Origin of the sequence: Kribbella sp. VKM Ac-2568 (genome assembly GCF_004345365.1) — a bacterium.
In the GTDB taxonomy this organism is placed as follows: Bacteria; Actinomycetota; Actinomycetes; order Propionibacteriales; family Kribbellaceae; genus Kribbella; species Kribbella orskensis.
Window position 1 is genome coordinate 515,924 of the sequence record NZ_SLVF01000005.1, and the last position, 55,669, is coordinate 571,592.

A 55,669-nucleotide genomic window follows, 5' to 3' on the forward strand; every position below is an offset into this window, starting at 1 on the left:
AACTGGTCGAGGCCACCCTCAGCCAGGGCCGCGCCGAGCCTCGCCCGCGAACGATCGACGGCTCCGTCCCACAGGGCGTACAGCTCATCGGGAGTGTTGTCAGCGGCCGAGGTGAACTCCCAGTCGTTGCTGCCGTCCCAGCCGGTCGCGTCCCAAGGCGCACCCACCGGCTCCCCGCGCAGCTTGACGGTGAATTGGTAGTCCTCCTGGGCGGCGAGGTGCTTCAGCAGACCGCCGAGGGTCAACGAGGAAGCCCCGATACGGGTCTGCAGTCCGGCGGAGTCGAGGTCGTCGGCCTTCCAGCGGAAGGTCATCCGCAGCCGGTCGAGCGCCCCGAGGAGCTGCTCTACTTCAGTGCCCGCCAGCGGCGGTTCCCACGGGAAGTCGGTGGTGTCCATGGGCCCAACCTAAACCCCAATGCGGACGATCTGCGTCCGGGTAGCGACGATTCCGCCATCGGCAATCGGCGATCCGCGGCCCCAAGGCCTGCGGCAAATTGAGTTGCGGCTGTCTCTTAGGCTCGACAGGTGACCTATTCGTTGCCGATCGAGACCGACCGTCTGACCCTTCGCCGCTATCTCGAGACCGACTACGACGACCTGCTGAAGCTCCAGTCGAACGACGACGTCACGCGCTTCCTGCTGTACGAGTCGAGGACCCCCGAACAAGTCCGGGAGTCCCTGGCCGGCCGGCTGGCCGACGTACCGATGGATACCGACGGACAGGCGCTCACGGTCGCCGTGATCCTGCGGGACACCGGTCAGCACGTCGGCGAGGTCACGCTGTTCGTCCACAGCGCCGAGCACCGCACGGGCGAGATCGGCTTCGTCTTCCACCCCGACTTCCACGGCCGCGGCTTCGCCGCCGAGTCGTCGGTCGAGCTGCTCCGGCTCGGCTTCGAGGAGCTCGGCATGCACCGGATCATCGGCCGCCTGGACCACCGCAACACCGGTTCCGCGAACCTGCTCAAGCGCCTCGGGATGCGCCAGGAGGCGCACTTCGTCCGCAACGAGTTCCTCAAAGGCGAGTGGACCGACGAACTCGTCTTCGCGCTCCTCGCGGACGAGTGGACGAGCGCCCGGGCTGCCGGAAACTAATTAACCAAGAAGTAACGCATCGCGGCACGCGCTCACCGCGACAGCGGGTGGCGGCGGGACTACCGTCGAAAACATGACCGCCGCCCGCCGCCCCCTGGCCGCCCTGATCACCGGTGTCGTCGTGCTGAGCCTCGCCGCTGCACCGAGCGAGGCCGCCAAGCAACCTCAGCCGCGCGACATCACCTACCAGACGTGGACGTCGACCTCCGACTTCCTCTCCGGCACCCGGTCCGGCACCACCGTGGCCGACGATTCCCTGACCTTCGGCACGTCGACCGGCACCACCTCGTACGTCGACCCGTTCGGCGACGGTACGGCCAAGAGCTACGACCAGACGAGCTGGACCTCCCCGCAGGTGCCGACCTCCTTCGGCCTGACCGAGCTGATCGCCTCGTGGAACGCCACCACCCCGCCCGGGACCTGGGTCGAGGTGTCGATGGCCGGCCACACGGATCTCGGCACGACCACCAAGTGGTACGTGCTCGGCCGCTGGTCGAGTGGCGACGACACCGCGGCGGGCGACATCCACCGGACCTCGGTGCCGAGCCAGGGTGACACCAACGGCTCCGTCGCCGTCGACACCTTCGTCGCCGCGACCGGCCGGACCCTCGACAGCTGGCAGCTGAAGGTGACGCTGTACCGCCTGTCCGGCACGACCCAGTCGCCGGTAGTCCGCTCAGTCGGCGCGATGGCGTCCCGCCTGCCCGACCAGAAGAAGGTCCCGGCCAGCCCGCTCGGAGGAGCCGAAGGCCTGGTGCTGGACGTACCGACGTACTCGCAGGAGACGCACATCGGGCACTATCCGCAGTGGGACGGCGGTGGCGAGGCCTGGTGTTCGGCCACTTCCACGGCCATGGTGCTCGACTACTACGGCGCCGGCCCGACCGCGGCCGAGACAGCTTGGGTGGACCCGACGGACGCGGATCCGCAGGTGGACCACTCGGCCCGGTCGGTCTTCGACTATGAGTACGACGGCGCGGGCAACTGGCCCTTCAACACCGCGTACGCCGCTACGCGTGGCATTGACACCTTCGTCACCCGGCTGAGGTCGCTCACCGAGGCCGAGCAGTTCATCAAAGCGGGCATCCCCCTGGTCGCCTCCCTCTCGTTCAAGAAGGGCGACCTCCCCGGCGCCGGCTACGGCACCAACGGCCACCTGATGGTCATCGTCGGCTTCGACGCCGCCGGCAACGTCGTCGTCAACGACCCCGCCTCCCACCTGATCGCCTCCAACGACCAGGTCCGCACCACCTACGACCGCGAAGCCTTCGAAAACGCCTGGGTCCCCCACTCCGGCGGCCTCGTCTACGTCCTCCACCCCACCACCACGCAGCTACCTCCCACCGGCCCCCAGGCCAACTGGTAACCCGATCAGGAACCGCCCGTATGCCGGGGGCGGCGTACGGGCGGTTCCACCCCACACACCTCCGGGTAGATCCACCAACTCCTCCGTCGCTTGCTTCCCCCACCCCCACCAAGCGGCACCGGCAGAAACCATTGCGTCGGCAGGTCTCACGGAGAGTGCCGCGCGTCGGACCAAGGTCACTCTCTGCTGTGGACGAGAGGAGGGGTTTTGGTCCAGGGTGGTGCATCACAAGGTGGCCGGGGGGCCATCAGAGAACTGGCATGTGGGGGGAACCACAGTGGATCAGACCAAGACACACGAGCCTGCCCGGAAACCCGCCAAGAAGGCGGAGTTCGCCTGGCATCGCCATCCGGCATTGATCGCGGGAATCCCGGCGGTCGGGGCGATCATCGGCTCGGTGCTCACCATCGTTCTCGGGCAGGCCGGGGCGCTTCCGGCCAGCATCAATCCAGCGCCGCCACCGACCACGGTGCTCGCGGTGCAGACCCAGACAGCCACCAGCACCGTCACGCAGACAATCACCGAGACACCGAGCGCGACCTCGACCGGCGACCCGACCACGACACCGACGTCACCGACCCTCGAGCCACCGCCACCAGGCGGCTTGGCGATCACCATCCGGATCGGCACCTCGGGCAAAATCGGACCGGCCGAGTACCGCGCCGGCTCGCTTCCCGGCGCCAGGGCCACGGTGTACGACGAGACCGGTCAGTACCTCAGCGGCGGCTGCTACCCGACGTGGGTCCTCAAGCGCGGGACCACGGTCATCAAGACCAGTCGCAACGAGTCCTGCAGCGGAAGCTTCTCCTTCGGTTCGGATTCCCTCGAGGTTCGCGGGCTCTATCACCTGACGGTCTCCGTCATCACAGACGCCGGGCCGAAGGGCACCAGTACCGCGGATTTCACGGTGACCTGACGAGCCTCGACGTCGTACGGCGGCCGCGCGACGCGGCGACCGAAGTACCGATGGGGGTCTCCGCATCGACGAGAGGTGTCGTCTATCGCTTGTGTCTACTTAACGAACCGAGGTGTTCGAGCCAAGGGTGATTGGCGTCGCGGCGGTGGATCATCTTGCGAAGCCAGAGTTGCTTATCCGCTGGGAGTAGCGGCCAGGCTCAGGGCTCCCCACCGACCCAACCGAGGTCAGCCCGGACTCAGTCATCCTGGTTCTTCGAAGCTGGGTTGGACGAAGACTCGGCTGAGTCTGCCGAGGGGTGTGGCGTGGCATTTGGCGGCTACGCGGTGGGAGGACTGGTTGGCCTCGAGTGCGCTGTAGAACAGCACCAGATCCCGTTGCCTCATCAGCTCGGCCCACGCCGAAACGGTCACGGACGCTAGTCCACGGCCGCGTGCTTCATCCTCGGTCTGTACTCCGACCTCCGCGGCTCGCTTGGTGAGGCGTGCGCAATGGGCCAAGCTCTGCACGCGATCGCCATGGACCAGGGCGACCCACGGGCCTTGGTCGCCGTTCATCAGGCTGTCCCACTCGGTGGTCGACCAGCGACTTGGTGGTTGATAGGAGCCGGCCGTGCTGACCAGGCGTAATCCTGGTGGCGCGGCACACGAGGTGGTCCGTTCCAGTAGCCAACAGCGCGCGAGGCTTGCTCCGACCGCGGTGTCCGGTGACAGCGGAGTTGCACCGGCGATCGTGATCGACTGCCCGTCATAGGTAACAGCAGTGACCGCGATCGTGTCGTCTCCCAACCCGCCGGCACCCAACCCATCCTCGACCGGCGGCCAGATCGTCTCGGCCTCTAGCTGCAGCACCTTCAATGCATCCACGCGAGCACGCTAGACAGCAACCAGGCACGTCTCCAACGGTTTTCGTACCACGCTGAGCTCGTCGTCGAGCGCCTGAGAATCGGCGACTGACGGCCATGGAATCTTAAGCGTCCTCGGGGAGGCGGGAGTAGAGGTGCATCCCGCGGCGGGAGTCGCCGATCTTCTGCCAGCTTCGGAGTGTGCCTTCGCGGTAAGCCCACTGCAGTCACCGAAGGATCGATTGACTAGCGATAGGTAGTCAGTGATAGTCGATGCATGCGGATGTTGGAGCGGGTCGTTGTTCCCCTCAGAGTTCTTCTCGTGCTGCTGTTCGCCGTGCTGGTTCTGTTGCAGACCTTGTCGTTTCCGGGGCAGTTCGCGCACATGGCTGAGCAGGATCCTGAGAACGCCTACCTGCGCTGGCCGTTGACGGCCTTCGCGATCGTGGAGTTGTTGTGCGTCCAGGTCGTGATCGTTTGTACGTGGAGGTTGCTCACCCTGGTCAAGGTCGACCGGATCTTCAGCGAGGACGCGTTCAAGTGGGTCGACTCGATCGTGGTGGCGATGGCCACCGGGTGGGTGCTCTACGGCGGTGTCTCCCTGTACTTCGCGTCGCGAGCGGACGATCCCGGTGCGCCGCTGCTCCTGTTCGTGATGGGGCTGGTCGGCGGAGTGGTGCTGCTGCTGGTGGTGGTGATGCGGGCATTGTTGCGGCAGGCCACGACTTTGCGCACCGACATGGAAGCGGTCATCTGATGCCCATCGTGGTCCGCATCGACGTCGAACTCGCCAAGCGCAAGATGGGCGTGGGCGAGTTCGCCGAACTGGTCGGGCTCACGCCGGCGAACGTCGCGGTCCTGAAGAACGGCCGGGCCAAGGCCGTCCGCTTCAGCACCCTGGAAGCCATGTGCCGCGTGCTCAACTGCCAGCCCGGCGACCTCCTCGAGTGGGTCGAGGAACCCGACCACGACCGCGCCCGCCTGGAAGAGACCTCGTGATCAGCGGGTGAAGAGGGCGCCGGTGAGGTTGGTGGTCAGGTTGCGGAGGGAGTCGGGGAGGTATTGGAGGTGCCAGCCTCGGGGGCCTCGGTACCAGTGGAAGCCCTCGTCTTCGTCCTGGTCGTCGTCGGTGGCTACCAGGGCGTCGATCCAGCGCTCGGAGCCACCCAGGACCACGGCGTACGGGAGGGCTCGAGAGCAGAGCTCGGCGTGCTGGTCGGTCGGGAGCTCGCTGACGTCCATCTCGAGCAGCTCGCCGCGGATGGCGGCGACCTGGCCGAGGACGCGGCCCGCGGCCGGGGCCTTGGCGGGCATGTGGCGGCCGACCAGCAGCAGGCCGACACCCACCGCGGTGATCGCGAGGCCGAGGAGTCCCCAGCTGGAGACGAGGGCCAGGACGATGGTGAGGATGGCGCCGAGCACCGTGACGCCGATGCCGATGGTGGCCCACAGGGAGCGGGTGCGGTCCGGGCGCTCGGTGAACCAGCCGCGCTTGACAACCCCGTCGTACAGGGCGTCCTGGACCTGGCCGAGGCTGGCGCGGACCTGGCGGCCGAGCTCGGAGACGAGGACCGAGTCGGAGTCGCCGAAGATGGCGCGGACGAGGACGTTCTCGTACCGCTGCAGTTCCTCGGACGGCGCGTTCGCCACCCGGCGGAGCTCCCAGTCGGGGCGCGAGTACTCGGTCTCGTGCTCCAGCTCGGTGATGGTCAGGTGGCCGCGGACCGCGAGGTCGATGATCGTCGCGGTCACGTCGACCGGGTCGATCCGCTCGTCGATCAGGGTGCCCACCTCACCGGGCCGCAGATCGGCCGGCGGGGTGAAGTCGATCCGGGTGTCCTGGCCGAGGCTGAACAGCGACGCCGGTACGACGCGACGCGGGTCGACCTGGTCGCGTCCGCGCAGGCGGTACAGGGCGAGCAGCGCGAGGGCGCCGAGCAGCAGCACCGCCAGCGCGGTGACGAGCTGCGCGGTGTCGGTCGAGAAGGCGCGCTTGAAGGTCTTGCGGTACTCGACGATCGAGTTCGCGGCGATCTCGCCCTTCGGGAAGCCGACCGTCATCTGCATGGTGTTGCCCGGCGGCAGGCCCTGCTGGCGGAAGGTCGGGCCGGCGGTCTCGCCGATCTGCGCGAGGGTGCACGGGGTGTTGCTGTCGATCGCGCCCGCGAAGCACGACACGTGGGTGACCTCGGGCGTGCTGTAGGTGATGTTCGCGTCCTGCACGGTCAGGTTCATCCCGGTCAGCGGGGCGAACCGGACCTCGGTGCCGTTCAGCGTCTCGGCGACCGCGCCGCGGACGGTGTAGGTGAAGTCGAGCTGGGTGTCGCCGGAGATGTCCGCGACCGCCATCGAGCTGATGTCACCGTTGGTGTTCAGCTCGGACTTCTTGTCCTGGCCGGCCGCCTTGACCTGTAGGTCCTCGATCTCCTGAACGTGGTCGACGTCGTCGGGCAGGTGTTCGCGGGTGACGACGAACCGGGTGAACGTCCCGGACACGTTGCTCAGCTTCCACGATTCGGACACCTTCAGGAGCCCGTCGCGTTCGACCCGGATCTCGGTGTCGTAGCTGGTGACCACCGGGTCCGCGCTGCCGGCGGTGCCGGACGCACCCGCCGGGACGCCGGTCAGGGTCAGGAAACCGAGGGCACACAGGGATACCCCGAGCAGACGTAGACGCATCGCCCAATCACACCGTATCGAGAGGGTCAGGATGGAATCGGCCCAGCGGGCCCCTGCCCGACAGCCGGGCGGCCGGGGCAGGTCGTACCGAGTCACCGGCGGCCGGAACGAGCCGTCGACAGGGGGCACCATACCGTGACCCATGCCCAGCGCAACGACCCGCGAGTGGACCCGGCGATAACCCGGCGGCTGCGTAGGCTGGCCCGGGCCGGGGCGTCGGGGCACCGGCTCGACCCGGTGAGGAGCGCAGTTGTCGGACCAGCAGTGGGGTTCTCCCCAGGGCAACCAGCCGCCGCAGCCCCCGCACCAGCCGTCTCAGCCCCAGTACCAACAGCCCCCTCAGCAGCAGGCGCAGTACCAACAGCCCCCGGCTCCCTATCAATCCCAGGCGCTGCAGCAACCTCAACCGCAGTACCAACAGCCGCCGTACCAACCGCAGTACCAGCAGCCGCCGTACCAGCCAGCCTGGCAGCCGCAGTACCGGCAGCCGCTGGGCTGGGGGCAACTGCCGCCGCAGCCGAAGAAGAAGCGCAGCCCGGTGCTGCTGGTGCTCGGCGTACTAGGCGGACTGGCCGTTCTCGGTGTACTCGGCATCGCGGTGGCCTCGAACCTGCTCGAAGACAACAGCGAGCCGACCGTGACTCCCCCGGTCGGTCCTCCCACCGTTCAGCCGACGAAGGCGCAGCCCACCCGGCCGCCGGCGACCACCAGACCGCCCAGTGCTCCCGTGACGACGAAGCCGAAGCCCACGACGAAGCCCAAGCCGCCGCCCACCGCGTCGCAGATCGTCACGGCCAACGCCCTGTACCGGACCGGTGCGCAGCGCGCGGTGAGCTGCAAGGAGTCGAAGGTCGGCCTGAGCTCGGCCTCGAAGGCCACCGCCTACTACCGCCAGATCAAGGCCTGCCTCGACCGGGCTTGGCCGCGACAGGTGCAAGCCGCCGGCTACACGTTCCGGGCGCCGGGACTGGTCGCCTGGGTGGGTTCCGCGAACTCCCCGTGCGGCAACTCCGACCGCAGTTTGTCCTTCTACTGCTCCTCGAACCACACCGTCTACATGGACGTCTCCGACGACGTCAGCTACTACAAGCAGAACCGCTCGTTCGCCCGGGCTCTCGCTTCGCACACGGTGGCCCACGAGTACGCGCACGCCATGCAGCAGGTGACCGGGATCCTCCCGGCGTACTACCAGGTCCGGTACGACGCCACCGCCGCCAGGGCGCTCGAACTGAACCGGCGGATGGAGCTGCAGGCGTCCTGCCTGGGCAACGTGTTCCTCGGCACCAACCGCCGCAGCTACGGCCTCACCGGTCTGCTCTACAACCAGTGGCTGTACGTCGTGAACAACAGCGGCGACGTCTCCTATCTCCCCAGGGACCACGGCAGCAAGAAGAGCCACGGGTACTGGGGCCGGCGCGGCTTCAACGGGCGCAACCCAGCCGTCTGCAACACCTTCGCGGCACCCGGCTCGCAGGTGAGCTGACGGCTGAACCGGGGCTCGGATAGCGTCGGCTCCGCACGGCCGCGCCCCAGGTCGAGTACTCGGTCCGCTGGCGGGGCACTGGAGAGAGCGCGTGTCCGACAACCAGTGGGGAGCCCCCGGGCAGTACCCGCAGCAGCCCCCGCAACAAGGGCAGGTGCCGCCGCCCGGGAACCACCCGCCCTCCCAGGGCCAGTACTACGGCCCGCCGCCCGGCCAAAGCGGCAACCCCCAGCACGGCGCCCCGCAGTACGGCGCCCCGCAGCACGGCGCCCCGCAGTACGGCGCCCCGCAGTACGGCGCTCCGCAGTACGGCGGCGCACCCCAGTACGGCGGGTCCCCGCAGTACGGTGGGTCCCCGCAGTACGGCGGACCACAGAGCGGCGTTCCTCTTTACGGCGGCAGTCAGTACGGCGGGATGCCGCAGGGGCTCGGCTGGGGCGCTCCTCAGCCGGGTGGACCGCAGCGGCCGCCGAAGACGAAGAGCTCGGCCAAGGTTGTCCTCCTGGTCCTCGGCATCGCCGTGCTCGGAGTAGTCGGGTTGGTTGCCGGGGTCAACCTGCTGAAAGGCGACCCCTCGTACACGAGTGAGCCGTACCCGACGACGACCTACAACCCGACGAGCGGGCCGTCCGAGACACCGACCGCGGCTCCGCCCACCTCCGCGACCAAGGCGCCGCCGGTCGCTCAGCCGACGAGGACCACCCAGCCGCCGGTCAAGCCGACCGCGCCGCGGACGACCTCGGCGCCGAAGCCCAAGCCCGGCCCGACGAACCTTCAGCTGGTCAGCATCAACCGGCTGTACAAGGCCGGCACGATGCCGTCGGTCAACTGCAAGGAGTCCAAGGCCAGGCCGTCGACCGTCGCCGGGGCGAGGACCAACTACCTCAACCTGCGCAACTGCCTGAACCGAGCTTGGCCGGCGCTGGTGCGGAAGGCGGGGGGCACCTTCAGGCCGCCGACGGTGATGGTGTTCTCCGGCAACGTGAGCACGCCGTGCGGCGTCTGGAGCGACAGCGGTCCGCCGTTCTACTGCAGCGGCAACGAGACCATCTACATGAACCTCACCGAGGACATCGGCAACTACAACCGCCACCCGGAGAACTACCAGCGCGTCTGGGCCCGGATGTGGATGCTGCACCAGTTCGCGCACGAGTACGGGCACCACGTGCAGAACCTGACCGGCATCTTCCAGGCGAGCAGCCGGCTGCGGTACGAGGCACCCAGCAAGGCACTGGAGCTGCAGGGCAGCCGCCGGCTCGAGCTGCAGGCCTCCTGCTTCAGCGACATCTTCATCGGCGCCAACAAGCGCAGCTACCCGCTCAGTGGCGAGTCGCTGCGGCAGTGGCAGTGGCTGATCGGGGCCACCATCGACCCGCAGCGTGACCACGGGAGCAAGAGCAACCACAAGTACTGGGCCCAGAAGGGCTACACCAGCCGCAGTCCAGCCTCCTGCAACACCTTCACCGCTTCAGCGGCGAGGGTGAGCTAGACGTCCGCCGCACCGATGTGCAGACGCAGAGCGGTCCCGGTGGTTAGCCTGGTCCCCCGGATCACGCCTTGTGTGTCCCGGGGGGATGAGGAACGACCGTGTCGAACGAGGAATGGAGCGAGCCACCAGGGCCGCATCAGCCGCCGGGGCCACTGCCCGACGGCTCGATACCGCTTTACGGTCACCGCCCCCCGCCCGGCGCGCCAGGCGGCGGTCCCGCGCAGCCCCGCGTCGGCTGGGGCCCGGGCTTCGGCGGCGAGCACCACTTCCAGCACGGCGGCCCGTCACCGCGCGAACATTTCAGCGGGCTGCTGGTCGGCCTCCTGGTGCTCGGCGGCGTGGCGGTGGTGGTCGTGATCGCCGCCTTGGCCCTCCGTGGCGGCGACTCGCCGACAGTGGCACCTCAGCCGGGCGCCGGCCAGACCACCTCGACCGGGGCCCCGGACGACCGTCCCGGAACCCCGCCGGCGACCCCCTCCTCGCAGGACAGCGCGAAATCCGTCACGACCAACGCCTTCTACAGCACCGGCGTCCAGCGCTCGGTCGGCTGCAGCGAGCGGCAGGTCGCGTTGAACACCCGCGCCAAGGTCGAGGCGTACTACGCGAACCTGGTCGGCTGCCTCGACAAGGCCTGGACCCCGCAGATCCAAGCGGCCAACGACACCTTCGTGGCGCCGCGGGTGGTCTTCTGGGCGGGCTCGGTCCAGTCGCCCTGCGCGGGCGGCTCCTCGGTCTCCTTCTACTGCGGCGCGACCCAGACGCTCTATCTGAAGTACCAGGACGACATCAAGCTGTGGAACCGCTCGATCGACGGCGCGAACCGGTCCTTCTCCCGGATGTGGGCCACCTACACGGCCGGCCATGAGTTCGGCCACCACCTGCAGCAGCTCACCGGCATCCTCCCAGCCGCCCGGCAGCTCGAGTACGACGCGCCGGACCGCGAGGCGCGACTCGAGGTGAGCCGCCGGCTCGAGCTGCAGGCGTCCTGCCTGGGCGCCACCTTCATGGGCGCCAACAAGACCTCGTACGGCATCACCGGTCTCGACCTGACGATCTATCGCCGGTTCGTCGAGGCGCAGACCGGCGACGAGAACAACCGCGGCGGACCGCGGGACCACGGCGCGAGGACCAGTCACCAGTACTGGGCCGCGCGCGGCTTCAACACGCTCGACAGCACCAGCTGCAACACGTTCACGGCTTCGGCCAGCAAGGTCTCGTGAGGAGTATCGATGTCGGACAACTGGACTCCACCCCCTGGGCGGAACCCGCACGAGCCGGAGCCGGAGGGCGAACAGCCCACCGACCGGCCCGCGCCGGAGACCCCGCCGGGGGATGGCCAGTCGCCCCTCTGGTGGACCGAGTCCACCGAGAAGCCGCAGGAGTTCCTGCAACCCGGCCCACCCGGCGACCCCACCCAGGTCCCGCCGCAGCAGGTCCCGCCGCGCCAAGTCCCGCCGCACCAGGCGCCACCGCCGTCCGGGCGACCCCCGGCTCCCAGGCGTCCCGGCAGCCTCTCGTGGAACCTGCCGCCCTACGGTCAGCCAGACGCCTCTGACTCCGCCGGTCAGGGCCGCCAGGGACCCCGGCATTCCGGCCCGGCCTCAGGGCGCGGATGGCCGACAGGGCCCGCCGGAAGCGGACCAGCAGCGGGCGGGCCGACAGCAGGCGGCCCGGGCGCGACTGGACCGGCTTCGACTACGGGCGGCCACCGCCCGAATGCCGGTGGACCGGGTGCTGGTGGACCGGTCGCTAGTGGCTGGGGGCAGGGCGGTCCGGCCGCCGGTGGTCAGGGACCGGCTGCCGGCGGGCCGGCGAGTGGTGGCTTCCATGTGATGGAGCAACAGCCGGCGCAGCCGCAGACGTGGCAGTACCCGCCGATCCCGATCCCGCAACCGCCGGGACCCGGGCGCCGCCGGAAGCCGCGTCAGACGCAGAAGGGCCTGCTGATCGGCCTTGTCGTACTGGCGGTCCTGGTCGTCGGCTCCGGTGTCACGTTCGCCCTCCGCGACAGTGGAGACGACGGCAAGGTCCCCGTCTCGGCCGACCCGCCGTCGGCGTCCGCGTCCCCGTCGGAGACACCTTCGGACAGCCCGAGCGCCTCGCCGACCGAGCGCCAGCCGCCGACGACCGACGAGATCGTCACCGCCAGCAAGCTCTACACCGTCGGCGCGCTCAGCCCGACGCGGTGCGTCGAGCCGAAGGCCGTCCCTTCGACCTACGCCGGAGCGAAGGCCTACTACTCGCTTCTGCTGCCCTGCATGAACCGCACCTGGTGGCTGGCCATGAAGAAGGCCGGCCTTCCGTACCGCGCACCGAAGCTCGTCGTGTACGCCGGGACAGTCGCCACCCCGTGCGCCACGGAGCGCGGCACCCGTGGCGCGTACTGCGACAGGAACGAGACGATCTACATGCCGTTCACGCTCGGTGCGAACTACTACGCGCGCAACCCGGTCTCGGGTCGCGCCTGGATGCTCGACACGTTCGCCCACCAGTACGGGCACCACGTGCAGCGTCTGAGCGGTATCTACGCGGCTTCCCTCTCCCGGCAGCTGAACGCGCCGACCGCGGAGGAGAGGCTGGCCGAGAGCCGCAAGCGTGAACTGCAGGCGTCCTGCCTGGGCTCGGCCTACCTCGGGATCGCCGGTCCGTACCTCCCGCTCCGTGGCCCGCTGCTGACCACCTGGAAGGCCCTGATCGCCAACACCGGCGACGAGTTCTCCCGCCCGATGATCCGGTCGCAGGGCAGCAAGGCGAACCACAACTACTGGTCGGTGCGCGGCGTCAACTCCAAGAGCCCGAACTACTGCAACACCTTCGGGTCCGCACCGGAGCGCTCCAACTGACCGGCACCACCACCACGAACACGACGAAGCCCGGGCCCCACCACGAGGGGACCCGGGCTTCGTCGCTGCCCGGCACTTCGCCGTAGCTCAGAGCAGTAGTTCAGAACAGCCGGCGGGCCGACGACAGCGTGCCACCGAACGCGGCGACGAAGTTCGACAGCGACTCCCCGATGTTCGACAGGTGCCAGTTCTCCGGACCGGAGTACCAGCCGATCCCGGCGTCCGGGTCGTCGTCGTCATCCGTCGCGGCGATCTCGAGCGCCCACTTCTCCGTCAACCCGAGCACAGCCGCGTACGGCAGGCAGCGCGACGCGAACTCCAACCGGTGGCTCTGCGGCAGATCCGCCGACGTCTCGTCAGCCAGGTACCGCTGGAGCCCGGCCACGCGCCCCAGTACTGCGGCCCCGCGGGCCGTGCGCGCGGGAGCAACCTGCCCGGCCAGCGTCAACGCCACGCCCGCGAGCATCACCGCGAAGCCGACCAGGCCGAACTTCGTGACGATGGCGAGCACGATCGTCAGCAGCGCACCGGCACCGAGCAGCACCAGGCCTGCGGTGGTCCAGCGGTTCCGCACCGCGTCCGGACGGCTCGCGAACCACCCCTGCGTGACGACATCGGCGTACAACTGCTCGCGGACCAGGCCGAGGCGCGGGCGCAGCGCGTGGCCGAGGGTGGACACGGTGACGGTGTCGGCCTCGGCGAACACCGCGTCCAGCAGAGCCTTCTCGTACGGCAACAGCTCGGGACCGCCGGCGTTCAGCCGCCGCAGCTCCCAGTCCAGCTTGCCGAAGTGGCTCTCCCGGTGCAGCTCCACGATGGTGAGGTAGTTGCGCACGGCAAGGTCCAGCAGCGTTGCGGTGATGTCCACCACGTCGGCGGTCTCGTCCACCACGGTGCCGACCTGACCCGGCCGGATGCCGTCGGGTGCGGCGAACTGCGGCCCGTCGGCGCCGTCCAGCACCGGGCGCTCAGGCGCGCCCTCCCCGGTCTTGCCCGCATCACGGCCGCGGAAGTACCAGAGCGCGGCCGCGGCCAGGATGCCGATGCCGAGAAGTAGCACGCTCAGCCCGAGGGTGGTCGAGTCGACGGTGAACGCGCGGCCCAGCGACCAGCGGGTCTTGAACTCGGCGTTCGGCTGGACCGTGGCCTGGTCGCTCAGCCCGGTCAGGAAGGTCAGCCGGCCACCGGCGGGGATGCCGTTCTGCTCGATCTCCAGCGCGGCGGACTCGGCCAGCTGCGACGTCGTACACGGCATGCTCGAGCCGACGCGGCCGGCGAAGCAGGTCACCCAGGTCGCGAACGGGACGTTCACCGTCACGGCCGCCTTCGGGATCGAGGCGCTGTAACCCTGCACGATCGGCCAGCTCACCTCGCGACCCTCGGTCGAGTCGGCGACCACGTTGTCCACGTCGTAGCTGTAGACGATCTTGGCCTGGCCGGACGCCTTCAGGCTGAGCTCGCGGCCGTTGTCGATCGCCTTGTTCTCGAAGTTCTCGGCCGGCTGACCGTTCACCGTGGCCGAGACGTTGGAGATCGCGTAGGTGCGGTCCTCCTCCGCGTCCGAGCGGACCCGGGTCGCCAGGGTCCGGCGGAAGGTGTCACCGCCGGCGGTCAGATCCACCGTCTCCTTGACCTTGAGGATCCCGTCCCCCGTCAGGGTCGCCTCGGCGGCGTACGACGTGATCTGGTCGTCCGCGGCCTGCGCCGGCAACGTGCCGAAGGCAACAAAAGGGACTGTCAGAGACGCGAGCAGGGCGGCCGGCAAGAGGCGGCGCTTCAGTGACATGGGTCGAGAGTAGTCTCGTGCCGGTTCGTCCAGCGAACCCAGACGACCGACGAGTAGCGGAAGGGGGAACGACACGTGAGCGACCCGTACGGGTACGACGGACGTCCCCAGGATCGGCCGGCGCCACCGCCCGGCGTACTGCCTCCGCCGCAGGCGACGCAGTGGCAGCAGGGCACCTACGCACCCCCTCGCCAGCAGTACCCGCCGCAGCAGCAGTACCCCGGCCAGCAGGGTCAGTACCCCGGGCAACAAGGCCAGTACCAAGGGCAGGGGCAATGGGCCCAGCCGTACTACGGCGGCGGCCCCAACCACTTCAACGGGTTCCAGCCGCCGCGGCGCAAGTCCAGCGCGATCCGCCTGGTGCTGATGGGGTTCTTCGTCGTCGCGTTCGTCGGGATCGCGCTGTCCGTGGTCGGCGTGATGCTGGCCGGCGGCGGGACCGGCACCGCCAGCCGGCCCAGTACGAACGGCCCGTCCGTCGTGCCGACCGCGACCACGAACCCGGAGAAGGGCACCGCCGAGGACTTCCTCCTGAACGCTCCGGTGTACCAGGTCGGCGGCCTCGGCGAGCTGAACTGCCCGGCCGAGAAGCTCGGCGACGGCAGCCTGGCCGCGCAGAAGGTGTACTACCAGAAGCTCTTCAAGTGTTTGAACGACGCCTGGCGGCCGGCCTTCGCCAAGCTCGGCTCGGACAAGCCGGACCCGGGTCTGGTCGTCTTCGACCAGCCGGTGGTCACTCCCTGTGGCAGGTTCGCTCCGCTGTCCGGCCGGGTGCTCGCCTTCTACTGCTACGGCAACTCGGTGATGTACACCGACGTGAAGCAGATGAACAAGGCCTTCGGTTCGAAGCAGGACCTGGCCTTCCTGATGACGATCGCGCACGAGTACGGCCATCACGTGCAGGGCGTCAGCGACCTCTTCTACGCCCGGGCCGTCTATCTGCAGGACCACCCGGAGGAGAAGCTCGAGAGCTCCCGGCGCAACGAGTTGCAGGCGTCCTGCTTCGCCGGCGTCTTCAGCCGGGCGGTGGAGAAGTCCTACCCGTTCACCAACCGGATGGCCGAGTTCGAACGCCAGGCCAGCAACAGCTTCGGCGAGAGCCCGGACACGCCCGAGGACGAGCGGACCCACGGCCTCGCCACGAGTCAGGGCTTCTGGATCCTGAACGGCCTGAACGTCGGCGAGACCAAGGCCTGCAACACCTTCGCCGCCCCGACCAACCTGGTGAAGTAGGCCGCTGGTCCAGACCTCAATTCAGGCACCCGTCACCCGGACATCCGCAGTTGGTGTCCGGGTGACGTCGTATTCGGGAGCAGGACGGCCAAGCGGCGTATCATCCGCCCCGTGACACTGCGACGGGGGGACAGCGCTCCACCCGAGCGCACGCTGGTCGAAATCCTGCAGGCGACGGCAGCGACGTATCCCGACGAGCCTGCGCTCGACGACTCGCACGTCAGCCTCAGCTACCGCGAACTGCTCCACCAGGTGACGAGGTTCGCGGGCCGCCTGACCGCGCTGGGGATCGGCCCGGGCGATCGCGTCGGAGTACGGGTCTCCTCCGGTCACAACGATCTGTACGTCGCGATCCTGGGCAGCCTGCAGGCGGGCGCCGCCTACGTCCCGGTCGACGCGGACGACCCCGAGGAGCGCGCCGAACTCGTCTTCGGCGAGGCCGCCGTCGCGGCGATCGTCACCGACGACCTGGAGATCACCTCCACCCGGGTCCAGCCGGAGGAAGCCTCCGACGGCTACTACGACTACCCCTACTCCGCCCGGATGGACGCCGAACCACCCGCCGGTACTGCGGTCGCCGGTACTGCGGTCGCTGGTCCGTCGCGCACAGGTCATCGGGGTGACGACGGTCCGGGTCCCGACGACGACGCCTGGATCATCTTCACCTCGGGATCGACCGGCGTACCGAAGGGAGTCGCGGTCACGCACCGGTCGGCGGCGGCCTTCGTCGACGCCGAGGCGCGGATGTTCCTGCAGGCCGAACCGATCGGCGCGGAGGACCGGGTGCTCGCCGGGTTGTCCGTGGCCTTCGACGCGTCCTGCGAGGAGATGTGGCTCGCCTGGCGGCACGGCGCCTGTCTGGTGCCCGCGCCGCGGTCGCTGGTGCGCAGCGGAATGGACCTCGGCCCCTGGCTGGTGGCGCAGGGAATCACCATCGTGTCGACCGTCCCGACCCTCGCGGCGCTCTGGCCTGCGGACGCGCTGGACAACGTGCGGCTGCTGATCTTCGGCGGCGAGGCCTGCCCGCCCGAGCTCGCCGAGCGACTGGCGGTCGACGGCCGCGAGGTCTGGAACACCTACGGCCCGACCGAGGCGACCGTCGTCGCCTGCGGCGCCCGGCTGACCGGAGTGGGCCCGGTCCGGATCGGTTTGCCCTTGGACGGCTGGGACCTGGCCGTCGTCGATGCCGCAGGCAACGAAGTGCCCGAGGGCGGCACCGGTGAGCTGATCATCGGCGGTATCGGTCTGGCCCGGTATCTCGACCCCGCCAAGGACGCGGAGAAGTTCGCCCCGATGCCGTCGCTCGGCTGGGACCGCGCCTACCGAAGCGGCGACCTGGTCCGGAACGAGGCGGAGGGCCTGGTGTTCATGGGCCGGGCCGACGAGCAGATCAAGCTCGGCGGCCGCCGGATCGAGCTCGGCGAGGTGGACGCCGCCCTGCAAGCCCTCCCCGGCATCTCCGGCGCGGCCGCCGCCGTCCGGACCAGCGGGGCCGGGAATCAGCTTCTCGTCGGGTACGTCGTACCGGACGAGCCCGAGTCGTTCGATCAGCAAGCGGCAACCGAGCGGTTGCGCGAGGCGCTCCCGGCCGCGCTGGTCCCGTTGCTCGCCGTCACCGACACCCTGCCGACCAGGACGAGCGGCAAGGTGGATCGTGCGGCTCTGCCCTGGCCGCTGCCGGGAATGGAGACCGACGGCCCGGCAGCGGAACTCGACGGAACGGCGGGCTGGCTCGCGACGCGGTGGACGAAGGTCCTCGGCGCGCAGGTCACCGGGCCCGACAACGACTTCTTCCTGCACGGCGGCGGCAGTCTCGCCGCGGCCCAACTGGTCTCCGCCCTGCGCGAGCGGTACCCGGAAGCCACGGTCGGCGACATCTACGACTACCCGCGGCTCGGAGCGCTGGCCGATCGCCTGGACTCCTTCAGCTCCACTGTCGAGCCGGTCGAGATCCGCGAGATCAAGCCGACTCCTCCTGGAACACAGGTCCTGCAGACGGCACTCACCCTGGTGCTGCAGACCGTGGTCGGCGTGCGGTGGCTGGTCTGGCTCTTCACCCTGAACAACCTGCTGGCGCTCACGGACGGCCCGCACCCGTGGATGCGCACAGTGTCGTGGTGGTGGATCCTCGCCGGCTGGCTGATCCTCATCACGCCCGCAGGCCGGATGGGTATCGCCGTCGTCGGTGCCCGACTACTGTTGCGCGGGCTGAGACCAGGCATCTACCCGCGCGGCGGCAGCGTCCACGTCCGCCTGTGGGCGGCGGAGAACCTCGCCGACGCGGCCGGCGCCGCGAACCTCGCGGGGGCCCCCTGGATCACCTACTACGCAAGGGCACTCGGCGCGAAGATCGGCCGCGGCGTCGACCTGCACACGCTCCCGCCCGTCACCGGCCTGTTCACGATGGGCCGCGGCGCCTCGATCGAGCCAGAGGTCGACCTCTCCGGCTACTGGATCGACGGGGACCGCCTGCACGTCGGTACGGTCACCGTCGGCGCCGAGGCCGTCGTCGGGTCGCGTAGCACCCTGCTGCCCGGCGCGGAGATCGGCCGCAACGCCGAGATCGCCGCCGGCTCGGCCGTGTCCGGCAAGGTACCCGCCAGCGAACGCTGGTCGGGATCACCCGCCTCCCGCGTCGGTCGCGCGCGCCACCCGTGGCCCGAGGAACGCCCCGCCCGGGCCCCTTTGTGGGTCCTCGCGTACGGCGCGGCCTCCGCGCTGATGTCACTCCTTCCGCTGGGAGCCGCCGCGGCCGCCATCGTCGTACTGTGGCAGGCCGTGCGGGGGACTTCGTCGCTCGGGGACGCTGCTCTGCAGGCGTTGTGGGCGGTTCCGCTGATGACGCTGGTCGGGTTCGTGACGTTGGCGCTGCTGACCTTGATCGGGGTCAGGCTCCTGGGCATCGGGATCAAACCCGGGCACTACCCGGTGCGGAGCCGGATCGGCTGGCAGGTCTGGGCCACGGAGAGGTTGCTCGACTCCGCCCGCACGTTGCTCTTCCCGCTCTACGCGAGCCTGCTGACGCCGTTCTGGCTGCGGGCGCTCGGGGCGAAGGTCGGTCGCGATGTCGAGGCCTCCACCGTCCTGCTGCTGCCCAAGATGACCACCGTCGGCGAAGGGGCGTTCCTGGCCGACGACACGATGATCGCGTCGTACGAACTGGGTGGCGGCTGGTTGCACGTGGCCGGCGCGAAGGTCGGCAAACGGGCCTTCCTCGGCAACTCGGGGATGACCGCGCCCGGTCGCTCGGTGCCGAAGAACGGCCTGGTCGCGGTGCTCTCGGCGGCACCGAAGAAGTCGAAGGCGGGCACCTCGTGGCTCGGCAGCCCACCGGTGAAGCTGCGGCGCCAGGCGATCGAGGGCGACCAGAGCAGGACGTTCAACCCACCCCTGCGGTTGAAGTTCGCCCGGGCCGCGGTCGAGCTGTGCCGGTTCTTCCCGATGATGTGCACCGTCCTGATCGCGCTGGGCGTGCTCTTCACCCTGCAGGCGCTCGATCTCTGGCTCGGCCCGTGGTGGACCTTCCTGCTGTCCGGCGCGGTGATCCTGGCCGCCGGGGCCGTTGCGGGCGCTATGGCCACGGTCGCCAAGTGGGTCATCGTCGGCCGCACCAAGGCTGTCGACTACCCGCTGTGGAGCAGCTTCATCTGGCGCAACGAGGTCGTCGACACATTCGTCGAGATGGTCGCCGCACCCTGGTTCGCGAACGCCGCCGCCGGTACGCCGGTGCTGGCGCTGTGGCTGCGCACGCTCGGCGCGAAGATCGGCAAGGGCGTCTGGTGCGAGACGTACTGGCTGCCCGAGGCGGACCTGATCACCCTCGGCGACGGTGCTTCGGTGAATCGCGGATGCGTGCTCCAGACGCACCTGTTTCATGACAGGGTTTGTTCCATGAGCACCGTCACCTTCGGGCCAGGATCAACCCTCGGGCCGCACGGCATCATCCTGCCGGCGGCCTCGATCGGAGCGGGCGCCACCATCGGCCCGGTCTCCCTGGTGATGCGCGGCGAGAGCGTTCCGGCCGGATCGCGCTGGGCCGGGAACCCGATCGCCCCCTGGCGCGGTTGATGGTTGCCGAGGTCAGGGGGAGCCCCGGTGACGACACGGCCGGGGATTCTTATGTTCTGGCGCGAGGCAACGGCGGGTACCACGTCGAGTCGTACGAGCTCGACCTCGACTACCGGGTCAACAGCAACCGGCTGACCGGCAAGGCCACCATCACCGCCGTCGCGACCCAGGCGCTGTCCCGGCTGAGCTTCGACCTGGCCGGACTCCGCGTGACGAAGGTCTACGTCAACGGGCGTCGCGCCGCGCGGTACACGCATCGCAGCGGCAAGCTGCACGTCTGGCCCACCAGTACGATCGTCGACGGCGGCGAGTTCGTCGTGGACGTGCAGTACTCCGGCAACCCGGCACCGATCGACAGCCCGTGGGGCGAGCTCGGCTGGGAGGAACTGACCGAAGGCGTGATCGTGGCGAGCCAGCCGAGCGGCGCGGCCACCTGGTTCCCCTGCAACGACCACCCCGGCGACAAGGCGCACTACCGGATCACCATCACCACCGACTCGCCGTACCACGTGGTCGCGAACGGGCGACTCGTATCCCGGCGGACGAAGGCGAGCCGCACCAGCTGGGTGTACGACCAGGCGGCCCCGATGGCGACGTACCTGGCAACCGTCCAGATCGGCCGGTACGACGTACTGGAGCTGGCGTCGTCGCCGGTGACCATGCGGGCGGTGCTGCCGGCGGCACTGGTGCGGGAGTTCCGCTCGGACTTCGGGCGGCAGCAGGCCATGATGCACCTGTTCACCAGGTTGTTCGGGCCGTACCCGTTCGGTAGTTACACCGTGGTGGTGACGGACGACCCGCTGGAGATTCCGCTGGAGGCGCAGGGCATCTCGGTGTTCGGCAGCAACCATGTGGACGGGCGGCGCGGCGCGGAGCGGCTGGTCGCGCACGAGCTCGCCCACCAGTGGTTCGGCAACAGCCTGACCCCGGCGAGCTGGCGGCACATCTGGCTGAACGAGGGATTCGCCTGCTACGCCGAGTGGTTGTGGTCGGAGGAGTCGGGCGGCCTGAGTGCGTCGCAGCAGGTGACGAGGGCCTACAACCGGCTGAAGGGGCTCGACCAGGACCTGGTGTTGTCGGATCCCGGGCCGGACCTGATGTTCGACGACCGGCTCTACAAGCGCGGCGCGATCACCCTGCACGTCCTGCGGCAACTGCTGGGCGACGACACGTTCTTCGGGCTGCTGCGAACCTGGACCCGGCGGTACCGGCACGGCTCGGTGACCACGGACGCCTTCATCTCGTTGGCCGCCGAGGCCTGCGGGGACGGGAACGCCGTACGGGGGCTGTTCTCCGTCTGGCTGGATTCACCGGTGCTACCGGCTCTCCCCCGGGCCAACCGGCGCCGCTGACTGTGCAGCTGTCCTTAGGATCGCTGGTATGACTTCTTCTCGGATTGCTGTCACCACGGACGCGGCCCCGGCTCCGCGCGGGCACTACTCGCAGGCACGGATCGTCGGCGACCTGATCTTCACCGCGGGAGTGCTGGCCTACGACCCGAAGACCAACGACCTGGTCGGCGAAGGAGACGCGGCCGAGCAGACCCGCCAGATCTTCCGCAACCTGTCCGCCATCCTCGCCGAGGCCGGCGCCTCCCTGGACGACATCGTCAAGGTGACCGCCTTCCTCCAAGACCTGGACCGCGACCGCCAGTCCTACGACGCAGTCTTCCCCGAATTCCTAACCACCCCCTACCCCGCCCGCCTAACCGCCGGCGCCCGCCTAGGCGGCCAAGCCCTCGTAGAAATCGAGGTCATCGCCACCCGCCTGTGAGCCCGGAGCGCAGTACTAGTAGATGAGGGCGGTGGCGATGGCGGCGATGCCCTCGCCGCGGCCGGTCAACCCCAGCCCGTCCGTCGTCGTCGCCGACACCGACACCTCGGCGTCGCAGGCGGTGCTGAGGGCCTTCTCGGCTTCGAGGCGGCGGGTGCCGACGCGGGGGCGGTTGCAGATGAGCTGGATCGAGATGTTGCCGATCTGGAAGCCGGCGGCGCGGACTCGGCGGGCTGCCTCGGCCAGGAGGGCCGCGCCAGAGGCTCCGGCCCACTCGGGTTCGGAGGTGCCGAAGTTGGATCCCAGGTCGCCGAGCCGTGCGGCCGAGAGCAGCGCGTCGCAGGCCGCGTGAGCCGCCACATCGCCGTCCGAATGCCCGGAAGGGCCGGCGGTCTCCTCGGGCCACAGGAGCCCCGCGAGCCACATCTGCCGGCCTTCCTCGACCGGATGGACGTCGACGCCCGTCCCCACCCGTGGCACCTTCATGAGGATCGCCTTTCCGCGAGGATCGACTCGGCCAGGATCAGGTCTCGCGGCCGCGTCACCTTGAACGCGTCCTCGGACCCCTCGACGGTCTGCACGGTCACTCCGAGTCGCTCGCACAACATCGCGTCATCGGTCGCCCCGAGGCCCTCGGCGGCATGCGCCCGCCGCAGCAACGTCGGCTCGAACCCCTGCGGAGTCTGTACCGCGACCAACGCCGACCGATCGGGCGTGTCGACCACCTTGCCGACCGGATCGACCCGCTTGATCGTGTCCGTGACGGGAATCACCGGCACTACCGCCGGAGCCCCGGAACGCACGGCGGCAACCACGCGCTCAATCACGGCAACCGGTACGAAGGACCGGGCCGCGTCGTGCACGAGGATGCAGTCGATCCCCTCGGTGGGGACCAGGTCCAGGGCAGCCCGGACGGAATCCGTCCGCTCGGTGCCACCGGCAACCACCTGGAGCGTCGCGGTCCCGACGTACGGCTCGAGCAGTTTGAGGACGACGTCCTCGCTGCCCGGCGGAACCGCGATCACAAAGCAGGTGAGGTCGGCGGCGGTCGCTGCCCGCAGTCCACGTACGGCGTGGACCAGCAGCGATTCGCCACCGACCTCTCGAAATGCTTTTGGTGCCTCACCACCCAGCCGTACCCCGAGACCGGCCGCCGGGATGATCGCCGCAGTACTCACGACGCCATCATGCCGGACGGGTTCGAGGGCGCGGTCGGGTGTGCTCCCCAGTAGCAGGAAGCTCCTGAACTCAGGAAGCGAGGACCTCGTCGAGGATGGCTTCCGCCTTGTCCTCGTTCGTGTGCTCGGCCAGGGCCAGTTCGGAGACGAGGATCTGACGAGCCTTCGCCAGCATCCGCTTCTCACCGGCGGAGAGACCACGGTCACGCTCACGGCGCCACAGGTCGCGGACGACCTCTGCCACCTTCATCACGTCACCGGAGTGCAGCTTCTCCAGGTTCGCCTTGTAACGACGCGACCAGTTGGTCGGCTCCTCCGTGTGCGGCGCCCGCAGCACGTCGAAGACGCGCTCCAAGCCAGCCTGATCCACGACGTCACGCACGCCGACAAGATCGAGGTTGCACGCGGGGACCCGGACGACCAGGTCGTTCTGAGCGACGATCCTCAAGACCAGATAGGTCTTGTCCTCACCTTTGATCTGACGGGTCTCGATGTCCTCGATGACGGCCGCACCATGGTTGGGGTAAACAACCGTCTCGCCGACTGTGAAAGTCATATGTCACGTGCCCCTTTCCGAGTCCTATCCTACCACGCGGTCGGTGGTCCGGTCGGGGCGTTTGCGCTGGTCAGAGGCCACTTCCCGCCTTGACAAACGCTGTCCGCCGTGCCTCGCACGCGCGAAGACGGTTGCCCGGGACACCCGCCACAGGGGTGGCCGCCGTCGGACCGGCGGCCCGATGTCGCTACGCTGTGCTCCGCCGGGGGCCAACGCCTGACGGCATCCACCGGGTTGTAGGAGAGGGAACTCAAGTGCCCATCACGTTGTCCTCAAAGGCCTTTCGGCGCACCGGCCTGGCCGGTGCCACCCTCGCACTGAGCATCGTGCTGGCGGCATGCGGGGCGAACTTCGGCGCCCAGACCACGAAGCCCTACCAGCCCGCCGAGGGCACCAACGCGGACTCGGGCCCAATCGCGGTCCGCAACATGCTGGTGCTGGCCGACGAGGACGGCAAGGGTGAGCTGCACGCCGGGATCGTGAACAAGGGCGACGAGGACGACACGCTCGTCGGCATCGCCTCGGCGCCGTCCACCGAGCCGGACGGCCAGGACCCCGCTTCGACGGCCACGGTGACGTTCGGCAACGTCAAGCCGGTCGAGCTGAAGTCCAACCAACTGGTCACCCTGCCGCCGGCCGAGGGCCAGCCGATCACGGTGACAGGAGGTAAGCCGGGCGACGTCATCAACGTGGTCATCACCTTCGGCAAGGCCGGCCCGATCACCACGGCGATCCCGGTCCTCACCATCGACCACTACTCCCCGTCGCCGCGCGCCGACGCCGAGTCCGAAGGCTGACCTTCGCCCCCCACACGCCATGGGCGGTGCCACCCCACGCCGGGGAGGCACCGCCCGTAGTACGTCCAGAGCCGGGTACTGCGCTGCCGCCTGCGCCGCAGGACGTGCAGTGCCCGGGAGGCGGCGTACGGGTCAGGAAGCGGCTTCGGCGGCCTTGGAGAGGCCGGGGAGGATCTTGTCCAGGACCCACGGGACGCTGAGTACGCTGACGGCGCTCATCCCGGAGATGAGTTGCTGGTCGGTCATCAGGTAGGTGCTGCCCTTCTTGAACGCGGGCAGCGACGCGTAGACCGGGTCGGCGGCGAACTTCTCCGGCGTCATCCCGTCGATGTAGCCGACCACGACGTCGGCGTCCAGGTCGTTCAGCCGCTCCTTGCTGACAGTGAGCGCGAACTCCTTCTTCGAGTTCGTCTGCTCCAGCGACTCGATCCCGGGCGCGTTCACGAAGCCCATCTCGTTGAGGATCTGCACCCGCGGGTCACCGGGCATGTACGCGTAGTTCTCCGCGCCGTACGACAGGATCGACAGCGTCTTGCCCTTGAACTCCGGGTGATCCGCGGCGGCCTTCGTGGTCAGCTCCTTGATCCCGGCGACCAGTTTGTCCGCCTCGGCCGACTTGCCCAGCGCCTTGCCGATGATCGTGGTCTGGTCCTGCCAGGTGGTCTGCCACGGGGCGCCCGGGTACGCGACCGTCGGCGCGATCTCCGACAGCTTGGTGTAGGTCGCCTTGTCGAACCCCTCGTACGGCGCCAGGATCACGTCGGGCCGCAGCGCCGCCACCTTCTCGAACGGAATGCTGTCGGTGGTGTCCAGCAGCGTGGTCTTGGCTGCGTCGAAGTGCTCGGTGTCCCAGGCGGTGACCCCGGCCGGCGTCGGGCCGTAGGTGATCTTCGGCATCCCGACCGGCGTCTCATCCAGGGCGTACACGACATCCTGAGCGTTCCACCCCAGCGTGACGATCCGCTCCGGCTTCTTCTCGATCGTGGTCTCACCGAACGTGTTCTTCAGCGTGACCGGAAACCCGGCGGACGCATCCCCCGCTGGCGCCGCCTGCTCGTCGGCGTCACTGCCACAAGCAGCCAGCGTCGTCGCCACCAGAACAGCGGCAACCGCCACAGCGGCAGTACGAGCGGGCCGCAGCGCCGCCCGAGTACGGGACCAGGACATGGTGATTCTCCTTAGCAACAGGTGCCTCAACTAAGGGAAGCCTAAGCTAACCGCCCACCAGTCTCATAGGCGGCCGCGTGTGAGCCTTGCCTCGTACGGCGAGACCTCACGCAGCTAGCTCCCACCCACCCGTCATCCCGCGGCTCCTCCGTCGCCCCTCGGCGAAACGGCTGGTCGCCACAGCGGGCGGGTGATCCCACGTGGCCGCGGCGGAGGTGCATGGTCACCGGGCGTGATCGGGGTGGCAAGACTGCCGCGAGGTGGTCAGGCGGCCCGGCTCGCCCCACAAGACCATCACGAGCAGGTCCCTCGGCCAGGGCGCACCGACCGACAGGAAGAGGTCGCTCACGAGGTCAACCTCCACACTTACCGAGGCGGTCGAGGCGCCGGCAGAACGCAGTACTTCCTGTTGTTGCGTACGCCGCCCGGCTGGCCCCCGCGATTGCCGGGCACGCGCCATTCCGCCAGGGCTCAGCGCCACCAACTCTCCACCGAAGGCCGACGCCCCCCTCGTCGCCGAGGTGCGACGGAGGCGCACCGGGCTCCTGGTCCGGCGGGCGACAAGGGAGCTGTCGGCAGCTCCGGACCACCCGACCCCGGCTCCACCCCGAACTCCGCGACCGCCCGGGCGGTTATTCAGGCGCGACGTAGGAGCGCCGTTCCCGGGTGGGTGGGAGCGGCGACGGAGGAGCTGCGTTGGCGTAGTACTCAGGCTTCGAACTTGTAGCCCAAGCCTCGGACGGTTACCAGGTGGGAGGGGTTCGAGGGGTCCTTCTCCAGTTTGGAGCGGAGGCGTTTTACGTGGACGTCGAGGGTCTTGGTGTCGCCTACGTAGTCGGCTCCCCAGATGCGGTCGATCAGCTGGCCGCGGGTGAGGACGCGGCCGGTGTTGCGGAGCAGCATCTCGAGGAGTTCGAACTCCTTCAGCGGGAGCCGGATCTCGGTGCCGGAGACGGTCACCACGTGGCGCTCGACGTCCATCCGGACCGGGCCGGCCTCCAGAGTGTCGGGCAGTAGCTCGACGTCCTGGCCGCGGCGCAGGACCGCGCGGATGCGGGCCAGCAGCTCGCGGGGGCTGTAGGGCTTGGTGACGTAGTCGTCGGCGCCGAGTTCGAGGCCGACGACCTTGTCGACCTCGGTGTCCTTGGCGCTGACGATGATCACCGGGACGTTGCCGCGACTGCGCAGCGCCCGGCAGACCTCGGTCCCGGACAGGCCGGGCAGCATCAGGTCCAGCAGGACGATGTCGGCGCCGGCCCGGTCGTATTCGTCCAGCGCGTCCGGGCCGGTCTCCGCGACGGCGACCTCGAACCCTTCCTTGCGCAGGACGTACGACAACGCGTCGCTGTAGCTCTCTTCGTCTTCGACGACCAGCACACGGGTCACGAAGCTGCCTCCTTGGTTGAAACGGTCTGGATCGCAGGATGCTTCAGCACCTACGTCCAGGTGGGTGCATCGCAAGGCGGAGGAGGAGCCTCGATGCGGGTATCATCGTGGCTCCTCCTCCAACGCCGCGAGGTGCCCGCCTGGACGTCGGCGATGCGAAGCATCCTGCGATCCAGACCGTTGGTCCACTGACGGGGTCGGCGTCAGGGGTTGCTCGGATTCCTCCTGGATGGAGGAGTCCGTCGGTTGCCCGGTCGCGGGATCGAGCCGCAGCGGGAGTCGGACGGTGAAGGTGGAGCCCTGGCCCTCGACGCTCCAGACTCGCACGTCGCCGCCGTGGATCGAGGCGATGTGCTTGACGATGGACAGGCCGAGTCCGGTACCACCGGTCTCGCGGCTCCGGGCCCGGTCGACCCGGTAGAACCGCTCGAAGATGCGTTCCAGGTCACTGCTCGGGATCCCGACACCCTGGTCGCTGACGGTGATCTCGACCAGGTCCCCGATCGGGTGCGCGGCGACCGCCACCCGGGTCCCGTCGGGGCTGTAGTTGACGGCGTTCTCGACCAGGTTGCCGATCGCGATGGCGAGCTGGTCCTCGCTGCCCATCACCTCCAGCGACGGGTCGGTCTTGACCACCAGGTTGATGTCGCGGTCCTCCGCATCCACCCGGCAGCGGTCGACCGCGGCTTCGATCACACCGTTGATGTCGACGGGGCCGGGGTTCTCCAGCGGGTCGTCGCCCTGCAGCCGGGACAGCTCGATGATCTCCTTGACCAGCCGGCTCAGCCGGGCCGCCTCGACCCGCATCCGGCCCGAGAACCGCTGTACGGCGTCAGGGTCGTCCGAGGCCTCGGAGACGGCGTCGGCGAGCAGGATCAGCGCGCCGATCGGGGTCTTCAGCTCGTGGCTGACGTTCACGGTGAAGTCGCGGCGGATCGCGTCCAGCCGGCGCTCCCGGGTCCGGTCCTCGACCAGCACGAGCACGAACTGGCTGCCGAGCGGTGCCACCCGGGCACTCACGTACTGCGTGGCGCCGAGCCGGCCGCGGACGATCTCCAGGTCCTGCTGGCGGATCTCCCCGTCCCGGCGGACCGCCCGGACCATGGTGAGCAGGTCGTCCACCACCAGCCGCTCGCCGCGGACGATGCCGAGCACGTGGGCGGGGGCGCTGGCCTGGAGCACCTGGTCCTCCGGGCCCATCACCACGGCCGAGGACCGCAGTACCGACAGCACGGTGGCTACGCCGGTGGGGACGACGGGGTCGGGGGTGACCGGAACCTTCTGCTGGGAACGCTCACTGAGCACCATCGCGCCTAGTGAAAGCAGGGCCAGGGCCGCGCCGATGACGCCGCCCAGCACCGCAGCCAGCGTGGGGTCCACGGCACCGATGCTACGCGGGCAACCAGGAGGGAAAGACCGAATGAGCACCGGATGACCGGAACACGTCCTAACTGTTCATCGGCCGTTCACCACTCGTCGCCGTCCGGCAACCTGGGCCGCCTACCGTCCACCGTGGGCGAGCATGGCGTCCACCGCGTCGGGGTACCCGATCACGGTGGGCCGGAGGGCCTCCCGCGAAGCAGGACCGGACACCACAGATCGGAAGCAGACACGATGCGCGACACCTACCACGAGCAGCTCGAAGACATCCTTGCCGAGCTCGAACGGATGACCCGGACCGTGTCCACCGCCGTCCGCCGCTCGACCAGCGCCCTGCTGACCGCGGACATCCGGCAGGCCGAGGAAGTGATTGCCGCCGACATCAAACTGGACGCGGCCGGCGAAGGCGTCGAGGAGAAGGTCTTCGATCTGATGGCCCGGCAGGCCCCGGTCGCCAACGAGCTGCGGATGCTGGTCGCCGCGCTCCGGATGGTGGCCGACCTGGAGCGGATGGGCGACCTGGCCGCGCACGTGTCGAAGATCGCCCGGCTGCGCTACCCGGCGCCGGCGATCCCGGCCGAGCTGCACGGCGTGATCGAGGAGATGGGCGCCGTCGCCGGCCGGATGGTGGACGGCGCGGGTGACGTGATCAAGTCCCGCGACGTCAAGGCGGCGACCAAGCTGGAGTCGGTCGACGACGAGATGGACAAGCTCCGCAGCAACCAGTTCCGGCTGATGATGGACGACTCCTGGCCGCACGGCGTCGAGGTCGCGGTCGACATCGCGCTGCTCGGCCGGTACTACGAGCGCATCGCCGACCACGCCGTGTCGATGGCCCGCCGGGTCGTCTACCTGGTCACCGGCGAGCTCCCGGTCGCCGTCGGCGGCACCGCCGCGGGCTCAGGCGCCGGCGCCTCCACCCCGTCCCCCAACGGCAACAACTGACCACGCACCACCCAGAGGCGCCTCCGGCAACTGTTGCCAGAGGCGCCTTTGTCGTCCCTCTCTGCCGGTCGGCCGCGCCCAGTCGTGGATCTGCGTTCCAGGTAATCGCTTCCCCAGGTCCGCGATCCACGAATGAGCGCAGGCTCATCCCTGGCTCCACCAGCACGGCGGGGAGAAAGGCCGCTGGTTCGCCTTTGTGTGCGGCATAGGCGCCAGATGTGGGGACCTGGGACACCAAGCAGGGACCTGGGTCACGGTATTTCCTGTCCAAGTCCCATCAGGGTGTCCGGACCCACCACATCCGAGCGAGACCCGAGGTGGTCGCGCAGCATCCTCGGCTCAGGACGAGCTTGACCGCCTTCGGGCTCTCGATCTCGGGGAGCAGGAGGAGGTGGCGGAGGTCAGCGGCCCTGGTTCTTGACGGCTTCGATGGCGGCGGCGGCCGCTTCGGGGTCGAGGTACTCGCCGCCCGGCTTGATCGGGTGGAAGTCCTCGTCGAGCTCGTAGTACAGCGGAACGCCGGTGGGGATGTTGAGGCCGACGATGGTCTGCTCGTCCAGGTTGTCCAGGTGCTTGACCAGCGCGCGCAGCGAGTTGCCGTGCGCGGTCACCAGCACGGTCTGGCCGGCCCGCAGGTCCGGCACGATCGCGTCGTACCAGTACGGCAGCATCCGCTCGACGACGTCCTTCAGGCATTCCGTTGCCGGCAGCAACTCCGACGGCAGTCCTGAGTACCGCGGGTCGCCGGCCTGGTCGAACTCCGAGCCGCGCTCGATCGCCGGCGGTGGGGTGTCGTAGGAGCGGCGGAACAGCATGAACTGCTCCTCGCCGAGCTCCTCCAGCGTCTGCTTCTTGTCCTTGCCCTGCAGGCCGCCGTAGTGGCGCTCGTTCAGCCGCCAGGACCGGCGGACATCGATCCACTGCCGGTCGGCCACGTCGAGTGCGATTTCCGCGGTGCGGATCGCGCGGCGGAGCACCGAGGTGTGCAGGACGTCGGGCAGCAGGCCGCGGTCGCGCAGCAGCTCACCGCCGCGCTGGGCTTCCTCGACGCCACCCGCGTTCAGGTCGACGTCGACCCAGCCGGTGAAGAGATTCTTGGCGTTCCAGTCGCTGGTGCCGTGACGCAGCAGGATCAGGCGGTAGGTCATGACGACAGCCTACCGAGGCTCCAGCCAGCCCTTGAACGCGTCCAGGTTCCGGGTGGACTCCCCGCGGGACAGCCGCCACTCGTACTCCTTGCGGATCGAGCTGGCGAAGCCGAGTTCCAGGATCGTGTTGAACGACGAGTCGGCGTACTCCAGCACCGCGCCGAGCAGCCGATCCACCTCGACCGGGGTGATCGCGTGCAGCGGAACCCGCCCGTCCAGGTGGATGTCGCCCATATGGTCGACCGCGAAGGCGACGCCGTACATCTTCAGGTTCCGCTCCAGCAGCCAGCGGTAGACGGCCTCGTGGTTCTCGTCCGGCCGGCGGGCCACGAACGCGTGCACCTGGACGGCCTGGCTACCGACGGTCAGCATCACCGTGGTCTTCAGCTTGCGCTCGCCGGGCAGGTCGGCCGCGAAGACCCCTGGTTCGGACTCGGTGAACTCCAGGTCGTTCTCGGTCAGCACCTGACGGATCACGTCCGCCGCGGACACCCTCATCAACCAACCTCCGCGGCCAGTTCCGCCGCCATCGTCTCCTGCGCCCTCCGATAGGCCGCCAGCGTCTTCTTCGCCGTCAGTTCCCAGCCGAACCCCCGGGCATGCTTGACCGCGGCGCGACTCATCGTCTCGCGCCGCAGCGGATCCGTCGCGATCCGGCCCAGCGCGTCGGCGAAGTCGTCGATGGCGTGGCCCGGGACCAGCAGCCCGGTACTGCCGTCGCTGACGGCCGTGGTCAGCCCGCCGACGGCCGCCGCGACCACCGGCGTACCGCAGGCCTGCGCCTCCAGGGCGACCAGGCCGAAGGACTCGGAGTACGACGGTACGCAGACCACCGAGGCCGCCCGGTACCAGTCCGCGAGCCCTGCTCGTGCCATCGGCTTCACGAATCGGGTGACGTCGTCGACCTTCAGATCCCGGGCCAGCTCCGCATGCGATTCCGGGTGTTCCATCCCGTTCCCCGAGGGGCCGCCGATGATCGCCACCACCAGCCGGTCCCGCAGCGACGGGTCGTGCTCGAGCATCCTGGCTGCCGCCCGGATCAGGATGTCCGGCGCTTTCAGCGGCTGGATCCGCCCGACGAACGCGAGCACGATCGCGTCCTCGGCCACCCCGACGGCGCGACGGGCGGCCGCCTGGTCTCCCGGGCTGAATACCTCCAGATCGACCCCCGGGTTGACCACCCCGACCTTGGCGGGCTGGGCGCCGTACAGGCTGATCAGCTCCTGCGCCTCGTCGGCGGTGTTCGCGAGCAGCCGATCTGCCGCCTCGACCACCTGCTCCTCGCCGAGCAACCGCGCCGGCGGCTCCGGTACGTCGTCGTCGGCGAGGCTCGCGTTCTTCACCTTGGCCATCGTGTGCATGGTGTGCACCAGCGGCACGGCCCACCGGTCCCGGGCGAGCAGGCCGACCTGGCCGGACAACCAGTAGTGCGAGTGGATCACGTCGTAGTACCCCGGTTCGCGGATCGCCTCGGCTCGCAGTACGGCGCGGGCGAAGGTGCACAGCTGCGCCGGAAGCTCGTTCTTCGACAGACCCTCGTACGGCCCGGCGGCCACGTTGCGCACGGTCACGCCGGGGCTCAGCTCGACCTTGGCCGGCAGTGCGGAGGCGGTCGCCCGGGTGAAGACGTCCACCTCGATGCCGAGGTCGGCGAGGCGCTTGGACAGCTCCACCACGTAGACGTTCATCCCGCCGGCATCCCCGATCCCGGGCTGGTCCAGCGGCGAGGTGTGCAGGCTGATCATCGCGACCCGCCGGAGAGGACGGTCAGGGGGTTGCGTCACGTGGCCAGCGTAACTCCGGCGCCGCGGGGTGGAATCGGGACTTCTCCCTATCTCGGCCCCGCCACCCGGTACGGCGTACAGACGCCCCGCCACCGGTACGGCGTACAGAGAGGTGAGACGGGCTGGGAACGGGCGGCGAGGGTTTGGGAGACTCGGGGTTATGACTTCCAGTGCGCGTCCTCTAGCTGTTGTCACCGGTGCGAGTAGCGGGATCGGGGCTGCCTCGGCCCGGCGGCTGGCCCGGGAGGGGTTCGAGGTGATCTGTGCGGCCCGGCGGCTGGATCGGGTCGAGGCGCTGGCGAAGGAGATCGATGGCCGCGCGGTGCAGTGCGACGTCACCTCTGCCGAGGATGTCGCCCGGCTGGCCGCCGAGGTCGGCGACCGGCTCGACCTGCTGGTGAACAACGCGGGCGGCGCCTTCGGTTTCGAACCCGTCGCCGAGGCCGACCTCGACGCCTGGCGGAAGATGTACGAGGTGAACGTGATCGGCGTCGCCGCGGTCACCAAGTCGTTGCTTCCGGCACTCATCGCGGGCGAGGGGCAGATCATCGTGATGGGCTCCACCGCCGGCCAGGTCGCGTACGAGGGCGGCGGCGGGTACGTCGCGGCCAAGCACGCGGTGAAGGCGGTCGTGGACACCCTTCGGCTGGAGCTGTATGACCAGCCGGTCCGGGTCTGCGAGATCGCGCCGGGGATGGTGAAGAGCGAGGGGTTCGCGCTGACCCGGTTCGAGGGCGACCAGGCCAAGGCCGACGCCGTCTACGCGGGCGTCGCCGAGCCGCTGGTCTCCGACGACATCGCCGACATCGTCGCCTGGGTCGCCACCCGCCCAGCCCACGTCAACATCGACCGCCTCACCGTCCGCCCCCGAGCCCAAGCAGCCCAACACAAGGTCCACCGAGTCCAGTAACCCCAACCGCGGCGCACGCAGTACCGGCTATTTGGCGCGGAGGCGGTCGACCTGCGGTGACGGGATCGGGAGCGGGGCGGTGGGTTCCGGGAGGTTGTACGACGCGTGCAGGCGGCGGCGGATGGCCTCGACCGGGAAGGTGCCGGGGTAGATCGCCATCTTCACCGTCACGCCCTCGAGTGTTGCCCTGAGCAACATCTCCTCGACGGCCGGCTCGGCGGCGCCGCGCTCGGCGAAGATCGAGCGGATCGCGTCCTCCATCTCGCGCACCCGGCCCGCCTTCTGAGCCTCCACGTCGGCGAATATCGGGTGCGTGGTCGGCAGCATCATCAGCGTGATCGCCAGCCGCTGCACCGGCAGGGTGGCGGCCGCCGCCATCAGGCTGCCGTCGATGATCCCCGCCAGTCGCTCGTCCGCGCTGCCCTGGAGCCCGAGGATCCCACCGATCCCGTCCAGCCAGCGGTCCAGCAGCTCGGCCGCGAGCCGCTGCTTGCTGGTGAAGTAGTAGGTGACCAGTCCGCGAGACACCGCCGCCCGCTCCGTGACATCGGAGATCGAGGCGGCCTCGTAGCCCTTCTCGGCGAAGACCTCCAGGGCAGCGGCAAGGATCCGCTCGCGGGACTTCTCCCGCAGCTCACGGTTCGTGCTGACCGATCGCGGCATCTCTTCTTTTCCGGCCAGGGCCACGGAGGCCGAGTCTCACCCCCCGCAGACACTCGGCGCTCCGTGCTGGCCCCCCGTTGCAGGCCCCTCCCCAGGCGCCTGTTCATAGACTGTACGTACAGCGAACGAAATGTCAAAGGCTCAACCGATCGGTGGACACGCTCCGTGCGACCGGATTCGCGGCCGGCCCCCGGTCACCGGATTCGTGGATGCCCCCGTGATCGGATTCGTGGATGCCCCGTGACCGGTTTCGTGGTCACGGTCCGTGCGCCGTACCATGGGAGCGCTGCGCCCTGCGAAGTGGCACGGACTCAAGCCGCAGCCACCGCCTGGCCACCGAATCTCAAATTTGCTTGGAGCGCTTCCGCATGCCCCTCCGTAATGATCTGCGCAACGTGGCCATCGTGGCCCACGTCGACCACGGGAAGACCACCCTGGTCGACGCGATGCTGTGGCAGTCCGGTGCCTTCGGAGCCCACCAGCACGTCGACGAACGAGCGATGGATTCAGGTGACCTGGAGCGTGAGAAGGGCATCACGATCCTCGCCAAGAACACCGCCGTCCGGCACAAGATGGCCAACGGCGAACAGATGACGCTCAACATCATCGACACCCCCGGCCACGCCGACTTCGGTGGTGAGGTCGAGCGCGGCCTGTCGATGGTGGACGCGATCGTGCTGCTGGTCGACGCCTCCGAGGGCCCGCTGCCCCAGACCCGCTTCGTACTGCGCAAGGCGCTGGCCCGCAACATGCCGGTGATCCTCGTGGTGAACAAGGTGGACCGTCCGGACGCCCGGATCGCCGAGGTCGTGGACGAGACCTACGAGCTGTTCCTGGACCTGCTGGACCACGACGCGGACCAGAGCGCGCTGGACTTCCCGGTCGTCTACGCCTCCGCCCGCGCGGGTCGCGCCTCGCTGACCCAGCCGGAGGACGGCGGCATGCCGGACTCCGAGGACCTCGAGCCGCTGTTCGAGACGATCCTGGCGAACGTGCCGGCCCCGGAGTACACCGAGGGCGCGCCGCTGCAGGCGCACGTCACCAACCTGGACGCCTCGCCGTTCCTCGGCCGGCTCGCGCTGGTCCGGGTGCACGAGGGCACCCTGAAGAAGGGCGCGCAGGTTGCGTGGTGCAAGCACGACGGCACCATCCAGCGGGTCAAGATCACCGAACTGCTCATCACCGAGGCGCTCGAGCGCGTGCCCGGCGACTCGGCCGGACCGGGTGACATCGTCGCGATCGCGGGCATCCCGGAGATCATGATCGGCGACACGCTGGCCGACCCGGAGAACCCGAAGCCGCTGCCGTTCATCACCGTGGACGAGCCGGCCATCTCGATGACGATCGGCACCAACAGCTCGCCGCTGGCCGGCCGGATCAAGGGCACCAAGGTCACCGCCCGCCTGGTCAAGGACCGGCTCGACCGGGAACTCGTCGGCAACGTGTCGCTCAAGGTCCTGCCGACCGAGCGTCCCGACACCTGGGAGGTGCAGGGCCGTGGTGAGCTGGCGCTGGCCATCCTGGTCGAGCAGATGCGCCGCGAGGGCTACGAGCTGACCGTCGGCAAACCCCAGGTCGTCACGCGTGAGATCGACGGGAAGCGGCACGAGCCGGTCGAGCGATTGACGATCGACTGCCCGGAGGAGTACCTCGGTACCGTCACCCAGCTGCTCGCGGTCCGCAAGGGCCGGATGGAGCAGATGACCAACCACGGCACCGGCTGGGTCCGGATGGAGTTCCTGGTGCCCGCGCGAGGCCTGATCGGCTTCCGCACCGAGTTCCTCACCGACACCCGCGGTACCGGTATCGCGCACCACGTGTTCGAAGGCTACGAGCCGTGGTTCGGCGAGCTACGCACCCGCCCGTCCGGCTCGCTGGTTTCGGACCGCACCGGCGTCACGACGTCGTACGCGATGGTGAACCTGCAGGAGCGCGGCACGATGTTCTGCGAGCCGGGCACCGACGTCTACGAGGGCATGATCGTCGGCGAGAACTCCCGCGCCGACGACATGGACGTCAACATCACCCGCGAGAAGAAGATGACCAACGTCCGCTCCAACGCGGACGAGTTCGAGAAGCTGGTGCCGGCCCGCAAGCTCTCGCTCGAGCAGTCGCTCGAATTCTGCCGCGAGGACGAGTGTGTCGAAGTCACCCCGGATGCCATCCGGATGCGTAAGGTCGCGCTGACCCAGATCGAGCGCGCGAAGCTCGGTCGCAAGTCGAAGGCCTGACAGGCGAATCACTGACCTGGTTGGTCGGTCCGGCGGGGAGAAGTTTGCGGATCGTTACCAACCGGGTGGATCGTCATGGCGTCTACCTAGTGAAAAGCACATCAGTTGGGGGAAGGAAAAAGAAACATGGGCATTCTGCGTAAGCTCGGCGCCACCACGACGGCGGTCGCGATGCTGGGGGTCGGCGTCCTGACCGCTGCCACGACAGCCGATGCGGCTCCGGTCGCCGGCAAGGCCGTGGCGGTGGCTCCGAAGGTTGCGCCCAAGGCCGCTGTCGCCCCGGCCGCCAAGGCCACGGCGAAGAGCACCTTGGTTCCGGGCAAGCTCCGGATCGACAAGCGCTGCATGAAGGGCCGGATCCTCTGCATCAACAAGAAGACCCGCAAGGTGGTGTTCATGGTCAACGGCAAGGCTCTTGCCGTGGGGGACGCGCGCTTCGGCGCCAAGCGGACCCCGACCCGGAACGGCAGCTTCAAGGTCTACCGCAAGTCGAAGAACCACGTCTCGTCGATCTACCACTCGCCGATGCCGTACGCGATGTTCTTCAGCGGTGGCCAGGCTGTGCACTACTCGTCGGACTTCAAGGCCCGTGGCTACAACGGCGCCTCGCACGGCTGCGTGAACATGCGGGACAAGAAGAAGATCGCCTGGATCTTCGCCCACGTGAAGATCGGCGACAAGGTTCTCGTCTACAGCGCCTGAGCCTTCTCGTTCCAGCAGCAGAAGCAGCGGCGGCCGGGGTCTCCCCGGCCGCCGCTGTTTCCTTCATTCCAAGGCTTTCGTGAACGCCTTGTGGAGCCGCGGTTCGACCAGGCAGAACGTCGCCTCCTCGACCTCGGTCTCCGTCTCCCGCAACGTCTGTACTGCGAGGTCGGCCGCCGACTGCGCGGGCCATCCGTAGATGCCGGCTGATACGGCCGGTAGCGTCAGACGCCTGGCTCCCAACTCGTCCGCCAGGCGCAGCGCGTTCCGGTAACAGGACTCGAGCAGCGCCGGATCCCGTTGTCCCGCCGTGTAATTCGGCCCGACTACATGGATCACGTACCGCGCCGGCAGGTTCCCCGCGGTGGTCCAGCCGGCCTCGCCGGTGGGAACACCGTTCGGGTACCGCTCGATGCACTCGGCCAGGATCGACGGGCCACCGGCGTGATGGATCGCACCGTCCACGCCGCCCCCTCCGCGCAGGGCGTGGTGTGCGGCGTTGACGATCGCGTCCGCAGGCACGGTGGTGATGTCCGCGGTCTTCAGCACGATCTCCATCGCGTCCTCCTCTGCGTGACGATCCAGCCTCTCCGTGACCCTGTCTCTGCGTGACGATCCGGGTGAGGCTGGTCACGAGTTGCTTACAAGAGATGACCAGGTTGTCTTCTGCAACTTACGCTTGGCCGGCACCGGCGAAACAGTCCGGTGCGAAGCGTCCGCCCGACGCCAACCAACCGGTCTGTGAGGGCGTCCCACTGCTGTAGGGACGGATCGACGAGGGGATTCCGATGCGCTGGACTCGTAGTGCGCTGATCGTGCGTAATGTGCTGGCTGCTGCCGTCACGATGGCGGCAATTGCTGGACTCGCCGGTTCCGGAATTACCGCGTCCGCCGCGCCCGCCGAGCTGAAGACCGTGCCGTTCCAGGTCAGCGGCGAGCTGCCGATCTACCCGAAGGCGCTGTGGAGCAATGGTTCCAGCGGTGCGTCGGTCCGCAAGGTCGAGGCTCGCCTGGTCCAGCTCAAGCTGCTCGACAAGCAGTACATGGACAACTCGTTCGGCACGATGACCCGATCCGCGGTGAAGAAGTTCCAGAGCTCCAAGGGGATCCCGCCGATCGGCTACGTCGACCAGAACACCTGGACGAAGCTGTCCGCGGTCACCCACGAGCCCACCCAGGCCGAGCTGTTCCCGCCGGCACCCGTGGTGAACGGCAAGAAGCTCGACGCACGCTGCGCGACGGGCGTCGCCCTCTGCATCGACAAGAGCACCCGGAAGCTGCGCTACGTGGTCGACGGCGTCGTCAAGATGCAGCTGGACGTCCGCTTCGGCGCCCAGAAGACGGCCACCCGCGAGGGCGGGTTCACGGTCGGCTGGAAGAGCCGCAACCACGTCTCCAAGCTGTACGACTCCCCGATGCCGTTCGCGATGTTCTTCAGCGGCGGCCAGGCGGTCCACTACTCCTCCGACTTCGCCGCCCGAGGCTACAACGGAGCCTCCCACGGCTGCGTTAACGTCCGAGACCTAGCCAAGATCCAACTCCTCTTCGACCAGGTCAAGGTAGGCGACAAGGTCATCGTCTACCGCTCGTAGTCCCGGCCGGGCGGGGTGAATGCCCGCCTCTGCCAGGCACCATCGGTGCCGGTCGCGAGACAGGCGGCAAGGGCGCCGACGGCGCGTACCGCAGTACGGCTAAAGCGGCCGGGGGCCGCGACGGCGGCGGATGCCCCAGCCTCCGCGGCCTCGGCCGGCGGCGGCTCGGAGGGCGGGGCGGGCGTCCACCAGGTAGACGGCGGCCGCGACGATGCCGATCAGGCCGAAGAAACTCAGCCAGCTCTGGAAGAGCTGACCCAGCGTGAACGTGGCCAGGATCAGCACCCAGCCGGGTTTGGTGAGCTTGTCGGCGGCGACGAAGACCGCGCGCGGGCGGAAGGCGGCGTCCAGCAAGGCGACCAGCTTGATGCCGAACAGCACCCACCAGATGATGTCGATCGGATTCGCGAACCCGGGGAACAGGGTCGAGAACGTGGCGAGTGGGAGCATGCGTTAGAGCCTAACGCAGCACACGGGTGGCCCACCTCTGCCGAACGACAGATTGGGGACCACCCGCGCCTGCTGAAGCGTGACGACTACGGTCAGTCGCCGACCTTGGAGGCCGCGGCGCCGGCTGCCTTGGTGGCGGCCTTGGCGGTCTTGCGGGCGCTCGTCGTGGTCGCCTTCACGTTGCGCGACGCGGTCTCGGCGGTCTTGCGCGCGGTGGTGCGGGTGGCCTTGGCCTTGCTCACCGTGGTCTTCGCCTGGGTGGCCAGGTCCTCGGTGGCCTTCTGGCTGCGGATCCGGGTGACGATGTCCTGGCCGCGGGCGGCGAGGTCGTCGTAGGTCTCCTCGGCCTGGCCGAGCACGGTGGTCAGACCGGCCTGCGCGACGGCGGGCAGCTCACGCAGCTTGGCCGGCACGGTCTTGGCGTCGGCGGCGAGCGCCTCGAGGCGCTTGCTCAGCTCGGCCTGGCGCTTGGCCAGCTCGGTCTGCAGCGTCTTCTGGTCCAGCGCGGCGAAGCGGGTGGTCACGTCGTCGCTGACGGCGCGGAACTTCTCCACGGCCAGGTCGCCGGCGCCGGCGATCACGTAGAGCGGGTTGACAGGGGTACGGGTTGCCATCAGGCATCTCCTCGGAAGGTTTTCAGCGGGAACTACTCAGTGACTACTTGGTGGTGCTTTTTCTTGCAGGGGTCTTCTTGGCGGCCGGCTTCTTCGCCGGTGCGGCCTCCGCAGCAGGCTCGGCCTGTACTGCGCTGGGCGTCTCCGCGGTCTCGGGCGTGTTCTCACGGACGAACGAGTCGTACACGTCGAGCAGCACGCGCTTCTGCCGCTCGTTCAGTGCGGGGTCGAGCAGTACCGCGTCGACCACGCCCGGAGTCCGCCGGGCGCCGTCCGAGCTGTCGTCCGGATCGAGGATGCCGGCCCGTACGTACAGGGTCTCCGCGGAGATCCGCAGAGCCTTCGCGAGCTGCTGCAGCACATCGGCCGACGGTTTCCGCAGGCCGCGCTCGATCTGGCTCAAGTACGGGTTCGACACACCTGCCAGATCGGAGAGCTGCCGCAACGACAGCTGCGCGTTCCGGCGCTGCTCGGCGAGGTACTCCCCCACCGATCCAACGGATCCCGCAACACGATCACCCAATCTGGCCATGCCCCCAGTGTGCTAGCAAGGTGCTTGCAATTGCAAGCAAGGCTGACGTGACAGCAATCACCCGTACTGCGGGCCGAGGTGCGGCGCGCAGTACGGGTGGCGTGAGAGCGAGTTACTTGAACAGGGAAGGGTTCGGGTGGACGGAGCCGACCTGGATGCCGCCGCCGTAGAGGGGGTGGCGGGTCTGGGAGTCGATCTCGTCGTTCGTCAGGCCGAGGTGCTGCAGGGTGGCGGCCATGACGACTGCGCGGGCCCGGGGAGTGCCGTCCTCGACCTTGACCGCGATGCCCCGGCCGTCGGGAAGACCCACCGCATAAACGCTTTCGGCACCCGCCTTGCACATCAACCCGGGAACAGCCTTCATCAGCGCGGCCTCGTCCCGCCGACTGCCGCTCGCGTACTCCGGATGCGTCCGGAACGCGTTCGCCACCCGCGCCTCGAGGGTGCCCTCGGCCGCCGCCGCGAACAACCCGAACGAGCGAGCCAGGCCGGCCAGGCTGATCGCCAGCAGCGGAGCACCACAGCCGTCGACCGCGACGTACGAGACCTTCTCGCCGGCGGAGTCCTCGATCGCGGTCCGGATCGCTTGCTGGACAGGGTGTTCCGGCGACCGGTAGTCGTCGCGGCCCCAGACCCCGTCCGGGCTCTTGGCGTGCGCGTCGTCGTGGATCGGCCAGCCGTTGGACACGCAGGTCGCGATCATCGCGGCGTGCTTGCCGGAGCAGTTCATCGTGATCGGGTCGACGGCGTGCCCGGTGCGGACCCACTCGTCCCGCGCCTGCTCGTCGATCGGGTACGCCGGGGGCGTCCGCAGGGCCGACTCGTCCAGGCCGACGCCGGCCAGGATCCGCCGTACGCCGTCCAGGTGGAACGGCTCGCCCGAGTGGGACGCACCGGCGAGAGCGAGAAGTTCGCCGTCCAGGTCGAGGCCGCTGCGGAGCATGCCGAGCGCCTGCATGGGCTTGTTGGACGAGCGGGGGAACATCGGCTGGTCCACCACGCCGACGGACCACTCGACGGAGCCGTCGGGAGCGGTCACCACGACGGAGCCGCGGTGATGGCCCTCCACGAATCCGCTGCGGACGACGTCGGCGACGATCACAGGTTCGGTCACAGCGGAACTGTACGGCTCAGAGGTCAGGAGCAAAAACCCGGATTGGACATGATCCCGCTCACAGCCCGGCGCGGACGCTCAGAGCCGGGCGCGGACGTGCAGGCCGACCTCGGGGTCGACCAGGAGTTCCTGCGTGGCGGTGACCGTCGGCTGGTCCTCGGCGACGACCTCCAGCACGGCGGCCGGGTCCACCGACCGCTTGATCAGCGCGAGCGCGATCGGCCCGTCCTCGTGGTGCCGTGCGGCCGACCCGATGAAGCCGACCTGCTTGTCACCAGCCCGTACCGCATACCCGTGGGCGGGCAGGTGGTCCACGGACCCGTCCAGGTGCAGCCGGACCAGCCGGCGCGGCGGACGGCCGAGGTTGTGCACCCGCGCGACCGTCTCCTGACCGCGGTAGCAGCCCTTGTCCAGGTGGACGCCGACGCCGAGCCAGCCGAGCTCGTTCGGGATCGCCCGCTCGTCCGTGTCGAGCCCGAGCCGCGGGTTGCCCGCCTCGATCCTCAGCGCCTCGTACGCCCAGACACCCGCAGGCGGTCCGGCGAGCTCGGCGAACGCCGGCAACTCGGCCCGCGGCAGGAACATCTCATGCCCGCCGAGCGAATCCGCGCCGCTGCGAGTCAGCGGTCCTTCGGCGGGGGCGTCACCCGGCCGCCAGACGATCGCGTAGTCCGCGGTCACGTCGGTGATCTCCACCCGCGACATGAACACCATCTTCTGGAGCCACTCGACCAGCGCCGCGGAGGCACCCGGCTCCGTGTGCAGCCAGAACGTCTCGCCGTCGTCGACGCCGTACATGGCGTGCTCGATGTGACCCGTCGGCGAGAGCAGCAGGGCCGTGGTGGAGGTGCCCGGGCGCAGGCCCTCGAAGTACTGGGTGGTCAGGGCGTGCAGCCAGGTGAGCCGGTCGGGTCCGCTGATGGTGACCACCTCGCGGTGCGAGAGGTCGACGTACCCCCTACCGGCGACCAGCGCCCGCTGCTCGCGGAGGTCGGAGCCGTAGTGAGCGGCGACCCCGGCGTCGAGACCGTCGGCCTCCACGGCGCCCGGGAGATCGAGCAGGGGGCTGCGCGTCAGTGACATGTCACCAGAGTACGTCCAGCGGCGTACGGCGGATGTCTCCCGCTGTGGGATGTGGACAACACCACCCGAAGCGAGGCTGGGAGTACATCCTGAGAGGAGCAGAACGATGACTGACAGAGCTTTCCGGTTCGGTGTGGTGGCGAGCCCCGACCGAGGCGCCGCAGAGTGGCAGACGACCGTACGCCGGGCCGCCGACCTCGGGTACTCGACAGTGCTGATGCCGGACGGGCTCCAGCTGCTGTCGCCATTCCCGTCCCTCGCAGTGGCGGCGGCGACTGCGGACATCCGGGTCGGGACCTTCGTCGCCGCTGCGCCTCTGCGGCCCCCGCGAGCGGCTGCCTGGGACGCACACACGTTGACCGTGCTGACCGACGGGCGGTTCGAGTTCGGCATCGGTACGGGCCGGCCCGGCGTCGAGGAGTTCGCGGCTGAGCTCGGGCTGCCGTTCGGGTCCGCGAAGGAGCGGCGGGACCAGGTCCGGGACACCCTGGACCAGCTGGAGAAGCTGGACGGCGAGCGGCACACGCCGATCATGCTGGCCGCCGGCGGACCACGGATGCTCGCAATGGCCGCGGCGCGGGCCGACATCGTGTCGCTGGCCAAGTCGGCGTTGACGCCGCGCGAGGAGCTCGTGCAGCTTGCCCGAGAGCTCCGGGAGCTGGCTGGGCCGCGAGCGGACGACATCGAGCTGGCGATGAACCTGTTCGCGGCCGGGACCAAGGAACTGCCGCCATGGACGAAGCAGGCGGCCGGCGTGGATGCCGCGACGCTCGAGGCGAGTGGTTCGCTGATGCTGCTGCGTGGAACGCCGCAGGAGATGGCGGATGAGCTGCAGCGCCGGCGGGACGAGTTCGGCGCCTCCTACATCAGCGTGAACTCCACCTACCTGGAAGACCTCGCGCCGGTGATCGAGCAGCTCGCCGGGAAGTAGCACGCTGCCCGTCAGGTCCCAGGCGGAGTGGGAGCTGACGGGCAGCGTTGAGGGGTGGGACAGATGGTTCAGGTGCGGACTGGAGTGGCGTCCTGGGCGACAGGTTCGCCGGCCTCGGGAACGTCGCCGGCGTGGGTGTCGCCGGCCGCGAAGGCCGCCTCGTCGAACGGGTCCTCGCCGGCGAAGACCTGCCGGGCCTGGGCCTTGTCGAACGCGCCGACCCAGTGGCCGACCAGCACGGTCGCGACCGCGTTGCCGGCGAAGTTCGTCAGCGCCCGCGCCTCGGACATGAACCGGTCGATGCCGACGATCAGTCCGACGCCGTCGACCAGCTCCGGCCGGTGCGACTGCAGACCGCCGGCCAGCGTCGCCAGGCCCGCACCGGTCACCCCGGCGGCACCCTTCGAGGCCACGATCATGAACACCAGCAGGGAGATCTGCTGACCGATGGAGAACGGCTGATCCATTGCCTCAGCGATGAACAGCGACGCCATCGTCAGGTAGATCGCGGTGCCGTCCAGGTTGAACGAGTACCCGGTCGGCACGGTGATGCCGACGACCTGCTTGCCGACGCCGAGGTGCTCCATCTTGCCGATCAGCCGCGGCAGCGCGGTCTCCGACGACGAGGTCGACACGATCAGCAGGAACTCCCGGCCGAGATACCTGAGCAGCTGGAAGATCGAGATCCCGGTGACAGTCTTGAGGATGGTGCCGAGGATGACGATCACGAAGAGCAGGCAGGTGACGTAGAAGGCCAGCATGATCTTGCCGAGGCTGACCAGCGCGTCCATACCGGTGGCGCCGACGACGGCCGCGATCGCGCCGAACGCACCGATCGGCGCGGCCCACATGATCATCGACAGCACCTTGAAGACGAGCCGCTGGATGTGTCCGATGGCGGTGAGTATCGGCTGGCCCTTGGTGCCCATCGACTGCAGGGCGAAGCCGACCAGCAGCGCGACGAAGACCGTCTGCAGCACTTCACCCTCGGTCAGCGCCGACAGGATGGTCTTCGGGATGATGCCGAGCAGGAAGTCGGTGGTGCTCTCGTGGGCGCCGGCCGCCTGGCTCTGGCCGCTCTCGCGCAGCTTGTCGGTCAGGTTCAGGCCGGAACCCGGCTGGACCAGGTTGCCGACGACCAGGCCGATGCCGAGCGCGACGGTCGACATCACCATGAAGTAGATGAGTGCCAGACCGCCGACCTTGCCGACGCTGGCGGCCTGCCGGACCGAGCCGATGCCGAGCACCAGCGTGCAGAAGATGATCGGGCTGATCATCATCTTGATCAGGTTGACGAATCCGGTGCCGAGCGGTTTCAGCTCGACCGCGAAGTCCGGGAAGAGGAAGCCGACGCCGATCCCCAGCAGCACGGCGACGATGACGGCGATGTAGAGGAAATGGGTCCGGTCGTTGCGGACCGGTGTCGGTCGGGTTTCTGTCGGGCTCGACATGGGGGACACTCCTATCGGCCGGGCGGGCGGTTCTGAGTAACTGTGACGTGACGCACAGGGAAACCGCTCATTTCGTTCATATCGTTCGCAGCCGGTGTGAGCAGCCCGGCGCGTGGCGACCAGTAGGGGCACTGGTGTGCACAATGTCCGCATGAGGCAACGGCCGTGGGAGCTCCGCCGCCAGGTGCTCTGGCTGCAGACCGCCACGGCCGCGGTGCTGATCGTGCTGATCTGGATCACCCTGCTGTCCCGCGCCCGGGCCCAGGCCGACCGGGACGCCGCTGCCGCCGGGGTGACACCACCCGGCTGGGGCGACCTGATCCAGCTCGAGGTGCGGTCCATGCTCGGCATCGCCAGCCTCACGCTAGGAGTCGCCGTCGCCGGCAACGCCCTCGTGAGCTGGCGGGTCCGCCGTGCCACTCGCGGGATGGGGACCCAATCGCTCGCCTGGATGCTCGACTTCTACGAGGGCGTACTGCGGGCCGCCCGCGAAGGCCTGCTGCTGGTCGACTCGGACGGCCGGGTTCGGCTGGTCAACGACGAAGCGCGCCGCCTGCTCGGCCTCCGCGACGTCCCTCCTGGCTCGACCGTCGAGGAACTCCACCTACCGGCCACCCTGTCGGGCCTCCTCTCCAACGGACGGACGGCGTACGACGAACTGCACCTCGGCGCGCTCGGTGTCGTCGTGGTGAACCAGCAGCCGACGCACTCCGGCCGGATCATCACCCTGCGCGATCACACCCAGCTGCAGATGCTGCTCGGTGAGCTGGACGCCGTGCGGAGCCTGGCGGAATCGCTGCAGGCGCAGAACCACGAGGCGTCGAACCGCCTGCACACCGTGGTCAGCCTGATCGAGATCGGCCGCCCCGAGCGGGCCCGGGAGTTCGCCGTCTCCGAGCTGCAACTGGCCCAGGCGATGACGGATCGGGTGGTCGGCACGGTCGGCGATCCCGTGCTCGCGTCATTGTTGCTCGCCAAGCTGGCCCAGGCCCAGGAACGTGGTGTGCTGCTGACGCTTGAGCTCGGAACCCAGGCCCTGCACACGCGGCTGCCTGCTCAGGACGTCGTCACCGTGGTCGGCAATCTGCTCGACAACGCGATCGAGGCCGCTCGGGGTGGACCCGCGCCGCGCCGGGTCGAGCTCAAGGCGGGGACGACTCCCGATGCCATCGATCTGGCCGTCACGAACACGGGTGCCGAGCTCGGGGCCACTGACCTGGCCCGGATGTTCGACCGCGGCTGGACCACGAAGCCCGAGCCTGGTCACGGACTCGGGCTGGTGCTGGTTCGCAGTACGGTCGAGCGCTGGCAGGGCACGCTGATGGTCGACCCCGACTCGGAGCTCGACGAGGTGCCCGCACTCACGGTCCGGGTGCGCCTGCCGCGGGCGGTGAGCGCCAGTGCCTGACCTGCGAGTGCTGGTGGTCGAGGACGACCCCGTCGCGGCCGAAGCGCACCGCACGTACGTCGACCGCCTGCCCGGCTTCTCCTGCCTCGGAATAGCCGGTACTGCGGCCCGCGCGCTGCAGGTGCTCAGCCGCGAACAGGTGGACCTGGTGCTCCTGGACATGAACCTGCCCGACGGCCACGGGCTGGACGTCGTACGGCGGATGCGTGCCGCAGGCAATCAAACGGATGTGGTGGCGGTGACTGCGGCCCGGGAGGTGGCGGCGGTCCAGGCGGCGGCTCGGATCGGGGTCGTTCAGTACGTGCTGAAGCCGTTTGCCTTTGAAACGTTGAGGGATCGACTCAGCGCCTATGCCCGGCAACGTCGTGCGGCAGAGGCCGGTCAGGTGGTCGCGGACCAGGACGAGGTGGACCGCTTGTTGCATCCAGCAACTGTTTCTTCAGTACCGAAGGGGTTGGTCGGGTCAGTGCTGGACCGGGTGGTGACGTTGCTGGGTGATCGCGAGGGGTGGACGGCCGAGGAGGTCGCAACGTCGCTGGGGACGTCACGGATCACGGCGCGGCGGTATCTGGAGCATCTGGCCGATCAGGGGCAGGCACTGCGCACCCAGCGCTACGACGGCCGCAGCGGCCGGCCGAAAGTCGAGTACTCCTGGGTGTCCGAGAGCTAGACACTCGATCAGGCTCGTTGTTGCGAGACAGCTGGCGTCGAGGGGTCTTGGGGTCAGACCCTGACGAGGGTGGCCCAGAGGTGGGGCTGGAGGGGCTGGCCCTCGGCGGCCATGTCGTAGGCCCAGAGCAGCTCACCCTTGACCAGGCCGTACAGCCGGTGGCCGGCGCTGACCTCCTTGGCCGTGACCGTGCGCGCCACCACGTCGGTGCGCATCTCGATCTTGGCGCCGTCGATCTCGCCGTAGTAGATCTCCGCGAAGCCGGTCGGGTGCGCCAGCACGACCTCGACCTTGTTGTCCGGCTTGGGCCGCCAGAAGCCGGTCTCGACCGCCAGCGGGCGCTCCTTCGTGCCGTCCTCGCCGACCACATAGGTCTGGCTGACGTAGTGCAGGTAGGGCTTGCCGTTGTGGCTGAAGTCGATCTGCTGGCCGAACTCGAACTTCTCGATCGTGGGGTAGTCGCCGTGCCCGCGACCTTCCCAGCGGCCGAGCAGCCAGGCCAGTGGCATCAGGTCAGGGTGCAGGTCCTGCGGGATCTCGAACGCCATCAGCCGACCTCAGCTCGCGCTGCGGCCGCGGTACAGCCGGTAGACGACGAACGCCGAGAACCAGCCCATGAACACGGTGACCAGCACCAGGAGGGTCGTGAAGATGACGTGGAGCACGTTCGCCAGTCTAGGGGATGCGCTGGTGGCGGCTGGACTACCGTGGGGTGATGTCCCGCACGCTGGTGATCAAGCTGACCGCAGGTGCCGAAGAACCCGAACGCGCGAACCAGGCCTTCACCGTGGCCGCCACCGCTGTAGCTGCCGGAGCCACGGTGTCTCTGTGGCTCACGGGCGAGGCGGTCTGGTTCGCCGTACCGGGCCGGGCCGAGTCCTTCGAACTCCCCCACGCAGCACCCCTCGCAGACCTCGTCGCCGCCGTCCTCGCCGGCGGCCAACTAACCGCCTGCACCCAATGCGCCAAACGCCGCAACCTCACCGAGTCCGACCTACTCCCCGGCACCCGCATAGCGGGCGCCCCCGCCTTCACCGAAGAAATCCTCACCGATAACGCCCAGGCAATCGTCTACTGATCACCTGGGCGAGCGCCGTCCGTTAGAACTTCCTGTCACTCTCGTGAGCGTTCGGGGCCGGAGCCTTCGTTGCCTCGGCCGCCGGTGCCTCGGGTGGTCATGTCGCGGTGCTGGCCGCCTGCGGTGCGGCCGCCGTGGCCGGCTGCGACCGCGGGCTCGCCGGAGCGCTGGGTCGCGCCGTTCGCCGGGGCATGACCGTTCTGGGTGGCGGCTCGGAGCTTCTCGATCTCGGCGGAAGACATCCCGTTGCGGTCGTTCTGACCGGCAGCCTGCGCGTCCTGACCGTTGACCTGTCCGTTCTGGCCGGTCGTCTGCCCGTTCTGGCCGGCGGTCTGCCCGTTCTGGCCGTTCGCCGACTGGTTCCGCTCCCGATCCGCGGCGAGTTGAGTCTCCACAGGATCCTGAGCCCGCGCCTGCTGGCTCTGCGCCGCAGCCTCAGCCGCCGCCCGCTGATCCCCAGCCGTAGGCAACGCCGGCTGCCCACCCGAATCCCCCTGCTCCTGTACTTCCTGACCCTGCTGCCGGCCGTCCCGCCCGTCCTGCTGCTGACCGTCAGGCCCGTTCAACTGCGGCTCGTTCTGCTGCTGGCCCGTCTGCTGCCCGTCCTGCTCAACCTGGGGCTCGTTCTGCTGCTGGCCGGTCGGCTGGCCGTCCTGCTCAACCTGCGGGCCGGTCTCCTGGCTGTCCTGCTCAGCCTCCGGGCGGTCCTGGCCTGTCTCCTGGGCACGGTCCTGGTCGGATTCGGTCTGCTCGCCCTCGAGTTGGTCTGCCTGGCTCCGGTCGGCGCCGGTCGATTCCATGCCCGGTTCGATCGTGCCGGGTCTGCCGTCGGGCCCAAGCGTTGTCTCCGGCCGCTGCCCACCGTCGGCATCCAGCCCTTCAGCTTCCGCCGCCGGCGGCTCCTGCCCAACCTCAGGTCCGTCCTGCTCAGAACCCGGCCCGTCCTGCCCCGCTTCCGGCCCGTCCTGGTCGGCGACTGGGCTGTCCGCCTGGGACTCCTCCGCGAGCCGGTCCGCCTCGAGGCGGTCCTCCAGTTCGTCGGCGGCGACTACAGCCGCAGCGCCCGCGGCGGCGCCGGTGGCCGCGGCCGGGACTACATCAGGACCGTCACCCTCGCGGTTCTCCTCGGCCTGGCGGCGTTGCTCGGCCTGCTGGCGTTCCGCGTCCTGCTCGGCCCGGTTCTCCGCGCGCGCCTCGGCGGCGTCGTCCTTCCCGTTGCCGTCGCCGTCGTTGAGCTGCTCCCGCTGCGCGTCTGCCTCATCGCGCCGCTGGGCCGAGTCGTCGCGGCCATCGTGGTCGCGGTCGGTCCGATTGCGCTCCTGCTCGTCCCGGTCCCGCCGCTCCGACGCGTCGTCCACATGGTCGCCGTCCAAATCGTTGGAGTCCCGATCCGGCTCGTTGGGATCCCGGTCGTTCTGGTCGAGCTCGGGGTCCAGGTTCGGGTCGCGGTCGGCCTCGTTGTCCTGCCGGTCGCGCTCCTCCTGGATCCGCTGCGCCTCCCGCTCGTACACCTGCTGGCGCTGCTCGGGGGTCAGCTGGTCCGCGATCGACCCGGCCTCGCGGTCCTGCTGCACCAAGTCGCGGAGCTCCTCGATCAGCGAGCGCAGCTCCCGCTCACGGGACAGCCCCTGGCCCTGCTGCCGGCGCTGCATCAGCCGGCTGGCGATCCTGTGCATGATCCGGTACAGGTCCCGCAGCAGATCTTCCTCGATCGCCATCAGGCCACCTCGCTCGCATAGACGGAGTACCCGAAACCGGCGGCGACGGTGGCCGCATCCGGTTCGGGCTGAGTCGCGTACAGGTGAATCTCGGCGCCCGGCCGCAACCAGACCGCCAGGTGCCGGCGGCGGCCGCGCCACTCGCCGGGAATCCGCGGGTCGTTGCCCGGGCCAACGAACACCGGGTCACCCCAGTGCCGCCGGGCCAGCTCCAGCTGCCCCGGCCAGTGCTCGTCCAGCCCGTCCTCGGCGTCGGGGATCTCGTCCGCCGCGATCTCGTACGCCGACCAGCCGCTGCGAGGGCTCTCCGGCAGTACGGCGTCGGGCAGCACCAGCATCACGGTCTGGCGCGGGGTCACCAGACCCCAGGTGTAGCGGGACGGGTCGATGTTGCCGGGGGCCCAGGGTCGCCAGCCGGTGGCCGCGGTGACACGTGACACCAGGGCGCGGATCGCGTCCAGACCGGTCTCCGGGGGACCCCAGACACGCTTCCAGTCGGACACCTCCGCGAGGTCGGCCATAGCCCGCTCGTCATCGTCCGACGACCGCTGCTGTGTCCTCACCTGGGCCTCTCCTCTCCCTCGAACCTTCTCAGCCTAAGGGGACGGGGTACCAACCGCCCTCCGACGCAACTCCCCACCCCTCCGGATCCCCCGATCCCACCCGGGCCGCGGACGAAGTACAGGTGAACTGCAGCTTCCTGCAATGTCAGCCAGCCTGGAGAGGCCGCCCGGGTGATTGAAAGTCGTCGGGTTGCAAGTGTTGGAGCCCTGCTGTGAGGGACCCGTAAGGGACCTCACCAGGCGTTCGCGAGCAGTAAGCGGAGGGGGCCCGTCCGGCGGCCGATCGCGGGTTGTGATGGACACATGAAGCTGCCGGAGCTACCGACGGAGAAGGCGTTCCCTTCGCCGTTGCATCACCCGCGGGTCGCGACCGTGATCGGGCGGTGGTTGGGGGTCGCGGTGACGGTCTGCTTCCTCACCGGGCTGTTCAGCCACTTCCAGCAGGCGACGCCGGGCTGGCTCGTCATCCCGAGCCGGCCGGCCTCGCTCTATCGGGTCACGCAGGGGCTCCATGTACTGACCGGGATCATCTCCGTGCCGCTGCTGCTGGCAAAGCTATGGACGGTCTACCCGAAGTTGTTCGCGAAGCTTCCGTGGCCGCCCAGCCGGAAGGCCCTGGGCGCGGCCTTCGAGCGCCTCTCGATCGCCATGCTGGTGGCTGCGATGGCGCTCGAACTCTTCATCGGTTTCCTCAACACGCTGCAGTGGTACCCATGGCCGTTCCCCTTCAAGGAAACGCACTACGCGCTGGCGTGGATCATCGTCGGTGCCCTGCTGGTGCACCTCGGGGTCAAGCTGCCACTGATCATCGCGAACTGGCGGAGGACACCAGCAGACCGTACTCCGGTCCCGGAGCCGGCCGAATCATTGCCGCCAGCAATCACCGGGCTGAGCCGCCGCGGGCTGTTCCGCACGGTCGCCGGCACGGCAGCCCTGGTGGGAGTCACCTCACTCGGCCAGTCGGTATCCGCGTTCGGGCCGATCGCAGTACTGGCGCCACGCAAGCCCAACGTCGGCCCGCAAGGGCTTCCGGTCAACCGCACTGCTCGGGACGCCGGGGTCGCCATAGTCGCTCCGGACTGGCGGTTCACTATCACGGGCCCGGAGCAACTGTCTTACTCACTCGATGAGCTGCGCGCCTTGCCACAGAGCCGGTCCGACTTGCCGATCGCCTGTGTCGAGGGCTGGAGCCAAGGTGCTCGGTGGGAGGGCATACGGGTCAAGGATTTGCTGAAGCTTTGTGGAGCTCCGGAGGGATCGAGTCTGAGGGTGGTCTCGATGGAGAAGGGCGGCTTCTACGCCACCAGCGAGCTTCCTCCGCAGTTCGCGGAAGATCCCCTCACGCTGCTCGCCTTGCGCCTGAACGGGACCGACCTCGACCTGGACCACGGCTTCCCTGCCCGCATCATCGCCCCCAACAGACCCGGCGTCCTCCAAACCAAATGGGTCCACCGGCTGGAGGTCCTCACATGACAAAGCCACCGATCGGGCAACTGCGGAGCCGACTCAGCGCAACCATCGCCGTGCGGACCGGGCTGGCGGTCGTGGGTGTTGGGGTCGGGTTGTGGGGGCTCGGGTTGTTGCTGCAGTCACTCAGTGTGGATGCGCTGATCCGGTTGCCGTTGTGGCTTGCCGGTGCGGTGATCGCGAACGACTTTTTCCTTGTCCCGCTGACCATCAGCGTCGGCTGGATGCTGGCGCGTTGGTCGATCGGGCCGGGCCACCACCGCACGGTGACAACCGTGCGCACGATGCTGCTGTACGCCGGGATCACCACGCTGGTGGCGATTCCTCTGCTGCTCCGGCAGGGCAAGGGCGTCAACCCGACGGTGCTGCCGCGGAACTACCTGCGCGACTGGTTGTTGCTCGAGGCCACGATCGTGCTGGTCGGCGTACTGGTGGCGGTGGTTCAGGGGCGGCGCTTGACGTTCAGGAGGTCGCGGGCCTCGTCCGGGGACATCGGCGGGCGCTGAGCCAGGGTCGCCAGCGTGGCGGCACGCTCGACGAGCTCCGAGTTGTGGGTGACCGGCCGGCCCTTGGCGAGGGTGAGCGTGTCCTCCATGCCGACGCGGAGGTGGCCGCCCTTCGAGAGCGCGGCCAGCGCCACCGGGAGGGTGGTCCGGCCGACACCCGTCGCGGACCAGGAAGTCACGCCGGCCGGCAGTCCGTTGACCGCGGCAACCAGGGCGTCCGTAGTACCGGGCATGCCGCCGGGGACGCCCATCACCAGGTCGCAGTGCACCTTGCCGCCGTACGGGAGGCCGAGCTTGTCGAGCAACCGGTTCAGCGCGGCGACGTGGCCGAGGTCGAACAGCTCGAACTCCGGGACCACCTCGCGCTCCTGGGTGAGCTGGTAGAGCTCGGTCACGAACGGCCAGGGGTTCATGAAGACGTCGTCGCCGAAGTTGACCGTGCCCATCGTCAGGGAGCAGGAGTCCGGCGCCGCGTCGAGGACCTTGAGGCGGTGCTCGAACGGGTCGGTCACGGCGCCTCCGGTGGACAGCTGCACGATCAGGGCGGTGTTCTCCCGGACCGCGGTCACGGTGTCGGTCAGCCGGCCGAGGTCCAGCGTCGGCCGGTGGTCCGCGTCGCGGATGTGGATGTGGATCATCGCGGCCCCGGCGGCCTCGCACCGCTTGGCCGTCTCCACCAGCTCCTCGAGCGTGGTCGGCAACGCCGGACAGTCCGCCTTGGCGGTCTCGGCACCGGTGGGGGCAACAGTGATCAACGTCGACATCATGAACGAATCGTGCCAGATCCGGACACTGGACGGGACATTTGCCCGTGGCTGGTCCCGAAAACCGGACGATCTACCGCTGGCTTCCCCCGCGACGAAGCCGGCCGACCAGCGCGCCGACACCGCCAGCGACCGCCGCGACCGCGAACAGGCCGAGGATGAACACCACCGGAACCGAGCCACCGTTCGCGTCGCCGCGCGGGTACATCCGGCAAGGGCCGACGAGGACCAGCCATCGGAGCAGGCGGCGCACGTAACGAGCATGGCAGGTTGGCAGACTGGGCGCATGAGAGCAGTGCTGCAGCGTGTCAAGCGGGCGTCGGTGGTGGTTGAGGGCGACGTCGTCGGGGCGATCGATGAGCCTGGGCTGGTGGTGTTGGTGGGGGTGACGCATGACGACACGGCCGAGAGGGCGGCCGCGTTGGCGTCGAAGATCTGGACGCTGCGGATCCTGCGCGACGAGCGGTCGTGCGCCGATGAGCACGCGCCGATCCTGGCGATCAGTCAGTTCACGCTGTATGCCGACACGCGGAAGGGCCGGCGGCCGTCGTGGAGTGCCGCGGCGCCTGGTTCTGTATCGGAGCCCTTGTACGAGGCGTTCTGCGCCGCCCTGGAGTCCCTCGACGCCAAAGTAGAACGAGGCCGCTTCGGCGCCGACATGGAAGTAACCCTGACCAACGACGGACCGGTCACTTTGATCCTGGACGCCTGACCTTCCACGTGTTGGGCGGATGACGGCAGTTGTTGTTCAGGTGGTCTTGCAGTGTTGGGAAACAGAACGGACCCCCGACTCGGATCTGGTGATCCGGGACGGGGGTCCGGGGCCTGGCTGAATCGGTGAGGTTCGGCTCAGCGAGGGTGGGGTGTCGGCTGGATCAGCCGATCACTCCGGCGGCCGAGTGGCCGACGATGACCTTGGTGTTCAGGCTGTAGACGTCGATCACCAGGGCGTTGACGGAGATGTACCGCTTCTGACGCAGGACCTGGTTGAAGGTCAGCTTGGCGATGCCGGGGATGTCCAGGGTGGTGTTCGGCTTGTTCGGCACGTTGTACACCTTGTTGCCGACCTTGACCGAGACGACGCTGGAGGTGGAGTCCAGGCCGACCTTGCCGTCCTTGGTCTTCCACGCCGAGGCGGAGGACTCGATCGCGGCGATGGACAGGTTGCCCACCTTCACGCCGGCGACGTGCGAGGTGAAGTTCACGGCGGACTTCTCGGTGCCCATGTAGCCGTTCTTGGTGGTGTACACCGCGCCCACGTAGGCGACCTTCGGGATGCTGACCTCGGCGACCGCGCTCCGGATCGTCTTGCCTTCCGTGCCCTGGCAGGTGGACTGGTAGGAGGTCGGACCGGAGGTGACCAGCTTGTCGACGTTCGCCTTGGTGCCGTACGCATCACCGATCACCATCGCGGTGGCCGGCTTGGTGATCTCCGCGCGGGTCTTCAGCACCGCGACGTCGACACCCTGCGGGATGTAGCGGTTCTTCACGTTCGCGTGCACCACGACGGCCTGCGCGTACGAGTAGATGCCGGTGTTGGTCTTCACGCCACCGACGCGGTTGAGCACGATGTAACCGAGGCCCGGGACGGCGACCTTGGTGTTCGGGCCCGGCTTGACCAGCGACGGGACCGACACGGCGCCGATCTTCACCGCGGCGAAGGTGGTGCTGCCGGTGTAGGACAGCTGGCCGTTCTTGTAAACCGCGGTGGTCGTGGTCTTCGCGCCGGTCAGCGTGAGCAGCGAGCCGATCTTGATGTCGACGGCGGTCGCGTTGCTGGTGACACCGTTACCGCTCTTGTCGTTGAACGAGTGCGTGTCGGTGGTGACCGAGCGGGCGATCGCCTGGTCGTTGACGTTCGCGGTGGCCAGGTCGTTCTGGTCCGACCGGTTCGAGTCCGTGGTGCAGCTGATCTGGCTGACGACCTGCGGGCCGCTGTTCGCGAGCCCGGTCTGGACGTCGGTGCCGAACGCGTAACCGCTGTAGCCAAATACCGGCGCGGCGGACGCCGAACCCGAGGTCAGCGCAATCGTAGAAGCTACGCCGACAACCGCCGCGACTCCGACGGCAGCGAGCTTCTTGTATCCGATGCGGGGTCTCATGACCCCTCCTCCCTGAGTGATGACGTGACCCTAGTGAGCGGGCCAGGACACAGACACAACTCAGCCGGTTGCGCTAGGTAACGAGTAGGTGCCGCTCCGAGATCAAACCGTTACATAATGGCCCATGCCGTGAGAAACGCGGTCTTGCGCGTAACTCGCCGCCGTGAGATTCAGGCCACCCCGATTGGCTGACGGAACAAGCAAACCCCTGCGCCGTAAAGGAAATCGACACAGGGGTGAGACAAAGCCGAAGGGCCCGACGCGCAAGCTCCGGGCCCTTCGGGGTATTCCAGCCGGTCGATCAGACGGCGACGGCGACCTCGGCCACCTCGCCGTACTGCGCCACCACCTGCCGGTCCACCGGCTCCGCCTTCGGGGCGAGGGTGCGCAGCGTCCAGCTCCCCGGCGCCGCGAAGAACCGGAAGTGACCGGTCGCCGAGGTCGGCACCTCGGCCGTGAACTCACCAGTGGAGTCCAGCAGCCGCACGTAGGCGCCGCCGACCGGCTCCTCGCCGCGCAGTACCTGGCCCTGGATCACGGCTTCCTTGTCGATGTCGACGCCCTTGAGGTCAAGGCCGCCCTTCTTCGCTCCGCACATGGTCAGGCCTTCCCGGGCTCGTCGCCGAGGGCGACCGGTACGCCGACCAGCGAGCCCCACTCGGTCCAGGAGCCGTCGTAGTTCTTGACGTTCGGCTGGCCCAGGATCTCGTGCAGCACGAACCAGCTGTGCGCCGAGCGCTCGCCGATCCGGCAGTACGCGATGGTGTCCTTGCCGAAGTCCACGCCGGCGTCGGCGTACAGGGTCTTCAGCTCGTCGTCGGAGCGGAAGGTGCCGTCGTCGTTGGCCGCCTTGCTCCACGGGATGCTGGCCGCGGTCGGGATGTGGCCCGCGCGCTGCGCCTGCTCCTGCGGGAGGTGGGCCGGGGCGAGCAGCCGGCCGGCGTACTCGTCGGGGCTGCGCACGTCGACCAGGTTCTTCACGCCGATGGCCTCCTCGACCTCGTCGCGGAAGGCGCGGATGCTCTTGTCCTGCTCCTTGGCCTGGTACTGCGTGGCCTCGCGCTTGACGACCTCGTCGGTCAGCTCGCGGCTGTCCAGCTCCCAGCGCTTGCGGCCGCCGTCGAGCAGGCGGACATCACTGTGGCCGTAGAGCTTGAAGTACCAGTACGCGTAGGCCGCGAACCAGTTGTTGTTGCCGCCGT

The 55,669-nt window shown here is 68.9% G+C and carries 56 protein-coding genes (2 of these 56 cut by a window edge); 26 read left to right on the forward strand and 30 right to left on the reverse strand.

Features of this window, described 5'->3' with window-relative positions; genetic code table 11:
• Positions 1-398: the 5' portion of a DUF664 domain-containing protein gene (locus EV648_RS16960; RefSeq protein ID WP_132291804.1), read on the reverse strand. The gene continues 178 nt to the left of window position 1, outside the view; only the first 398 of its 576 coding nucleotides appear in the window; it begins with the start codon at positions 396-398; its stop codon lies beyond the left edge, outside the window.
• A gap of 129 nt (positions 399-527) precedes the next feature.
• Between EV648_RS16960 and EV648_RS16965 the strand changes: the two genes are divergently transcribed.
• From EV648_RS16965 to EV648_RS16975, 3 genes are all read left to right on the forward strand, one after another.
• Positions 528-1,097: a GNAT family N-acetyltransferase gene (locus tag EV648_RS16965; protein ID WP_132291807.1), complete on the forward strand. Its 570-nt coding sequence runs from the start codon at positions 528-530 to the stop codon at positions 1,095-1,097.
• A gap of 73 nt (positions 1,098-1,170) precedes the next feature.
• Positions 1,171-2,463, forward strand: coding sequence for a peptidase C39 family protein (locus tag EV648_RS16970; protein ID WP_132291810.1), 1,293 nt, complete (start codon positions 1,171-1,173; stop codon positions 2,461-2,463).
• 277 nt (positions 2,464-2,740) lie between these two features.
• The gene (locus tag EV648_RS16975) at positions 2,741-3,379 is read left to right on the forward strand and encodes a hypothetical protein (RefSeq protein ID WP_132291813.1); all 639 of its coding nucleotides are present in this window, start codon (positions 2,741-2,743) and stop codon (positions 3,377-3,379) included.
• Positions 3,380-3,621: 242 nt separating this feature from the next.
• On the opposite strand, the gene EV648_RS16980 is transcribed toward EV648_RS16975, so the two are convergent.
• Entirely contained in the window at positions 3,622-4,245 is a 624-nt protein-coding gene (locus tag EV648_RS16980; RefSeq protein ID WP_132291816.1) for a GNAT family N-acetyltransferase, read from the reverse strand.
• Between the two features lie 255 nt (positions 4,246-4,500).
• On the opposite strand from EV648_RS16980, the gene EV648_RS16985 reads away from it, so the two are divergent.
• Positions 4,501-4,980 carry a DUF2975 domain-containing protein gene (locus tag EV648_RS16985; protein WP_132291819.1) on the forward strand — a complete coding sequence of 160 codons (480 nt, stop codon included), beginning with the start codon at positions 4,501-4,503 and terminating at the stop codon, positions 4,978-4,980.
• A complete protein-coding gene (locus tag EV648_RS16990) occupies positions 4,980-5,222 on the forward strand; it encodes a helix-turn-helix transcriptional regulator (RefSeq protein WP_132291822.1) in 243 nt (80 codons plus the stop codon). Before EV648_RS16985 ends, EV648_RS16990 begins: the two co-directional genes overlap by 1 nt.
• Here EV648_RS16990 and EV648_RS16995 read toward each other — a convergent pair whose 3' ends face one another.
• Positions 5,223-6,902, reverse strand: a complete 1,680-nt coding sequence (locus tag EV648_RS16995) for a DUF2207 domain-containing protein (protein ID WP_132291825.1) — start codon at positions 6,900-6,902, stop codon at positions 5,223-5,225.
• Between the two features lie 250 nt (positions 6,903-7,152).
• On the opposite strand from EV648_RS16995, the gene EV648_RS17000 reads away from it, so the two are divergent.
• Positions 7,153-8,385 carry a neutral zinc metallopeptidase gene (locus EV648_RS17000; RefSeq protein WP_132291828.1) on the forward strand — a complete coding sequence of 411 codons (1,233 nt, stop codon included), beginning with the start codon at positions 7,153-7,155 and terminating at the stop codon, positions 8,383-8,385.
• Here EV648_RS17000 and EV648_RS45225 read toward each other — a convergent pair.
• Positions 8,324-9,163, reverse strand: coding sequence for a pentapeptide repeat-containing protein (locus tag EV648_RS45225; RefSeq protein ID WP_370452724.1), 840 nt, complete (start codon positions 9,161-9,163; stop codon positions 8,324-8,326). The genes EV648_RS17000 and EV648_RS45225 overlap by 62 nt on opposite strands.
• A 36-nt stretch (positions 9,164-9,199) precedes the next feature.
• Between EV648_RS45225 and EV648_RS45230 the strand changes: the two genes are divergently transcribed.
• The 3 genes from EV648_RS45230 to EV648_RS42615 all read left to right on the forward strand — a co-directional run bounded on the left by EV648_RS45230 (position 9,200) and on the right by EV648_RS42615 (position 12,717).
• Positions 9,200-9,874 carry a neutral zinc metallopeptidase gene (locus EV648_RS45230; RefSeq protein ID WP_370452726.1) on the forward strand — a complete coding sequence of 225 codons (675 nt, stop codon included), beginning with the start codon at positions 9,200-9,202 and terminating at the stop codon, positions 9,872-9,874.
• A 98-nt stretch (positions 9,875-9,972) separates the two neighbouring features.
• Positions 9,973-11,094, forward strand: coding sequence for a neutral zinc metallopeptidase (locus tag EV648_RS17015; protein ID WP_132291831.1), 1,122 nt, complete (start codon positions 9,973-9,975; stop codon positions 11,092-11,094).
• Positions 11,095-11,706: 612 nt separating this feature from the next.
• Positions 11,707-12,717 (forward strand): neutral zinc metallopeptidase, encoded by a 1,011-nt coding sequence (locus tag EV648_RS42615; RefSeq protein ID WP_158294005.1) that lies wholly within the window; start codon positions 11,707-11,709, stop codon positions 12,715-12,717.
• Between the two features lie 100 nt (positions 12,718-12,817).
• Here EV648_RS42615 and EV648_RS17025 read toward each other — a convergent pair whose 3' ends face one another.
• Complete coding sequence (locus EV648_RS17025; protein ID WP_132291837.1) at positions 12,818-14,503, reverse strand: DUF2207 domain-containing protein; 1,686 nt, start codon at positions 14,501-14,503, stop codon at positions 12,818-12,820.
• A gap of 75 nt (positions 14,504-14,578) precedes the next feature.
• On the opposite strand from EV648_RS17025, the gene EV648_RS17030 reads away from it, so the two are divergent.
• The 4 genes from EV648_RS17030 to EV648_RS17045 all read left to right on the forward strand — a co-directional run bounded on the left by EV648_RS17030 (position 14,579) and on the right by EV648_RS17045 (position 21,577).
• A complete protein-coding gene (locus EV648_RS17030; RefSeq protein WP_132291840.1) occupies positions 14,579-15,736 on the forward strand; it encodes a neutral zinc metallopeptidase in 1,158 nt (385 codons plus the stop codon).
• Between the two features lie 111 nt (positions 15,737-15,847).
• Positions 15,848-19,804 (forward strand): Pls/PosA family non-ribosomal peptide synthetase, encoded by a 3,957-nt coding sequence (locus tag EV648_RS17035; protein ID WP_132291843.1) that lies wholly within the window; start codon positions 15,848-15,850, stop codon positions 19,802-19,804.
• Positions 19,804-21,156, forward strand: a complete 1,353-nt coding sequence (locus tag EV648_RS17040; RefSeq protein WP_132291846.1) for a M1 family metallopeptidase — start codon at positions 19,804-19,806, stop codon at positions 21,154-21,156. The genes EV648_RS17035 and EV648_RS17040 overlap by 1 nt, the downstream gene beginning before the upstream one ends.
• A 28-nt stretch (positions 21,157-21,184) precedes the next feature.
• On the forward strand, positions 21,185-21,577 hold the full coding sequence (locus EV648_RS17045) for a Rid family detoxifying hydrolase (RefSeq protein ID WP_132291849.1): 393 nt from the start codon (positions 21,185-21,187) through the stop codon (positions 21,575-21,577).
• A 15-nt stretch (positions 21,578-21,592) separates the two neighbouring features.
• Here the strand turns inward: EV648_RS17045 and ispF are convergent, their stop codons facing one another.
• The 3 genes from ispF to EV648_RS17060 all read right to left on the reverse strand — a co-directional run bounded on the left by ispF (position 21,593) and on the right by EV648_RS17060 (position 23,311).
• Positions 21,593-22,063 (reverse strand): 2-C-methyl-D-erythritol 2,4-cyclodiphosphate synthase, encoded by a 471-nt coding sequence (ispF, locus tag EV648_RS17050; protein WP_132291852.1) that lies wholly within the window; start codon positions 22,061-22,063, stop codon positions 21,593-21,595.
• Positions 22,060-22,755, reverse strand: a complete 696-nt coding sequence (ispD, locus tag EV648_RS17055; RefSeq protein ID WP_132291855.1) for a 2-C-methyl-D-erythritol 4-phosphate cytidylyltransferase — start codon at positions 22,753-22,755, stop codon at positions 22,060-22,062. The genes ispF and ispD overlap by 4 nt, the downstream gene beginning before the upstream one ends.
• Positions 22,756-22,825: 70 nt before the next feature.
• Positions 22,826-23,311 carry a CarD family transcriptional regulator gene (locus tag EV648_RS17060; protein ID WP_012918679.1) on the reverse strand — a complete coding sequence of 162 codons (486 nt, stop codon included), beginning with the start codon at positions 23,309-23,311 and terminating at the stop codon, positions 22,826-22,828.
• A gap of 254 nt (positions 23,312-23,565) precedes the next feature.
• Between EV648_RS17060 and EV648_RS17065 the strand changes: the two genes are divergently transcribed.
• Positions 23,566-24,108, forward strand: a complete 543-nt coding sequence (locus tag EV648_RS17065) for a hypothetical protein (RefSeq protein ID WP_132291858.1) — start codon at positions 23,566-23,568, stop codon at positions 24,106-24,108.
• 132 nt (positions 24,109-24,240) lie between these two features.
• Here the strand turns inward: EV648_RS17065 and EV648_RS17070 are convergent, their stop codons facing one another.
• The 4 genes from EV648_RS17070 to EV648_RS17080 all read right to left on the reverse strand — a co-directional run bounded on the left by EV648_RS17070 (position 24,241) and on the right by EV648_RS17080 (position 28,041).
• Positions 24,241-25,275, reverse strand: a complete 1,035-nt coding sequence (locus tag EV648_RS17070) for an iron-siderophore ABC transporter substrate-binding protein (RefSeq protein ID WP_132291861.1) — start codon at positions 25,273-25,275, stop codon at positions 24,241-24,243.
• Between the two features lie 223 nt (positions 25,276-25,498).
• The gene (locus EV648_RS44750; RefSeq protein WP_255512846.1) at positions 25,499-25,624 is read right to left on the reverse strand and encodes a hypothetical protein; all 126 of its coding nucleotides are present in this window, start codon (positions 25,622-25,624) and stop codon (positions 25,499-25,501) included.
• Between the two features lie 359 nt (positions 25,625-25,983).
• Positions 25,984-26,661 (reverse strand): response regulator transcription factor, encoded by a 678-nt coding sequence (locus EV648_RS17075; RefSeq protein ID WP_132189066.1) that lies wholly within the window; start codon positions 26,659-26,661, stop codon positions 25,984-25,986.
• Between the two features lie 102 nt (positions 26,662-26,763).
• A complete protein-coding gene (locus tag EV648_RS17080) occupies positions 26,764-28,041 on the reverse strand; it encodes a cell wall metabolism sensor histidine kinase WalK (RefSeq protein ID WP_132291864.1) in 1,278 nt (425 codons plus the stop codon).
• A 234-nt stretch (positions 28,042-28,275) separates the two neighbouring features.
• Between EV648_RS17080 and phoU the strand changes: the two genes are divergently transcribed.
• Positions 28,276-28,986, forward strand: coding sequence for a phosphate signaling complex protein PhoU (gene phoU / locus EV648_RS17085; protein ID WP_132291867.1), 711 nt, complete (start codon positions 28,276-28,278; stop codon positions 28,984-28,986).
• A gap of 401 nt (positions 28,987-29,387) precedes the next feature.
• Here the strand turns inward: phoU and EV648_RS17090 are convergent, their stop codons facing one another.
• Genes EV648_RS17090 through mshA form a run of 3 tightly spaced genes read right to left on the reverse strand, consistent with a single transcriptional unit; the run spans position 29,388 to position 31,918 of the window.
• Positions 29,388-30,134 carry a phosphoglyceromutase gene (locus EV648_RS17090; protein WP_132291870.1) on the reverse strand — a complete coding sequence of 249 codons (747 nt, stop codon included), beginning with the start codon at positions 30,132-30,134 and terminating at the stop codon, positions 29,388-29,390.
• 9 nt (positions 30,135-30,143) lie between these two features.
• Positions 30,144-30,632 carry a YbjN domain-containing protein gene (locus EV648_RS17095; RefSeq protein ID WP_132189070.1) on the reverse strand — a complete coding sequence of 163 codons (489 nt, stop codon included), beginning with the start codon at positions 30,630-30,632 and terminating at the stop codon, positions 30,144-30,146.
• Positions 30,632-31,918 carry a D-inositol-3-phosphate glycosyltransferase gene (gene mshA / locus EV648_RS17100; protein WP_132291873.1) on the reverse strand — a complete coding sequence of 429 codons (1,287 nt, stop codon included), beginning with the start codon at positions 31,916-31,918 and terminating at the stop codon, positions 30,632-30,634. Before mshA ends, EV648_RS17095 begins: the two co-directional genes overlap by 1 nt.
• A 160-nt stretch (positions 31,919-32,078) precedes the next feature.
• On the opposite strand from mshA, the gene EV648_RS17105 reads away from it, so the two are divergent.
• Positions 32,079-32,828, forward strand: coding sequence for an SDR family NAD(P)-dependent oxidoreductase (locus EV648_RS17105; protein WP_132291876.1), 750 nt, complete (start codon positions 32,079-32,081; stop codon positions 32,826-32,828).
• A 27-nt stretch (positions 32,829-32,855) separates the two neighbouring features.
• Here the strand turns inward: EV648_RS17105 and EV648_RS17110 are convergent, their stop codons facing one another.
• Positions 32,856-33,491, reverse strand: coding sequence for a TetR/AcrR family transcriptional regulator (locus tag EV648_RS17110; RefSeq protein ID WP_132291879.1), 636 nt, complete (start codon positions 33,489-33,491; stop codon positions 32,856-32,858).
• A gap of 368 nt (positions 33,492-33,859) precedes the next feature.
• Here EV648_RS17110 and typA point away from each other — a divergent pair, with 368 nt between their 5' ends.
• Both typA and EV648_RS17120 read left to right on the forward strand, forming a co-directional pair.
• Positions 33,860-35,722 carry a translational GTPase TypA gene (gene typA / locus EV648_RS17115; protein ID WP_132291882.1) on the forward strand — a complete coding sequence of 621 codons (1,863 nt, stop codon included), beginning with the start codon at positions 33,860-33,862 and terminating at the stop codon, positions 35,720-35,722.
• A 126-nt stretch (positions 35,723-35,848) separates the two neighbouring features.
• Complete coding sequence (locus tag EV648_RS17120) at positions 35,849-36,424, forward strand: L,D-transpeptidase (protein ID WP_132291885.1); 576 nt, start codon at positions 35,849-35,851, stop codon at positions 36,422-36,424.
• A gap of 63 nt (positions 36,425-36,487) precedes the next feature.
• Here the strand turns inward: EV648_RS17120 and EV648_RS17125 are convergent, their stop codons facing one another.
• Positions 36,488-36,982 (reverse strand): O-acetyl-ADP-ribose deacetylase, encoded by a 495-nt coding sequence (locus EV648_RS17125; RefSeq protein WP_132291888.1) that lies wholly within the window; start codon positions 36,980-36,982, stop codon positions 36,488-36,490.
• Between the two features lie 230 nt (positions 36,983-37,212).
• Here EV648_RS17125 and EV648_RS17130 point away from each other — a divergent pair, with 230 nt between their 5' ends.
• Positions 37,213-38,016: a L,D-transpeptidase family protein gene (locus EV648_RS17130; RefSeq protein ID WP_132291891.1), complete on the forward strand. Its 804-nt coding sequence runs from the start codon at positions 37,213-37,215 to the stop codon at positions 38,014-38,016.
• Between the two features lie 99 nt (positions 38,017-38,115).
• Here EV648_RS17130 and EV648_RS17135 read toward each other — a convergent pair whose 3' ends face one another.
• The 5 genes from EV648_RS17135 to EV648_RS17155 form a co-directional block, all read right to left on the reverse strand.
• Positions 38,116-38,466, reverse strand: coding sequence for a DUF2516 family protein (locus EV648_RS17135; protein WP_132291894.1), 351 nt, complete (start codon positions 38,464-38,466; stop codon positions 38,116-38,118).
• Between the two features lie 92 nt (positions 38,467-38,558).
• Entirely contained in the window at positions 38,559-39,080 is a 522-nt protein-coding gene (locus EV648_RS17140; protein WP_132291897.1) for a hypothetical protein, read from the reverse strand.
• Between the two features lie 43 nt (positions 39,081-39,123).
• Positions 39,124-39,612 (reverse strand): helix-turn-helix domain-containing protein, encoded by a 489-nt coding sequence (locus EV648_RS17145; protein WP_132189080.1) that lies wholly within the window; start codon positions 39,610-39,612, stop codon positions 39,124-39,126.
• A gap of 112 nt (positions 39,613-39,724) precedes the next feature.
• Positions 39,725-40,726 (reverse strand): asparaginase, encoded by a 1,002-nt coding sequence (locus tag EV648_RS17150; RefSeq protein WP_132291900.1) that lies wholly within the window; start codon positions 40,724-40,726, stop codon positions 39,725-39,727.
• 78 nt (positions 40,727-40,804) lie between these two features.
• Entirely contained in the window at positions 40,805-41,809 is a 1,005-nt protein-coding gene (locus tag EV648_RS17155; RefSeq protein WP_132291903.1) for a folate-binding protein YgfZ, read from the reverse strand.
• A 106-nt stretch (positions 41,810-41,915) separates the two neighbouring features.
• On the opposite strand from EV648_RS17155, the gene EV648_RS17160 reads away from it, so the two are divergent.
• On the forward strand, positions 41,916-42,740 hold the full coding sequence (locus tag EV648_RS17160; protein WP_132291906.1) for an LLM class flavin-dependent oxidoreductase: 825 nt from the start codon (positions 41,916-41,918) through the stop codon (positions 42,738-42,740).
• A gap of 68 nt (positions 42,741-42,808) precedes the next feature.
• Here the strand turns inward: EV648_RS17160 and EV648_RS17165 are convergent, their stop codons facing one another.
• Positions 42,809-44,191 (reverse strand): cation:dicarboxylate symporter family transporter, encoded by a 1,383-nt coding sequence (locus tag EV648_RS17165; protein ID WP_132291909.1) that lies wholly within the window; start codon positions 44,189-44,191, stop codon positions 42,809-42,811.
• Positions 44,192-44,342: 151 nt separating this feature from the next.
• On the opposite strand from EV648_RS17165, the gene EV648_RS17170 reads away from it, so the two are divergent.
• On the forward strand, positions 44,343-45,599 hold the full coding sequence (locus EV648_RS17170) for a sensor histidine kinase (protein ID WP_132291912.1): 1,257 nt from the start codon (positions 44,343-44,345) through the stop codon (positions 45,597-45,599).
• Positions 45,592-46,269, forward strand: coding sequence for a response regulator (locus tag EV648_RS17175; RefSeq protein WP_132291915.1), 678 nt, complete (start codon positions 45,592-45,594; stop codon positions 46,267-46,269). The genes EV648_RS17170 and EV648_RS17175 overlap by 8 nt, the downstream gene beginning before the upstream one ends.
• Positions 46,270-46,322: 53 nt before the next feature.
• On the opposite strand, the gene EV648_RS17180 is transcribed toward EV648_RS17175, so the two are convergent.
• A complete protein-coding gene (locus EV648_RS17180; RefSeq protein ID WP_132291918.1) occupies positions 46,323-46,817 on the reverse strand; it encodes an FABP family protein in 495 nt (164 codons plus the stop codon).
• Positions 46,818-46,984: 167 nt separating this feature from the next.
• Here EV648_RS17180 and EV648_RS17185 point away from each other — a divergent pair, with 167 nt between their 5' ends.
• Entirely contained in the window at positions 46,985-47,347 is a 363-nt protein-coding gene (locus EV648_RS17185) for a DsrE family protein (protein ID WP_132291921.1), read from the forward strand.
• 35 nt (positions 47,348-47,382) lie between these two features.
• On the opposite strand, the gene EV648_RS17190 is transcribed toward EV648_RS17185, so the two are convergent.
• Positions 47,383-49,065, reverse strand: coding sequence for a hypothetical protein (locus tag EV648_RS17190; protein WP_132291924.1), 1,683 nt, complete (start codon positions 49,063-49,065; stop codon positions 47,383-47,385).
• Positions 49,065-49,628 carry a hypothetical protein gene (locus tag EV648_RS17195; RefSeq protein ID WP_241995275.1) on the reverse strand — a complete coding sequence of 188 codons (564 nt, stop codon included), beginning with the start codon at positions 49,626-49,628 and terminating at the stop codon, positions 49,065-49,067. The genes EV648_RS17190 and EV648_RS17195 overlap by 1 nt, the downstream gene beginning before the upstream one ends.
• 303 nt (positions 49,629-49,931) lie before the next feature.
• On the opposite strand from EV648_RS17195, the gene EV648_RS17200 reads away from it, so the two are divergent.
• Together EV648_RS17200 and EV648_RS17205 are read left to right on the forward strand one after the other, a co-directional pair.
• Positions 49,932-51,101 carry a molybdopterin-dependent oxidoreductase gene (locus tag EV648_RS17200; protein ID WP_132291927.1) on the forward strand — a complete coding sequence of 390 codons (1,170 nt, stop codon included), beginning with the start codon at positions 49,932-49,934 and terminating at the stop codon, positions 51,099-51,101.
• Positions 51,098-51,601 (forward strand): hypothetical protein, encoded by a 504-nt coding sequence (locus EV648_RS17205; RefSeq protein ID WP_132291930.1) that lies wholly within the window; start codon positions 51,098-51,100, stop codon positions 51,599-51,601. Before EV648_RS17200 ends, EV648_RS17205 begins: the two co-directional genes overlap by 4 nt.
• Here the strand turns inward: EV648_RS17205 and EV648_RS17210 are convergent.
• Positions 51,538-52,368, reverse strand: a complete 831-nt coding sequence (locus tag EV648_RS17210) for a 3-keto-5-aminohexanoate cleavage protein (protein WP_132291933.1) — start codon at positions 52,366-52,368, stop codon at positions 51,538-51,540. The genes EV648_RS17205 and EV648_RS17210 overlap by 64 nt on opposite strands.
• Before the next feature lie 283 nt (positions 52,369-52,651).
• On the opposite strand from EV648_RS17210, the gene dtd reads away from it, so the two are divergent.
• The gene (gene dtd, locus EV648_RS17215; RefSeq protein WP_132292404.1) at positions 52,652-53,077 is read left to right on the forward strand and encodes a D-aminoacyl-tRNA deacylase; all 426 of its coding nucleotides are present in this window, start codon (positions 52,652-52,654) and stop codon (positions 53,075-53,077) included.
• A 163-nt stretch (positions 53,078-53,240) separates the two neighbouring features.
• On the opposite strand, the gene EV648_RS17220 is transcribed toward dtd, so the two are convergent.
• The 3 genes from EV648_RS17220 to EV648_RS17230 all read right to left on the reverse strand — a co-directional run.
• Positions 53,241-54,467: a choice-of-anchor P family protein gene (locus EV648_RS17220; RefSeq protein ID WP_132291936.1), complete on the reverse strand. Its 1,227-nt coding sequence runs from the start codon at positions 54,465-54,467 to the stop codon at positions 53,241-53,243.
• Positions 54,468-54,768: 301 nt separating this feature from the next.
• A complete protein-coding gene (locus tag EV648_RS17225; protein WP_132189096.1) occupies positions 54,769-55,065 on the reverse strand; it encodes a DUF1416 domain-containing protein in 297 nt (98 codons plus the stop codon).
• Between the two features lie 2 nt (positions 55,066-55,067).
• Positions 55,068-55,669, reverse strand: the 3' portion of a protein-coding gene (locus EV648_RS17230; protein ID WP_132291939.1) for a sulfurtransferase. 247 nt of this gene lie beyond the right edge of the window; only the last 602 of its 849 coding nucleotides appear in the window; its start codon lies off the right edge, out of view — the gene reads right to left on this strand; its stop codon occupies positions 55,068-55,070.

Coding starts and splice junctions, on each gene's coding strand:
- EV648_RS17145 (WP_132189080.1), bottom strand. CDS start 39,612: ATGGCCAGATTGGGTGATCGTGTTGCGGGATCCGTTGGATCGGTGGGG.
- EV648_RS17120 (WP_132291885.1), top strand. CDS start 35,849: ATGGGCATTCTGCGTAAGCTCGGCGCCACCACGACGGCGGTCGCGATG.
- EV648_RS16970 (WP_132291810.1), top strand. CDS start 1,171: ATGACCGCCGCCCGCCGCCCCCTGGCCGCCCTGATCACCGGTGTCGTC.
- EV648_RS17110 (WP_132291879.1), bottom strand. CDS start 33,491: ATGCCGCGATCGGTCAGCACGAACCGTGAGCTGCGGGAGAAGTCCCGC.
- EV648_RS17225 (WP_132189096.1), bottom strand. CDS start 55,065: ATGTGCGGAGCGAAGAAGGGCGGCCTTGACCTCAAGGGCGTCGACATC.
- EV648_RS17170 (WP_132291912.1), top strand. CDS start 44,343: ATGAGGCAACGGCCGTGGGAGCTCCGCCGCCAGGTGCTCTGGCTGCAG.
- EV648_RS16995 (WP_132291825.1), bottom strand. CDS start 6,902: ATGCGTCTACGTCTGCTCGGGGTATCCCTGTGTGCCCTCGGTTTCCTG.
- EV648_RS17185 (WP_132291921.1), top strand. CDS start 46,985: ATGTCCCGCACGCTGGTGATCAAGCTGACCGCAGGTGCCGAAGAACCC.
- EV648_RS17040 (WP_132291846.1), top strand. CDS start 19,804: ATGGTTGCCGAGGTCAGGGGGAGCCCCGGTGACGACACGGCCGGGGAT.
- EV648_RS17105 (WP_132291876.1), top strand. CDS start 32,079: ATGACTTCCAGTGCGCGTCCTCTAGCTGTTGTCACCGGTGCGAGTAGC.
- EV648_RS17070 (WP_132291861.1), bottom strand. CDS start 25,275: ATGTCCTGGTCCCGTACTCGGGCGGCGCTGCGGCCCGCTCGTACTGCC.
- EV648_RS17205 (WP_132291930.1), top strand. CDS start 51,098: ATGACAAAGCCACCGATCGGGCAACTGCGGAGCCGACTCAGCGCAACC.
- EV648_RS17025 (WP_132291837.1), bottom strand. CDS start 14,503: ATGTCACTGAAGCGCCGCCTCTTGCCGGCCGCCCTGCTCGCGTCTCTG.
- EV648_RS16985 (WP_132291819.1), top strand. CDS start 4,501: ATGCGGATGTTGGAGCGGGTCGTTGTTCCCCTCAGAGTTCTTCTCGTG.
- EV648_RS17045 (WP_132291849.1), top strand. CDS start 21,185: ATGACTTCTTCTCGGATTGCTGTCACCACGGACGCGGCCCCGGCTCCG.
- EV648_RS17210 (WP_132291933.1), bottom strand. CDS start 52,368: ATGATGTCGACGTTGATCACTGTTGCCCCCACCGGTGCCGAGACCGCC.
- EV648_RS17130 (WP_132291891.1), top strand. CDS start 37,213: ATGCGCTGGACTCGTAGTGCGCTGATCGTGCGTAATGTGCTGGCTGCT.
- EV648_RS17060 (WP_012918679.1), bottom strand. CDS start 23,311: ATGACTTTCACAGTCGGCGAGACGGTTGTTTACCCCAACCATGGTGCG.
- EV648_RS17200 (WP_132291927.1), top strand. CDS start 49,932: ATGAAGCTGCCGGAGCTACCGACGGAGAAGGCGTTCCCTTCGCCGTTG.
- EV648_RS17125 (WP_132291888.1), bottom strand. CDS start 36,982: ATGGAGATCGTGCTGAAGACCGCGGACATCACCACCGTGCCTGCGGAC.
- EV648_RS17155 (WP_132291903.1), bottom strand. CDS start 41,809: ATGTCACTGACGCGCAGCCCCCTGCTCGATCTCCCGGGCGCCGTGGAG.
- EV648_RS42615 (WP_158294005.1), top strand. CDS start 11,707: ATGGAGCAACAGCCGGCGCAGCCGCAGACGTGGCAGTACCCGCCGATC.
- typA (WP_132291882.1), top strand. CDS start 33,860: ATGCCCCTCCGTAATGATCTGCGCAACGTGGCCATCGTGGCCCACGTC.
- dtd (WP_132292404.1), top strand. CDS start 52,652: ATGAGAGCAGTGCTGCAGCGTGTCAAGCGGGCGTCGGTGGTGGTTGAG.
- EV648_RS17140 (WP_132291897.1), bottom strand. CDS start 39,080: ATGGCAACCCGTACCCCTGTCAACCCGCTCTACGTGATCGCCGGCGCC.
- phoU (WP_132291867.1), top strand. CDS start 28,276: ATGCGCGACACCTACCACGAGCAGCTCGAAGACATCCTTGCCGAGCTC.
- EV648_RS17160 (WP_132291906.1), top strand. CDS start 41,916: ATGACTGACAGAGCTTTCCGGTTCGGTGTGGTGGCGAGCCCCGACCGA.
- EV648_RS17135 (WP_132291894.1), bottom strand. CDS start 38,466: ATGCTCCCACTCGCCACGTTCTCGACCCTGTTCCCCGGGTTCGCGAAT.
- EV648_RS17095 (WP_132189070.1), bottom strand. CDS start 30,632: ATGAGGGTGTCCGCGGCGGACGTGATCCGTCAGGTGCTGACCGAGAAC.
- EV648_RS45230 (WP_370452726.1), top strand. CDS start 9,200: ATGCCGTCGGTCAACTGCAAGGAGTCCAAGGCCAGGCCGTCGACCGTC.
- EV648_RS17090 (WP_132291870.1), bottom strand. CDS start 30,134: ATGACCTACCGCCTGATCCTGCTGCGTCACGGCACCAGCGACTGGAAC.
- ispF (WP_132291852.1), bottom strand. CDS start 22,063: ATGAAGGTGCCACGGGTGGGGACGGGCGTCGACGTCCATCCGGTCGAG.
- EV648_RS17220 (WP_132291936.1), bottom strand. CDS start 54,467: ATGAGACCCCGCATCGGATACAAGAAGCTCGCTGCCGTCGGAGTCGCG.
- EV648_RS16990 (WP_132291822.1), top strand. CDS start 4,980: ATGCCCATCGTGGTCCGCATCGACGTCGAACTCGCCAAGCGCAAGATG.
- EV648_RS17190 (WP_132291924.1), bottom strand. CDS start 49,065: ATGGCGATCGAGGAAGATCTGCTGCGGGACCTGTACCGGATCATGCAC.
- EV648_RS17165 (WP_132291909.1), bottom strand. CDS start 44,191: ATGTCGAGCCCGACAGAAACCCGACCGACACCGGTCCGCAACGACCGG.
- EV648_RS17180 (WP_132291918.1), bottom strand. CDS start 46,817: ATGGCGTTCGAGATCCCGCAGGACCTGCACCCTGACCTGATGCCACTG.